Here is a 57,671-nt window from a genome sequence, read left to right as displayed (position 1 = left end):
CTACTGAAAACTTGTTCCTACAACAAATTTCCCTATATCCTGTCATAAATAAAATATAGATTGCAGCACCTATAGTAAATGTCCCTGGCAATAACATTTCATAGTCTTTCTGAGCTATGGATATCTGAACTGAAGCTTCTGTTGCCAACACGTACAGCACAATGGTTCCGAAAACACATCCCGTTGCTGCAACAAATCCGCAATACTTTTTGCAAATCCAGTTCACCAATTTCAAAAACGTCCACATTCGCATTTTCCATGTTCCTCGGGAGTTGCTTTGTTTTTCCATCATTCCATCCTTTCTTTTGTTCTCACCTATCGAAAATATTTTCAAGCCCTTCCACTTGTTCCGAAATTCGGAACTTATCCTCTTTTCTTGTTCCTCTCTTCTCCTTCTTATTCTGTACTTTTCTTTACCAGCCATCTGAAACAGGGGTTCTGCTACAGCTTTTGCCGGTTCTATTTTCCTCATGTTTTCTCCTTCCTGTTCCGAATTTCGGAACATAACAGCCAGCTTAGTTCTCCCCAAAAACCATCTTCTTGTAACAATATAGCGTTGCTTTTACATCTTCGGCTGCATCATGAGCCGAAAACTCATAGCCATAATACGCTGCACAATCAATCAGTCTCCACCAACGCCACCCCTGATGATATTCATCCCAATCATGTATCAGCCAGGCATACTCACGCATCACATCAAATTGCATTACTTCTGGGAGCTTGATGCCCGCAGCTTCTAAAAATGAATCATCAAAGTTAATCCCGTTATAGGTAATCAAAATATCTGAAGCATCGAAAATTTTCTGAATCTGATCCCGATAGAAGGACATCGGAGATTCATTTGCCACCTTTTCTGGTGTAATTCCATGAATCGCTGCCGCATCTGGCCAGGATTTTGTATGCTCCGGCCTAAAGTAATGTTCAAAAATTACTTTTCCCTGCAGATCCATAATGCACATAGACAACGGTTCATCCTTCCATGGATTTACCCCAGTGGTCTCTAAATCATACACGATTCCTTTTTTGTATTTCTGAAATGTTTTAAAATAGCAATCTGCACACAATCGTTCTGCTTGCCGAAATGGTACTCCCTTGTGGCGAAGCAAATAAGAATGAAATTTCGTCCCACAGCCTTTACAAGTTCGTGCTTCGTCCCGCTTTTTCTTTTCCATCCTCTTCCTCTTCTTTTCTCTCTGTGATTCGTGATATGGAACGGTTTTGTTCCTGTCATAAAGGTAATAATCCTCATATTTTTTCCATTCTACAATAGCTCTTGGTTTCACATGATAGCCCGGCATCAATTTCTGTTTCTTTAGCTCTGTTTTAGATTTAAAATCCGGATACTGGTCACGTTCCCAGGGCTTGATATGTATGAGTTCAATTTTTTTGCTCAAATTTTTCTCACTCCGTTTCCTCAAATAACTTCCGTGGAAGTATTAAGCGTTAATTAGTTTCCTGCGTCCTGCATAATCTGTAACATCTTCTGTTCCCCCGATTGGTTTACCGTCAAAATTAAACAGTAAAGCTCTATGTGCTCTTTCGATCTGGTAATACCCTCTGTCGGATCCACAAAATGGACATTTCATCCTTTTCACCTCCACGCATACTGTTCCCTGATTACACTCCTAGAAAAAAGTCTATGTTCCGAAATTCGGAACGAATCTGATTGATCATGGTTTCCAAAATTTGAAACCGGCTGATACCCCAAATCTTCGTAGACTTTCCGGCTGTAATAAAAGGTCATGGTATCCGGCGCATTATACAGACTGGTCAGAAGATAGGCTCGGATATTGTGGATCCGGGTGGTAGTCTGCCCCAGGGAATATAACACATATTGGATATGTGACATGGTCAGTTTGGAAAATTGTGCCCGCAGTTCTGCTGTTGTATATTCCCGTCTCCCAAATCGATGAATTGTGGTACTCCTTCGGCTGCACGTGTCCACTGCTACAGCAAGCAGTACTGACAACAAGTCTGCATCTGCTCCGTCCTGCAGCAAAACATCATATTCCCACTTCTTCCGGAAAAATGCTTCTACACAGTCTCGATCCATCCATCGATCCTGTACTCTTGAATGATTTACTGTATACATGATAGATAGATGTTTATATCTATTATTCTTTTTATACTCAGTATTATTAGAGTTGCAATCCTGATACTTCTGGAAGTTGCAAATCTGGCAGGTCATCGGGTCATTTTGGTTTTGGGACTGCCAGTTTTGATACTGCTGATCGGTTGCACGATCTTCGGATTCTATCTGTTCTTGCTGTTCTATTCTACTTTCCTCCGGGTTGCAAATCTGACAGGTCACATCCAAAATAACTGGTTCTTCCTGTGTTTCCACTGTTTCTGTCACTTCTTCGATAGCTGTATGTTCTGGGTTGCAAATCTGACAGGTCAATCGATGTTCTGTTTCTCCCTGTTCCCATTCCTCAATCTCAATGTCTGCTCCGGACAATAATTCTGCGATAGTCTCAGAATTGCAAAGATACACTAAATTGGGTTTTCCAAGTCCTTGCTTCCGTCTTTCTATCAGTCCAAGGTGCTCTAGTTCGTCCATCATACGCATGATTGTTGCCCTGCTGTAAAACAGATCTTCTGCTATTTTTTCGATGGAATAGATGATATAGATTCTTCCATTTTCGTCTGTCCAGTTATTTCTTGCAGACAACATCAAACGCTCCCTGAGCACACAATATAAAATCTTAGATTTTGCAGACATATTTGCCAAACTTTTGGTAAATACCAGTTCCTTTGGCAAAATCAAAAAAGATTTACTCAGAACATCTTCCCCATAATAATACAGTCGTCGTTTCATGCCTTATTCCTCTCTTCCCTGTTGTTTCTCTTGTACGTCAGGCTTGCTCAAAAGCCGGATACTTATAAAAAGACCCGCACCACCTAACAGCATACTGACCGCCAGTTTCCATGCTGTATCTTGTGGGATTACACGATCCCATACTGCCATCAGACCGAACATCCCTATTGCTACCAATAATTTGAAAAGTCTTTTTCTCGTGTACTTTGATAGTTTCCCCATATCTGCTCCTGTTCCGTTCCGAATTTCGGAACATTACTTTTCTTTCAGTTCTTTTAACACCTTTGCAAGTGGCTTTAAATACAGCCTGTTTGGTTTCTTGCCACCCTGTGTTTTTTTCTTGATTAACCCCAGCCCCTTTTGTTCATCCAATTCTTCCAATAACCGGATTGCTTTTCTTTCGCTGCAATGGAGCAGATTCATAATCTCCTGGATTGGAAACTCAATATAGAGCTTTCCTTCTTCATCAATCCATCCTTTCTCTTCTGCATCATTCAGATACTCCAACATTACAAAATATAAGATCTGTGCGTCTCCGGGTAGCTTTGCAAATGCTTCTGTAAATACCAGTTCCTTTGGAATCAGTATTACATTTTCATTCTCCTCATACGGTTCATCTCCATAAAGGTACAATGGATCTCTCATTTTTTTCTCCTTATTCTGTTGCTGTTCCGAAATTCGGAACAGTATTACTTGTGCCTACTTCATCTTTTCTCTAACAAATCATAAAATTTCTAGTTCTTTTAAACCTGGCTTTTTATTGCTGTTGTGGTAATTGCATCTAAAATATTAACAATACTATTCCGTTAAAAACAAAAGTGCCAAACTAATTAACAGAAAGAGTAATACAAATAATCCACAAAATAGAATCACTGATCGCCTAAAAGTGAGTTTATATTCTTGCTCAAACAATGATGTAAATGAATGAGCCGCAAAAAACGCTATAACTAACGCAAATACCATGGTTGCACCAAGCTTCATATATTCTCCCTTTCCATTTCTTCTTATTTTGTTGTTCCGAATTTCGGAACAGCATTACTTCACTCATTTTCATTTTGCATATAATCTATAACATCTTCCAGCCTTACTCGTGCATTCCGGAAATGCCGGATTTCTGATCTCCACAGATACCACTCCTGACAGGAAATGGTTTCCTCTCCGGATGTATAAGGAAACTCCCGTACCAAAATCCTTGTTCCATTGACCAGTCTGTATTCATAAAGAGTTTCTTCTGTCATTTTATTTTTGTTTACAACTGTCCAGCTTGGATATTGCAGTAAGAAATCTTTCCATTCCTGTTCGGTTTCAAACTGCAGGAGTGGAAGTTCCATTGTTCCGAATTTCGGAATGTCCTTACTTTTTTTGTAGACTTTAATTTCTTTGTGATTTACAATCCCTTGTTTTAAGAGTTCTTCCTGTTCTTCTTCCGGTAAGGTTGCCAGTTCCACAGCTGCACTCTTTTTCAATTTCCCTGCCTGAAAGGCCTGCATCCCCTTTTCTCCCAGATTATTTGCGATCGTCCGATATTCTCCAATTGTGCTTTTGGACATCTGCAGCTGCGCTGCCAACTTATCTGCAAGCCTTCCCGCTGGAAGATTCGGAAATTCTTCCGGATAAGTCCTCAACAGATGACTCATTCCTTCCAGTTCACACATAATTTCATAATCCGTTTTTGCTGCATATCCATTGGAGGAATAGCAGGTAAATTCAGACCGTACATCTGAAAGGTTCCGAATGATACAGGGAAGCATGGCATAACTTTCCTGATTCCGTTCTTCCACTAGAATCTTACAGGCGTTTCTTCGATGATGTCCGGCAATGATTTCATATTCATCGGTGTCAATTTTTCTAACCAGAAGATCCTGTATCACTTCCCCATCCGCTTCAATCAGATCCGCCAGGGCTTCCTCTTTCCTGCGGACTTCCCCTTTTAGTTCTTCCCGCTCCTGCATCGTTTTTCCATAACGGTACTGGGCAGGGTTATCTTTCAGCTTGGTATAATGAATCCAATGGGTAACTCTCTTGGGATGTAAGTCTGCTTTTTTTGTTTCTTCTTTGAAAATATTACTGATCTTTGCCATCCCTTACACCTCCTGTAACTCCATGGCCAGATCCATAAAATCAAGTGCCACCTGACTTTTGGAACGGTGCTTCATAACTGGCTTATAGTATTCCAGTGCATTTTCCACAACAGCCCCCTTACTGATACAGGTTTCCATAAACGGCCAGCAATGCCGTTCCACCATGTCGATGTAGGTATGCTTCTGTGCCCGCTTATTTTCCACTTTATTTGCAAAGATCTTCCATTCTACGCCCACCCCCTGTTCTTGTAAATGATGGTATTTATCTTCTACCAGAAGGAGGTTGTCCCGACAAAATTTATCCAGACAAACCGGCGTGATCAGGACATCTGCCGCATAAAGTGCGCTTGTCGTAATCAATTCCATGGCCGGTCTGGTATCCATAATGCAAACGTCATATCGATCCTGAATCTGCATCAGTGCCTTCAAAAGAGCATTGGTATCATATGCATCATTTTCTACTAAATCTGTACTCCCTTTAATGATGTCGATGTTTGCATATCGTGTCCGGTAAATGGCACTGCGCACCAGGTTTGGATGTTGCAGCACTGTTTTGATCGTGTGTCCGTTTGCGTTTACTTTGATAAAAAACGGGGTCAGATTGGTTTGAGGATCTGCATCCAAAACTAAAACCTTTTTGCCTAACTTTGCCATACTGTATGCCAGATTCACCGCTGTTGTTGTTTTCCCAACGCCGCCCTTTAAATTTCCGATCACAAATCGTTTCATGCTCTTCACCTTTTGTTCCGAATTTCGGAACATCCTTTCTTTTATCCTTTATTTGTTCCGAAATCCGGAACATGATTCTTCCCCGTATCTATAAAACTGGATAAGTCCATCTGCTGATAGGGTTCCTCTTCTATCTTCTGCTGTCTGTGCTCTTTTTCATTTTTTGCATAAACCAACAACTTTTCTTTTTTCCATTTGCTTTCATAGGCTTTCTGGATCAATTCGACTGCATGTTTTCTGATCCTTTCAAAGGCTCGATGACTGATCCCACTGTCCAGTTCTACTTCTTTGTAAGGACGGTGGTCTACATACAGCTTTTGCAAAATTTCATATTCTTTTTTAGGCAGCATCTGAAAACACAGCCAGATACGATGTATTTCCTCTCGCTCTTTTTCGACTTCAAACATCAGATTGATCAGTTCCTTTTGAAACTTCTTCTGGCGTTCCGTCCAACTTTCATATAAATCCGATAAATCTCGCTTGTCCCCTCCACTACTGCTCCGTGGTTCAAAGTCTATCTTTGGCAGTACAAAATTTTGCAGTTCCTGTTTCTCACAGATATAACTTCTACGATAATTCGCATACCTGGCATCACAGTATTTCAGAACACCCTCATAATCACGTAATACCCATTTAATCCGTTCCTCGCTTATCTTCATTTGCCTGACACTCCGACTTTCTCTCACTTCTACCGTTTACTGTTCAAAACCATTTCCTCTGTTTCGTATTCTTCTGTGCCAAATCAGCAGAATACAAATCGGATGGCTCTGTCACCCCTCCTCTTCGCAATTCTCGATAAAGTGTAGATCTGGCAACATTTATCCTGTCCGCAATCCTGTTAATCGGCATCTGACTATTGTACATTTCTTCAATAATTTTTCTGTCTTCGTATAAAATTTTTATCATGTATTTTCTCCTCATATCTTATGTTCCGAATTTCGGAACATCTTACTTATTCTGTTTCAGTTCCTAAAAGACTTCGGTATGTATTCCACCATTCCTGGATGATTGTCAGTTCTTCATCAAATGTTCGTTCCGCAGTATCTTCTCCAACATCCCACCAGTTTTTTTGCTTTTTCCATGCCTGATACTCTTCCCACCACTCTTTCACAGACAGAATCGCTGCATCCAACTCTTCCTGCTCCGTTCGAATACATTCTTTATCCTCTTCTGCCCATTCGTATTGATATTCAGGATTTTCTCGCTGACGGTCAATTTCTTTTTGTAACTCCTCTGTTAGCATTTGTATCAGTTCTTTACTTTTCTTTATACCTTCTAAACCATTCAGCAAAAACTCCATATCAGCCCCTTCTTCCAATATATACCTTAAAAATGTTTTCTCAGAATTCATGCCATAACCACAGCGTTCAAACCATTCTTGGGCATAATCTCTTTCATCACTTCCATTGGTATACGTCCCATTTACCAGATCTCCGATAAAACTTTCCAGTAATTGTGATACTGTGATATTTGCTTTGGCTGCATACGTTGAGATTCTCTTGCAATCTGCATCTGAAAGATTCAGGTGTATGGTTCTCTCCTTTATTGTTGCAATTTCTTTTTGTTGTTCTTTCGCCCGATCATACATGCTTTTCCCCCCTTATGCACATCTGCAGAGTTGCTCATACTTTTCTTTTCTAATCAATCCGAAGGTTATAAGTTCTTGATCAGATGGATGATACATTTTCTCAAAAGCTTCTTGCCTACACTCAATCCGAAGGATATTTGTATCTCTATACCTGTCAAAATACACTTTTACCTCATGCTGATTTTGATTCATAAAAAATAGAAAATATCCAAAGTGCTTGGAAACTTTTTCATATGCTACCTCTTTCAATGTTACCGGCTCGTAATACTGACTGGTTAATTCACATAATCTCTTTTTGCTTACTCTGAACAACTCTCGGTTTGTCATTTTCCTCTCCTTCCTCTTTGTGCATTATGCACAAAAAAAACAACTTGAACTTTTTTAGTTCAAGTTGTTTTTGGAATCCACCTTCTTTTTTTCTTTTACTTTTTCTACACTTCTATTCTATGTTCCTAAACCCAAAATATTCCATTTTCAAATCACTTTTTCACTCTTTTCAAAGACTCTGATCATAAGCAACCAACAGATCCGTCATTTTCCCGTAACTTTTGACACCCTGCTTTTGTCCATTTGCTTTCAGATACGTGTCATTCACCATATTCGCCACTTCTGCCACGCTCCCATCATATTCTGACCAAAACTGATCGTCTGCCCGCAAATCCGGTTCTGCCGCTTTGCTCAGACCTTCTCTTACTTCCTGCCACACTTTTGGATCTGCCCTGTATAGAGCATTCATGGCGTACTCCCACGCAGACAGCGTTCCACTGTACTGAAATTCTGTCATGTCTGACTCCCTGCATGCCAGAAATGAAATAAAATTGGCTTCTTCCTCCTGCATAAATCCTCGTAAGTGAGACAATTCATGACACATGGTAAACGGAAAATCATATGACGGCATATCCTGATTATAATTTGCCTCGATCGTAAATGGCGCATAAATTCCCATCAGTTTCTGATATGACAGGATTTCTGAAACCAGCACCGGCTTGGGATTCGGATAATATCCCTGAAGCGCAGGATACTGCCTGCCAAGTGCCTGCATGGACCGGACTGCTTCTTGTCGTATCTCCTCCGGCAGCTGCAGCTCTCCGTTTTCAGTTCTCTCTACCTGTGTACTCAGACGATTGACCTCTTCTGTCAGCCATTGACAGGTTGCTTGCAAGTCTTTCACCGAATACGTCTGTATTTTGAGCCCGGATTTTTCCGAAAAAGATTCTCTATGATAATTGATGCCGCAGTTGATCACAAATACAAACAGCATAATACAGCCGCCCAAAAACAATCCCGCAAGCCATTGCCAAATTGCTTTTCTTCCTGCCTTCCTGGACTCGAAAGCTGCATGGATTCCAGTTCCAATCATCAAAAAAATCACAACATAAAGACTCAGCTCCACAAACGAAAATGGAACTTTCCCAAACAACCGCCCGATCACAGACACCAGGCCTTTGTAAATATAAGTAGAATACCATTCCGAAAATGACAGACTGATTCTTGCGATCAGTGTCAAAATGCCACTGACCGCCAGAAATAAAAGTCCGCTCCATATATACTTTACTGTTTTGGTTCTTTCTCTTTTGCCGCGCATCTTTTTCCTCTTTCGTAATTCTTTCTACTTCTGGCCGCTCAAATCCTCCGTGTACCTCTTCATGATATGAAAATACATCACAAGCAGCAGCCCGCCTGCCAGCACCCATGCCGCAGGACTTGCCAGACATACTCCCACATAACTTTTATAGTGTGCCGCCCCGATGGCAACTACACCTCTTCCGATCAGTTCTGCCACCCCGGCCATCATTGGAAGAATTCCAAATCCCATGCCCTGGATTCCATTTCGATACACATTCACCACAGTAAGCGGAATAAAAAACAGTCCGACACATTTCAGATAAATATCCACATATCCCATGATCTGCCCCAGATTTTCTGACAGAAATAATGGCGTCAGATATTTGCCTGCAAACATCACAAATATCCCCGTCACAACGGCATATGCAAAGCCCATCCATGTCGCGCTTTTAAATCCCTGTCGGATCCTGAGAATCTTTCCTGCCCCCATATTCTGGGCACAATAAGTTGCCATCGTCGTTCCCAGCGCCACATACGCCTGTGTTACCAGCTGCTCGATCTTGCTGGCTGCCGTAAATCCTGCAATCGCCACGGAACCCAGGATATTCAGAGAAGACTGCATCATCATCGCGCCGATCGCCGTGATGGAATATTGAAACGCCATCGGAAATCCAATTCCAAACTGGATCTTCACCAATGTTCCATCCAATTTCCAGTCTTCTTTTGTAAGTCTTAAAATCGGAACCTTTCTGATGATATAAACCAGACATAACACTCCTGAGATGCCCTGTGCGATCACAGTTGCATAAGCCGCGCCTGCCGCTCCCATATGGAACACAATAATAAATACCAGATCCAGAATAATATTCAAAACCGCAGCCAGGATCAGAAAATAAAGCGGTGTCTTGCTGTTTCCCAGCGCACGCAGAATACTTGCCAGCAGATTATATAACACCTGCGCAAAAATCCCTGCACAGATCACCATAATATACCGATAAGCATCGTCAAAAATATTATCCGGCGTATTCATAAAATGAAGCAACCATCTCATTCCCACCATGCTGATCACAGTCATGATCGCTGACACGATGAGCGACAGGATCGCAGCTGAACCTACTGTTTTTCTAACGGATCTCATATCTCCGGCTCCGAATTTCTGTGCAGTAGGCACTGTAAATCCGGCAGTCATCCCTTGCAGAAAACCAATGATCAAAAACATGATCGTTCCTGTAGACCCTACTGCCGCCAACGCATTTGCCCCTACAAATTTTCCGACGATGATTGTATCTGCCATATTATACAATTGCTGAAATACATTTCCTATAAAAAGAGGAATCGTAAAATTCAGTATCATCTTCGTTGGATTCCCAACGGTCATATCCTTTTCCATACACTCCACCCCTTCAGATTACTACATTTTGTGCTATTATACGACATCAGCCAATGAAAAACAATTCCTTTATCCCTAAATAAAACCATTAAAAAACTCCGTAAGTCTCTCTCGACCCCGGAGCATTATTTGCCAACTGTATATTCCATTATTTATCTTTCCACTCCAACATGCGATACGCATTTACATCACCATTCATAGAGAGAAGTCCTGCTATGATCGTTTCTCTGTTTTCCTGAAAATATTTTTTCACTCTGTCCATCCATGTTTTCTTACTCTGCTTCTTCTCGACATATGCTCTGTCTTTCAATACTACTGTATTGTTCATATTCCTCACCTAATCCTTTTTTATCTCTTTTTCTCTTTACAAGTATATTATATGGTGTATTTTCCAAAGATACTAGAGCCTTTTTAACTTATTTTAAGTCGATATTGACTTTTTCAAAGAGCACTTCTGCCGATTCTTCAAAAAAATATGGGAATTTCGTTTCTTCAATACGTCAATGAAATCCGAATTTCCCATATTTATTACGATTTACTGCATACACACCTTCTGAAGTTCGCAAGCATTTACTTTAATACGCTTTTTACAGCGTCTTTCCATCCATTGTACTTTCGCACTCTTATTTCTTCACACATCTTCGGCGCATATTCCTGACGTTTCAGACGCGTAAACACTTCATCTCCATACAGCCCCAGTCCTCTTCCGGCTGCATAAGCAGCTCCAATCCCGGAGAGCTCTTCTGCATCCGGCACAAGCACCTTTCGATTCAGGATATCGCTCTGGAACTGCATCAGATACTGATTTCTGGTCGGACCACCGTCCACTCGTAGCTCCTGAATCTCGGTTTTTGCATCCTGACTCATCGCATTTACCACATCTGCAATCTGGTATGCGATACATTCTACTCCTGCGCACACCATTTCCGCCTTTCTTGTCGTTCTTGTAATGCCGATTAAAGCGCCCTTCGCTTCACTGTTCCAGTACGGAGCTCCAAGTCCTGTAAATGCCGGAACAAAATACAGACTGTCGTCTGCTTCTGCCTTTCTGCAGAGTTCTTCCGTCTCTGCCGGCGACTGAATCAGTTCCATATCATCCTTGAGCCATGTAATGACTGCTCCCGTGTAGTTGATATTTCCTTCCAGCACATAGTTGATTTTCCCCTGCATTCCCCATGCAAGAGAAGTTACTACACCGTGCGTGCTCAGCACCGGTGTCTCCCCGATATTCATCATAATAGATGATCCGGTTCCATACGTGGACTTGATCATTCCTTTTTCCAGACACCCCTGCCCAAACAATGCTCCATGGGAATCTCCCAGTACACTGTGGATCGGAACTGGTTTTTCAAAAAATCCATCCAGATCTGTCTCTCCGAAACAGCTGTCCGAATCACATACTTCTGCCAGATCCTGTGCATCCAGTCCAAATAACTGACAGATTTCTTCATCCCATCTCTGCTCAAAAATATCAAACAACTGGGTGCGGGATGCGTTGGAGTAATCCGTTTTATAAGACGTTCCATGTGTCATCCGGTATACAAGCCAGGTATCGATTGTTCCGAAACACAGCGCATGTTTCTTTGCCAGTGCTTCTGCACCTTCTACATTTTCTTTCAGCCATGCCAGTTTCGAAGCCGGAAAATACGGCGAAAGCGCAAGCCCTGTCTTTTTCCGGATCATCTCTGCCGCCCCTGTTTTCTCCACACGGCGGCAGATTTCAGCGGCCCTTGCACATTGCCAGACAACAGCGTGCGCGATTGCTTTTCCGGTCTCTTTTTCCCAGACAAGAGAAGTTTCTCTCTGATTGCTGATTCCGATTCCTTTGACGCTCTCCTTTGAAATCCCGGACGCCTCTACCAGATTTTTCACCACCTGTACGGCATTCTGGTAAATTTCTTCCGGATCATGAGAAACCCATCCTTTTTCATTGATCATCTGCTTATGCGGGAGATCTTTTCTCTGAAGCAGCATGCCGTCCTGATCAAAAAGCAGCGCTTTTGTTCCCTGCGTACTCTGATCAATACTGATAATATAGCTCTCTGCCATGTCCTCTCTCCTGTCCCCTATTTCAGGATTTCTTTTGCCTTGTTCGCAATACCTTCTGCATTCAGGCCGTAATAATCAAATACTTCTTTTGAAGTTCCTGTGATAACCGGTGCATCCGGAAGAGACATATTTACTACTTTTTTCGGGCATTCTCTTCCTGTTACCTGTGCCACCATAGAACCAAGTCCTCCAAACGGTGCATGCTCTTCTACTGTAAGGACTGCTTTTGCATTTCCTGCCATGCGCACGATTGCTTCCTCATCCAGTGGTTTGATGCAGTACATATCCAGAACGGACGCTGAAATTCCTTCTGCTTTTAAAAGCCTGGCTGCATCTTTGGCTGGTTTTACCATTTCTCCGCAGGCGATGATCGCTACGTCGTTTCCATTTGTATTTCCTTCTGTCACAACTGTCGCATGATCCATTTCAAATGGTACATTATCTTCCTCGTAAGTCGGATCTACTGCATTTCTTCCCACACGGATGTACGCCGGTTTTTCATCTTTTAACAACGCTTTTGTCAGTTCTCTCGTTTGCAGATGATCACTTGGAATATAAACGCGCATATTCGGAATCGCACTCATTGCCGCAATATCCTGCGCGGAATGATGACTCATCCCCAGAGCACCGTAGCTGACCCCGCCACTGATTCCGATCAGTTTTACATTCGTGTTGGAATATGCAACATCCACTTTACACTGCTCATAGCTTCTTGTAGAAAGGAAGCATGCCGGTGAAACCGCATAAGATTTCTTTCCACATTTTGCAAGTCCGGCTGCAATACTGACCAGATTCTGTTCTGCAATTCCGGTTTCCACGAATTGTTCCGGATACGTATCTGCAAATGGTGTAAAAGATCCACTTCCTCTGGAATCACTGCAGAGCGCAACAATATCTTTATCTTCTTTTGCAGCTTCCATCAATACTTCACAGATTATCTGTTTATTTGCTGTTTTTCCCATTATGACAACGCCTCCTCTGCAGTTTTTAAGTCTTTCATAATGATATCATACTCTTCCTGTGTCGGAACTTTATGATGCCAGTTTGCTTTATTTTCCATAATAGAAGAACCTTTTCCTTTCACCGTATTGGCGATCAGTACCGTTGGTTTCCCCTTCACACGCTTTGCCTCTTCGAATGCAGCGTGCAGTTCATCGATATCATTTCCGTCTTTTACATCGATCACATGCCACCCAAAGCTTCTGAAACGTTCATGCAAATCATCGTGTCCCATCACATCTTCTGTGTTTCCGGAAATCTGAAGACGATTACGGTCTATCACTGCGCACAGATTATCCAACTGATACTGATGTGCTGCCATGGCGCCTTCCCAGACAGACCCTTCCGCCAGCTCTCCATCTCCCATGACTACATACACGCGGCGGTCTTTGTGATCCATTTTGGCTGCCTTTGCCATTCCTACGCAGACCGGAAGTCCATGTCCCAGAGAACCGGAATTCATCTCGATACCCGGCAGTTTATTATTCGGATGGCCAATATATTTAGAACCAAATTTGCTGAAATTTTTCAGGACATCTTCTTTATCCAGAAATCCTTTTTCCGAAAGCACTGCATAGTATGCCTCCATAGAATGACCCTTACTGAGTACAAACAGATCTCTGTCCGGATCTTCTGGATTTTTTGCGTCAATGTTCATCTGATCAAAATACAGCTCTACCAGAACTTCCATCACGCTCATGTCACCGCCGATATGCCCTGCCTTTCCGGCACAGATAATGTCTATGGTGTCTCTTCTAAGCTGATAAGCCAATGCTTTTAAATTCATATCTTACCTTCCTTTCTCTCACTCACCGCGCAGATATGCTTTTACGTCTTCCTCGATCGGATCATAGAGATCCGGTTTCACGCCGATATATTTACATGCCTCATACAGTACCGGAACTACATTTTTGTGAATACCGACACAGTGGTGAATATACGGTCCTTCTACAATCTTGGCTTCCAGACGTTTGATGTTTTCCACTTCTACCCAGAGATATGTTCCCATTCCTTTCGGTCCGTCCACACCTTTTGCGTTTCCAAGAAGAAGTGAATATTCTCCATTGTCTCCATCGAAGCGGCACAGTGTCACTTCTCCGTGTTTTGCTTCTGCAGTCAGACTTCCCGGATGCTCGAATGCCAGCGGATACGTCAGTTCCGGTTTTTCCTGTGCAACCGACATCGGCCATGGCCCGCAGTGCTGCAGCAGTTCTCCGTTTTCAATGTCAGGATGACGGATCGTCCAGTCTGCGAAAAATCCTCTCTTTTCATCCATTCCCGCAGCTTCTGCCAGAAGTGCGGTCACTGCTCCGTGAATATCGGTTTCACAGACTACCGGAATGCCCTGTTCATTGAGAATCGCATTTGCTGCACATGGCATAATTCCGATTTCTGTCTGAAGCGCATTCCAACACTGGATCGCAGCTGCCTGACATCCATATTTCTCTACCAGACTCTTCATTGCCAGAGCCAGAGCTGCTACCATTTCTACTTCCTCTTCTTTGATCTTGATAACCATGGTATCCTTGATGTAAGCGATCATCTGCTCCATTTTTTCTTTGTCTTCACGAACTGTTTTTACTTCTTCTGTCAGCTCTGTCATCGGAACCGGCGCCAGCTGAATATTAAATTTTTCGAGCAATTCTCCTTCATTGCACATTGTCGTCCAGAAGTCAAACGGACGTGTTGAAATCTGAAGAATCCGGATATTTTTAAATGTTTTTACGACATTACATACTGCAAGAAAATCTTTGACTCCACGTTCAAAAACCGGATCGTTTAATCTGCAGTTTGTCAGATATGTAAATGGAATCTGAAATCTTCTGAGCACCTTTCCTGTTGCAAACAGTCCGCACTGTGTGTCGCGCAGTCTCACACCGTTTGGCTCCGGTCTCTCATCCAGCGGTCCCCACAAAAGCACCGGAACATCCAGTTTCTTTGCCAGTCTTGCACAGACGTATTCTGTACCGAAATTACAGTGTGGGAGCATCAGACCATCCACACCTTCCTTTTTGAATTTTTCTACGATTTTATCGACATCTTTGTCATCATACAGAAGTCCTTCTTCGTTGATGTCTGTGATGTCCACAAAGTCCACACCCAACTCTTTTAGTCTCTGTGCTGTCAGCCCTCTGTACTTAACCGCATCCGGTGCGCTGAAAATACTTCTTCTTGTGGGTGCAAATCCCAGCTTGATTTTTTTCATGATTCAGTCTCCTTTCACATACCCTTTGTATTTGTGTATTTTGCTTTTTCTTTCAAGGATTTTCTTGTTGTTTTCTAACTTCAGTATAGCTTCGCAGAAACTCAATTTCATCCAATAATTAAGTATTTTTCACTTAATTATTAACTTAATTATTGTTTTTTCTTTGTATCTGGTTCATAATAAATTCAGAACACAAAACAACAATTCGAAAGGATCATATATGGGAATTACAGCAAAGGAACTTGCAAGAAAATTAAATCTTTCTGCCGCCGCTGTCTCCATGGCACTGAACCACAAACCAGGAGTCAGCACTGCAACACGGCAGCTCGTCCTGGATGCCGCAGAAAAATATGGATATGATTTTTCCCGGATCGCGGAAAAACATACCACTTCCGGGGCGATTTATTTTGTTATCTATAAAAAACATGGAACAGTTGTTGCAGATACCCCGTTTTTCTCTCAGGTTTCCGAGGGAATTTCACAGGGATGCAAAAAGAATGACTATCGTCTGAAGATCAGCTATATTTATGAAGATGAGGATACGATCACGAAACAGATTGAAGAAATTCAGTATTCTGACTGTGCAGGAATTATTCTGCTTGGAACAGAAATGGAAGCCGGAGATCTGAAACCGTTTTTAAATCTTCCGATCCCGGTTGTCCTTCTGGATGCTTATTTTGAGACAGTTCCCTGTAACTGCGTTCTGATCAACAATGTGCAGGGTGCATATCTGGCAGCCAGACACCTGATCCGGACTTGTAAAACACAGCCCGGTTATCTTAGATCCGCCTACCAGATCAGCAACTTTGCAGAGCGTTCCTCAGGTTTTTACAAGGCAGTGCGCGCGGCTGGTATGTCCTCCTCCCGCTCGATCGTCCACAGCCTGACCCCTTCCATGGAAGGGGCATATACCGACATGCTGGAACTGATCAAAAATGGAGAAGAACTGGCCTCTTGCTACTTTGCAGACAACGATCTGATTGCAGTAGGCGCCATGAAAGCCTTAAAAGAAAGCGGATATCGGATCCCGCAGGATATCGGTATCGTCGGATTCGACAACCTCCCTCTTGGTAGCGTCGTTGAGCCCGCACTGACAACCATCCATGTCCCGAAACAGTATATGGGAGAAGCTGCTGCGCAAAAACTCATCGATCTTTTAAATACACCCGGACATCCTCCGACAAAGACAGAGGTGTCTACTATGCTTGTGAAGAGGGGGACGGTGTAAGCCGCCCTTCCCTCTGCGCGGGGTCACGTGGAAAGATGGAGTGAAAACATCAGTCATCCTGCAGGATGCTCAGATCCATCTGGTAAATATAATCTTCCGGTAATCTCTGCTTTTTCAGCATCCCACATCAGACAAAAATAATTTAAACATATTCGTCGCCTTTGACAGTAGCAATGGGATTCTTGGTTCCTGCGCACAGAATACAGGTAACGCAACTCCTGCTTCTTTTAACCAGATAAAGCTGTGTTCATATATTGAAAATTTAAAATGCTCATTTAAATTCTCATTTGGATCATATTTGGCAATATCTTTTTTATATAACTGGATGATCCCCATCTAAATTTGCAACACTTTGTTCAGATTATTGGTTTGCAAATATCGTTTGGGGATCTTTTAGAAACCGACCTTTTCCTAAATCAACATCGTCATATAAATCGGCAGATACAAAATCCCATCCTGGTATTTCAGATCTTTCGTATAAATGATATATCTGTCTTCCATTTTCAACTGATATTTTCGAATTAAATAATCAAATGATTTATGCGATGTATACCCCGATGACTTTACTTCGATCGGACATATCTTTTTCTTTTTCACGGTCATGAAATCTATCTCATATTTCTTTTCTCTCGATGAGCCTTCCGGTCTGTACAGATACTCATGAAAATACAAATCGTGCCCGGATGCACGCAGCATCTGAGCCACCATATTTTCCAGAATCATCCCCTGATTGATCCCTAAATTTCCAACGATCAGAGATTTATACAGATCTTCATCGGAATCATCTCGATTCTTCATAACCTGTGTTACCAAAAGTCCGGTATCCCCCATATACAACTTGAAATTACTCCTATCCGCAAACAATTCTAATGAAACCTCCGGCTTCGTTACATTGATACATTCATTTCCGATCATTGATTCTGCAATAAAACTAACTGCATCTACATAGTTTTGATATCTGGCATTCTTATCCAAAAGAGAAAATTTAAAATGAGAGTTTTTATTTTCCAACTGTTCCGGAAGCGTCTTATATATCACAGAAGCTTTTTCTCTGTTTTCATTATCATATTTTGACAGATCTTCTTCATAAAGGCTCAAAATATTGCGCTTTACAAAATCAATCTGTGCAAAAGTTTTTCCACTGACCAATGCCTCCACTGCCTGTGGCATTCCGCCGACCACCATATAAGTACGAAATGTTTTCATAATCTTTCTGTGGATCGCATCTCCAAGCGCTCTTCGCTTTTGAAATGCTTCTGTGATTGCCGGAATCGTCACAGTATCGTTCAATGCCCATAAATATTCCTCAAAATCCATGGGATACATCTTTATTCTATATTCTTCTGACGGAATCAAAATGTCTTTTACATTTTTTCTAATAGAAATCAGGGATCCCGTTTCTATATATTCATATCTTCCGTCTGCCACCAAATATTTAATTGCCTGTCTTGCATACGGGAACAACTGTACTTCATCAAAAATAATCACACAATTTTTTCCATTCAGGCTTTTTCCTTTTAACAAAAACAAATTCCGAAAAAAGCTGTCCAGATCATCCATATTTTCAATAAAATTATTTCGCACATCTTTATTCTCTCTTGCAAAATCAAGGATCATATAATCATCATATTCATTTTTCGCAAATTCTTCTACGATCGTACTTTTTCCAATACGCCTTGCCCCCTCAAGCAACACTGCCGATGCCCCGGCCGATAATTTTTTCCATTCCAAAAGCTTATCGTATACTTTACGCTTAAAAACCATATACATCCCCCTTTTTTCCGTGCTTTTCTTTATTATATCACGAAAAACAGAAATGTATACAGCACTTTTTTCACGAAAACACAAAATGTTTTTCTCTATTTCTTCACGAAAAACAACTTTTTTTCATTCTGCATCCTGATGATACACATGATCCTGGTAGTTTTTTGGCGTCTCGCCTGTATACTTTTTAAAAATATCTGTGAAATAGCGATGATTATTGTATCCTACCATTTCACTTACTTCGTATACTTTGTATCCTTTTTTGAGCAGACCTTTTGCCTTGTCCATCCGCAAGTTCATTCAGACCGATATCCTCATTATATTTTCAAGATCCGAAATAATACTCAAAAAATATGGTACTTTTGTTGCTTACACTTACCTCCGGCAAAATAATGAAAAGACTGAACCATCTTAAAAATACGCACAAAAAACCACCGCCCCCGCAGCTTCTGGTCTGCAAAAACAGTGATTTCTAAGTGCGCGATCAGGGGTTCGAACCCTGGACACCCTGATTAAGAGTCAGGTGCTCTACCAACTGAGCTAATCGCGCATCCTTATGTTGTTACTTAATCTGTAACGCAAGAATTATTATATATTACTCTTTATAAAAAATCAAGTATTTTTTTATTTTTTTGTAATTTTTTTAATTTTCTCATCATTATACACAACAGCTTCCGGATTGAAAGGAATTTCTCTCCATCCGAAAGCTGTTTTTCAGATTTCCAGCATTCTGATCAAAACATCTTTCGCAAGTACACCATTGGCATAATTCACCGGTTTTCCATCGCGGAACACCACAAACGCAGGAACAATCCCTACTTCAAATTCTGCTGCCAGAACTGCTGATTCTTCAATCTCTATCTGACACACCTTCACACGTCCATCGTATTCCTTCGCAATTTCATCCAGCACATCTTCCATCATAGCGCATTTTCCGCACCATACAGCAAAGAACTCTACCAGAACCGGTGTCTCAGACCTCAGTACTTCCTGTGGATAATTTTTCGCAGTTACTCTGATCTTCATCTCAAACACCTACTCTTTTTACTTTTATTATTTACGGCAACATCCTGTATTGAGTATCGCACATACTTCTTCTAATGAGCGTTTTATACATAATATTTGTCTGTTTAGTTCTGCCTGGCAGTACATTTTCTGACGCAGTTTCTCTTTCCAGCTTCTTTTCCACCCCATCGCCCGCTCTCCAACTGTGGGTATTCCTCACTTTTATTGTATGCAGCATGGAGAAAGGTGTGAATTTACTCTGTCGGTGTTTCTGTACCTCTTCCTGCGATCAGTTTATTGATCGGATTCCCTTTTGCAGAAAACTTTTCTTCATACTCTGTCATAATATTTCCTTTATTCATCTCTTCATGATGATGCAAGTCGTATGTATAGCTGAGTACTGTCCATCCATATTCTCTGATCTGCTCCAGCGAAAAATTAAACAGCTCTGTGTTATCCGTCTTAAACTCCACTGTCCCGTCTTCTGCAAGGATCTTGTCATAACGGGCAAAAAATTCTGTAGAAGTCAGTCTTCTCTTTGCATGTCGTGCCTTCGGCCATGGATCGGAAAAATTCAAATAAATCCGCTCCACTTCTCCTTTTGCAAACACTTCCGAAAGTTCTTTTGCATCCATGCAAACAAACCGGATATTTGTCAGTTCCTGAAACTCTTCTGTGTCATACTTTTCCAGTGCACGCAATAATACACTGGAATATCTCTCAATCCCGATAAAATTGACATTCGGATATTGCTTTGCCATATTTAACAGAAAACGACCTTTTCCCATGCCGATCTCTATGTAGATCGGATTCTCATTTCCAAACACCTGCTTCCAGCATCCTTTCTGATCTTCCGGACGCTTGATTGCTGCCTGATGACTCTGTATTGTCCCTTCCGCACGCGGAATATTACGTAATCTCATCTCTTATACTCCCTTCTGTATCCCCTGAATCAAATGTCCTTTCAACGGACCATTATATTATAGCAGAAAACCAGAATATACCAAAATAAAATTCTTATAAATATTTTTTTCTATACAAAATTTCCGCCTGACCAGACGGAGATTTTATTTTCCCTCGTTTGCTCAGGCGGATTTAAAACTGTTTACAGAATCTAAAAACTCTGCTCTTTATTTTATTGTAAGGTAGAACGTTACCGAAGTCATATCACCATACTGCAGCATCCGATATCCTTCTTCTCCCTCTTCCAGTTCATAGCTTGCCGGCAGATTTTTTACCATAGACAGATCAAATCTAAATTCTCCCGTCTCAGTTCCTGTATGTGTCCACTGTCCGGTACGAACACGGCCGTCAATAAATACCGTATAATTTACTGTTGTCGTGCGTTCTTCTACTTCCGGCTCTAATACTTTCACATAAACATCAAAACTGCTGTTGTTTCCAGCTGCATCGTATGCATAGAAGCGAACTTTATATTCACCAGGTGTCTTGGATGTAAATGGCTGATATCCATCCAGACCGTGTTCCAGACCCCATTTGTCTACTTTAAATGCTGCTGTGCCGGAATTATCTTTTACCCACTCCGGTTTTGTGAACATCTCTGTCAGCTGTTCTTCTGTGTACTCTTCTCCCTCATTCAACGGGATCTCTCTCTTATATCCCTTTGCTGCTTCAATGGCTGCATAATCAATCACCGGTGCTTCTTTGTCAATGTTTGTAATGCTAAATACATACGCATCTCCTGTCACTCCTGTTGCACTTGTCAGGGTAACGCTGTATTCTCCACTTGCAGTAAATACTTTTGTGAAGGTTCTCTTATTGACTTTCTTCCATCCTTCCGGTGTTGCACAGTCTACAGAGGTCTTGATCGTCACAGTTACATCTTTCTTGGTCCAGTCTGTGATATCCTGTGTCAGTTCTACCACTGCCGGTTTTGTATTGTCGATGCGTTTTACTTCTACAAACTGCGGTTCTGATACATTGCCTGCAAGGTCTGTCACTGTAAATGCTTTGTCTTTCCAGTTTGCTGTAAAGGTCTTCACATAGACATAAGTTCCGTTTTCCTGGCCTTTCAGAGACCATCCTTCACCCGGAAGCTGGATCTCTTCGCTTGTCTCAAGACGTACTTCTTTGGACTGTTCCAGTTTACTGTTGTCCACGATCCACTGGAATGTCGGAGCAACGGTATCATAGTGGAATGTCACTGTCTTTTCATTTCCTGCCTGATCTACAACAACTGCTGTATTTTCTCCTTCTTTTACACCGATTTTTTCGATGTCTGTCAGGTATTTGTACTTGCTGTTGATCTCTGTAACTGTATCATTGACCTTCAGTTCTTTGACACCTTCTGTATCGTGCACTGCGATTCCTGTGATCTTGCGGAAACGATCTCCATTTCCTTCGCCTTTGACGCTTACATTCGGAGCCTGTTTGTCAATGCCTGCTACCGTGTAGGTCACTTCTTTCTGCTGATTGTCATTGGAAACTACCGTAACGCTATAGGTTCCATTCTGGCTGTAAGCTTTTGTCAGCACGGTATCGGATACGCGAGTCCATCCTTCAATATCCTGAACAGGTTCGTTTGCTGTCAGAGTCACGGTCACATCCTGATTTGTCCAGATTGTTTCGCCTGCTTCATCCACATTTGAATAAGATACGGCAACATCCAGATCCACTGCCGGTTCGCTCCACTGTGCATACAGCGTCATATCTTCTGTTACAACTGTGTTGGCATCCACCGGTGTTCCTGTTCCGTCTTTTGATGTATTCCATCCACTTAAGATCTTGTCTCCATTTTCAAATGTAGTCGGGAATCTGCTCTCTGTGATCGCTGTACCGCTTACCACATATGCGTACATCTTATCCCAGCTGTTCACTCCATGATAAGTCAGCAGTTTCTGCGCATTATCAATCACGCGAAGTCCGCCCCATTTTGTATCTCCTGAATTTTTAAATGGTTTGCTCAGATCCAGATTCGGCAAATATGCTCCAAGAGAACCGTCTGGAACTTTCACATAAGCATCGGCATGTGTTGCAAAAGAACCATCAATTGTCGGTGGTGTTGCTGTTTCAATCGTAATATGCAGTTCTCTCTTACCATTTGGTTTACCAACAAATGCCCTGGATCCAATACTTGTGATCGTAGCAGGGAGTGTTACATCCTCTACCAATGTATGTTCGAATGCTGACGCTCCGATCGTCACAACACTTGGCATTGTTACTGTCTCTAATTTCTGAGCTCTTGCAAATGCACTTGCGCCAATTTCTGTCACTGCAGGAAGTTCAATACTCTCAAGTCTCGCTGTATTTGCAAATGCTCCGGCTCCAATCACTGTCACATTCGGAATGGTGACACTTTCCAGATATTTTGTATCCTTAAAAGCGCTTTCTCCAATCTCTGTAAATCCTGCCAAGGAAACTGTCTCCAGACTGGATTTTATGAATAACTCAGCCGGTAATACTGTCGTTGCTGTTCCTTCTGCACCAATCAGCTCCAGATCTCCGTCCAGATTCATTTCCAGATTTGTCAGTCTTGTCATACTCTTCAATGTTGCAAGATCGTCCTGGGTTACTTTTCCGGACTCAATCACCAGAGATGTAACTCCTTCTGCTGTCGTATTTGCTTTTTCTACTACTTTTGCAAGAGTTTCTCCACCGAGAGACTCTCCGCCATTTACTTTTGCAGTGATATGAATCTCTTCTGCTTTTTCTCCGATCACCGGATAAACGGTCATTTCTTCTGATACAACCGTTTCTGCTGTCACCATATCACCGGAACCATCTTTCTTTGTATTCCAGCCTTTAAGTTCTTCGTTTTCTTTCAAGTTCTTCTGATCATCTTTATGCAGAGCCGCCAACTTATCTGCTGTGATCGTCTGGCCTGTTGCTACATATGCATACTGATCTGCCCATGTGCCACATTTTGCCTTATATTCCACCAAAGAAGAGCCTTCTTCTCTTAAATACAACGAATTCCAATTGATATCCTGTCTCTTCAGTACTTTCGCTACATCAGCCTTTGGATTTACCTGAGCTACATATGCAGCAAGCGCTCCCTGAGGTACTGTCACAGTAGCCGGCCGTGTCACACTAGATACACCGGTAAATGCCGCACTGTCAACAGTCGGTGGAGTTGTTGCCAAAATTGTAATTTTAGCACCGCTCTTATTTCCATTTTTACAAATTCCAAATCGAATATCTTCAATATTTTTAATCGTAGCAGGAAGTGTCAGGCTATCAAGCGCATCTGTGTATTTAAAGGATCCTTCTCCCAGTGTCTCGACTGCATTCATTGTCAGACTTTCCAAACGCTTACATCCATTAAATGCATTAGCTCCAATTGTCTTTGCACTGGACAGATCTAATGTCTCTAACCATGCTCCCAAGCCAAAAGCACTTGCTCCTACTGTAACAACATCTGGCATATGAATCGTTTCAATAGAGTCATATGCTTTTAATCCTCCATTGTAAATTTCTGTAATACCGCCCAATGTGAGTGTTGTCATATCTGCGCGGCTGCTTCCGGCACGTTTAGGTGCAAATTCAATCACTGCGGTATCTTTACTTAATACAGTTGTAGGCTGTCCATCCATTCCGATCAACTGCAGATTGTCTCCAACATTCATTTCGAATGTTTCAAGTCTTGAAATGCTCTTCAAATAAGCCAGATCTTCCTGTGTTACTTTTCCGGAATTGATTGTCAAGGAAGTCACCGCATCCACAGCTACACCAGATTTTTCAACTGCTTTTTCCAGGCTCGCACCGTCAACAGCTGTTCCGTTGATCGTTGCATTGATATGAACTTCTTCCTGAGGTTCTGAAAGTTTGATTCCATACCATGTATTCTGCTCTGCATTATATCCAGGACTTGCCTTATATGCATCTAACGCACCTTCCGGAATCACAAGTTTCAGATTATCTACGACACCTTTTGCAAATTTCAACTCACCGGCAGAAATACTCAACGACGGAGGTGTTGCGCCTAATTCCAGCGTCTTTAATGCTCCTAAATATTTAAACGCATCATCATCAAGCTCTGTAACAGCCGGAAGTTTTACTGTTTCTGTCGTACTATTGCTCATATTACCAAACAATGGACCATTCACTACTTTTAATGACGGCAGGTTTAATTCCGCCAATCCATTCACTCGGTTCAAAGCAGTAGTATGCATTTCTTCCAGACCAGGTGCTTCAAAACTGATTAAGCTTCTGCACATTCCGAATGCATTCATTCCCATTCCTTTTACATTTTTTCCAAGATATACTTTTTCTATGTTATATCCCGGATACGATGCATAAAAAGCATTCAATGGAATGGCATCTCCACTGAGTCCCCGTAATTTGACATCGTCACCAATACTGAATTCTTTCAATGTCCACTGAAGACGATTGAACTTTTTCAAATAATCAAAATCTGCATCACGAATCACACCGCTCTCAAATTTTACGCTCGTTAATTCTGTTAATTTTGATTGTTCTACAACTTCCTGAAGACTCATTCCTTTGTACTGTGTTCCGTTCAGGCTAATCGTGCATTCTGTCTCTACTTTTTCTACAGTAACGTCGATGTATGTATTATAGGTTGTATTTCCCAATTTATAATTGGCTGATACTTTTCCTTTTCCAGCACTAACTGCTGTCACAAAACCGTTCTCATCCACCTTCAGAATACTACTGTCCTGAACTCTCCATTTTACGGTTCCGCCCGCTTCTTCAGCTTCCTGCGTCAACTCATATCGGAACTGCTGAGTCTCGCCTTCTTTCATCGTGGTGGTCTTACCCTCTTCCGGTAAGATTTTAATCGGATTTACCAGAGTCACTTCTTTTGTTGCAGAGTAAACATTGATTTCTCCGGCAGAAGCATATTTTCCTTCTGGATTATCATAACTTTTTACTACCGTAACTTTTACATCACTTGCATCGACTGGTTCAAATGTAATATCAGTACTTGCTCCATCTGCAGTCTCTGCAATTGTACCATTATATGCAGTCTGCCAACTGCCAGTTTCTCCATTTTTCACTTCAATTTTAATTTCTTTCCAGATTCCGGCAGCTCCTGTCTTCTTTCTAGTATATTCCACTTTTCCAATCTTATAGGTTCCGCCCAAATTCCATTCTATCGTATACGGACCTTGATGTGTGTTATAATCGGTATGCCATCCTGTATTAACATCCCCATCAAATGCCAGATTTGCCGGGCCTTCACTCCATTGCATCGGCGTATTCTCAGAGCTTGCCTGCACACTTTCCTTCATTGGTGCCTGATCCAGCTTTGTATACTTGTAGGAAATCGCTTTTGTATCTCTCTGACCCAACTGATTATCCGGCTGCTTTGTCGGCTGTGCATTGCCATCCAGCGCAAAAGCTGTTGGCACAGAAGTCATTGTGACTGCCAGTGTCATTGCCAATGCAAGGCCTTTTTTTCCTTTCTTCATAGTATTCCTCCTTGTTTTGCCCCAAATTTATACTGTGAAAAGAATAGTTTTTCCACAATATACTTATCATTTTTATTATATTTTACCACACCCCCTGTTTTCTAGTGTTTTATTGTTATTTTTATGTAATATATTGCTTTTTGCACTTTATTTTTTCATAGTTTTGTACAAACTATATATTCCAGAAAACAGACAAATATGACTATTTTGATTATTTTCATATGAATTTTTATGAAAAATCATAAAATAATCGACAAAGTGATTGTTTTTTCAGCCAAAAGGTGTATGATAGTGTATTATATATTCTGACTAAAAAGGGGGCTTTTTATGGAGTCTATTATTAACAAATTGACGGAGATCGAATCTGCCGCATCTGCGATCGCAGAACATGCGGAACTTCAAAAATCCGTCCTGGATAAAGAATATGAAGAAAAGCGAAAGCAGTTTGATCTGGATCTGGAACAAGAGACACAGGCACATCTGCAAAAAATCCGGGAAGCTCTGGAAGCAGATACGCAGACTCTCTTAGATCAGCAGGCAGAATCAAACGACAGTTGTGTACTTGCACTCAAGAAAGAATACGAAAGCAGGCACACACTTTATGCACAGGAAATTTTAAAACGAATCACAGAGGTGTAACATATGGGAAACTTACTCGAATACAGTGGGATCATCACCAAGCTGCGTGCCATGGAAGCCAGACTGCTCACAGATGAACAGTTTGAGGAGATATCAGCTCTTACAAGTATCACCGAACTGGTTTCCTATTTAAATGCAAATTCTTCCTATCAGGATGTACTTCAGGATATGGATGAGACCATGCTGCACAGAGGCAACATCGAAAAAGTGCTGATTCTCTCGCTGTACCACGATTACACAAAGATTTACCGTTTCTGCGGACCGAATCAGAGAAAGTTTTTAAAACTTTACTTAAAGCGGTATGAGGTGGATCTGATCAATTACTGCCTGCGCATTGTCATCAATCATTATCAGGAACCATTTGATCTGAACCACAAGAAACCGTTTTTTGACAAATACTCGCAGATTTCCATTGAAAAGCTGATCACCTCCAGAACAACGGACCAGCTCGTAGAAAATCTGAAAGGCACAGAGTATTACGAACCGCTGAAAAAACTAAAAGACAGTCAGTCTGTCACCCTGTTTGATTACGATCTTGCGTTGAACCTTTATTATTTTACCGCCATGTGGAAAGAGCGCAAAAAGTTTCTGAAGAAAAAAGAACTGGAGCTTTTCACCAGAGACTGTGGCTCCAAGATTGATCTGCTGAATATGCAGTGGATCTACCGGGCCAAAAAGCATTTTAATTTGAAGGAAGCCGATATTTACTCCCTTTTGATCCCGATTCATTACCGGATTTCTGTGGAGCAGATAAAAGCCATGGCAGAAGCATCTAATATGGATGAATTTTTTGCTGTCCTTCAAAAGACGCCATACGCAAGACATTATAATTTTGAACAGGACTTAACGATCGAGCAGATGTATGAGGACTGCCTGTACCATCTATATACAGCTGACCGGAGACAGAATCCCTATTCGATTGCTTCGATCAACATGTATCTCTTTTTAAAAGAAGAAGAACTTCGAAAACTGACCACCGCCATGGAATGTATCCGTTACGGATTAAATTCTGGCGAGACTTTAGGATATGTTGGAGGAAAGATTTAATGATTGTAAAAATGAAATTCATCAATATATCCGGCCCAAGAAATGATATCGACCGGGTGACAGATCTCTATCTGTCCAGATATGAGATCCAGCTCGAATCTGCTTTGTCGGAATTAAAAACTGTGGATAATCTCCGGCCGTTCGTGGAGATCAATCCTTACAAGGATGCACTTGGCAAAGCCGAAGAATTCGCCGGATATCTGGAGAATGCCGATGAAATTTCCCCGGATACCTCTCTTGGTCTGGATGATATTTTCGAACTGATCCGCACTACAAATGAGGCGTATCTCAAGATCCAGGCAAAGAAAGAAAAGCTCAAAAAAGAAACAGAAACACTTGCAAACAAGCAAAAGCTCATTGAGCCATTTCGTCCGCTGGACGGAGAACTGGACCGGATTCTGCGCTACAAATACATCAACTACCGGTTTGGACGGATTCCGGTAGAACAATACGGCCGCCTGGAAAAATATCTGATCGATGATCTTGGTGCAATTTTTGTCAAAGGAGAACAGGACGAAAGCTATCTCTACGGTGCATATTTTGTTTCACCCGGAGAATCTCAGAAAGTGGATGCTGTATTCCGTTCCCTGCATTTTGAAAAGATCACCATTCCGGATGAATACACCGGAACACCGGCAGATGCCTGCCAGAAACTAAACCGTCAGATTGCCGATATTTCTCGAAAAATTGAGGATCTAAATAAAGAGGCAGCCGACATGCTTGTCAAAAAAGCCCCTCAGATCGTAGCTGCAAAGCAGCGTCTGGAAGAGCTTGCCCACAATTTCGATGTCCGGAAAATGGCAGCCCGGATGGAAGATCAGAAAGAAGACTACTACATTTTATGCGGCTGGATGTCAGAAGACGACGTTGCCCGCTTTATGGAAGAAGTCAAGGATGATGACAAGGTATTTGTTGTCGTGGAAGAAGACCGGAACACTTATTTTGGAGATCCTCCGGTCAAGCTGCAGAACCCGAAGCTGTTCAAACCATTTGAAATGTTCATCGGCATGTACGGACTTCCTGCTCACAACGAGATCGATCCGACTATTTTTGTTGCTGTCACCTACTCCTTTATTTTCGGAGTTATGTTCGGTGATGTGGGGCAGGGACTGCTGCTGTTGATTGGTGGTTTTCTGATCTATCATTTTAAGAAAAAACCGCTTGCCGGAATTATTGCATGTGCAGGTGTATTTTCTACAATCTTCGGATTTATGTTCGGAAGTATTTTCGGGTTTGAAGATATCATAGAACCAATCTGGCTAAGGCCGATCGATCACATGACCACACTGCCGTTCATCGGTAAGCTGAACACTGTATTTATCGTGTCCGTAGCGTTTGGTATGGGGCTGATCATCCTCGCCATGATCCTGCACATCGTCAATGCGCTCCGGTCTCACGATGTAGAAAATGCATGGTTTGACGCAAATGGAATGGCAGGCCTTGTATTTTACGCTTCCGCAGTGGCAACGATCGTACTTTTTATGACAGGACACAAGACACCGGCAGGAATCGTCCTTGCAGTGATGTTCGGCATTCCGCTGCTTCTCATTCTGTTCAAGGAACCTTTGACGCGGAAGATCCAGAAACGCGCAGACAAGATGGAAGAAGGAAAGGCAATGTTCTTTGTACAGGGATTTTTCGAGATTTTCGAAACCTTGCTGAGTTACTTTTCCAACACCCTTTCTTTCGTTCGTATCGGTGCATTTGCCGTCAGCCACGCTGCCATGATGGAAGTCGTGCTGATGCTCGCCGGCGCAGAATCCGGCTCCCCGAACTGGATCGTTGTCGTATTAGGCAACCTGTTCGTATGCGGTATGGAAGGCCTGATTGTAGGAATTCAGGTACTCCGTCTGGAATATTATGAGATGTTCAGCCGTTTCTATAAAGGAAGCGGAAGAGCTTTTGACCCATATACCAAAACTCAAACTACAAAAAAGAAACGTTCTTAAAGGAGGATTCCAATTATGACACTTACAACAAAACTTATTCTCATCGCAGCACTGATCTTAAGCATTATCATCCCATTCGGATACTATCTGATCGGGGAAAGGAACCGAAAAAAATACAAACGTGCCATCGGAACGAATGTCTTTTTCTTCTTTGGCGCATTCGTGATTACTTCCATCATGATGTTTGCAGGCCCACAGGTACAGGCCGCTGATGCCGCAGCCGCTTCCTCTTCTTTGTCCACCGGACTCGGCTATCTCGCAGCTGCTTTGGTTACCGGACTTTCCTGTATCGGTGGTGGTATTGCCGTTGCAAGTGCAGCCTCCGCTGCTTTAGGCGCAATCAGCGAAGACTCCAGTGTACTCGGTAAATCTCTGATTTTCGTAGGTCTTGCGGAAGGTGTTTGTCTGTACGGACTGATCATCTCCTTCATGATCCTTGGTAAACTCTAAGATGAAAATGTTTCTTATCAGTGATAATGTCGATACTTACACGGGAATGCGCCTTGCAGGTGTGGACGGTGTCGTCGTACATGAACGAAAGGAACTGCGAGAACAATTAGAAAAGGTTCTGCAGGACAAATCCATCGGCATTGTACTTCTGACCGAAAAATTCGGACGGGAATTTCCGGACATTCTGGATGAATTCCGTCTGGATCGAAAAATCCCTCTGCTGATCGAAATCCCGGACCGGCACGGAACGGGACGCAAAAAAGACTTTATCACCTCATATATTACCGAAGCCATCGGACTGAAATTGTAAGGCAAAAATTTTTAAAGGAGGAGATCCTCTTGACTTTAGAAGAAAAGATCAACCATCTGCGCACGACTTCCATGGAAGAAGCAAGAGCCGAGAGCAATGCCATTATTGACTCTTACCGTGATGCACTGGAAAAAGTATTTGAAGACCATAAAATTGAAGCAAAACGACAGATGCAGACTCGTATCAAAGCGGAAACTGTTAATGCCAGACAGCAGAAAAACCAGGCAATGGCGCGCGCCCAGCTGGATTTAAAACGCCGCCAGGGCCGCATTCAGCAGGAACTAAAAGACAAGATCTTTGAGGAGGCATACGCCCTGGTAAATGATTATATGAAAACCGCAGAATACGATGATTTTCTGCTCCGCTGTATTCACAATGCGATCGTATTCGCAAACGGAGAAGAGATGACGATCTATCTCAATCCTTCAGATGAGGAAAAGCGTTCTTCTCTGGAAGATGCCACCGGCATCCACCTGACGATCAGTGCGGAAGACTTTACAGGCGGTATCCGTGCCGTCATCCGCAGCCGCAATATTCTGATCGATCATTCTTTTAAGACCGCACTGCGCAACGAATACGACAAATTCTTATTCTCAGGAGGTGACAGCATTGTTTAAGACTGGAAGAATTTATGGAATCAACGGGCCTGTCATCTATTTGAAAGGCAATACCGGATTTTGTATGTCTGAAATGGTATATGTAGGACGGGAAAAGCTGGTCGGCGAGGTCATTGCACTGGATAAAGACATGACCACCATTCAGGTCTACGAAGAAACAACCGGACTTCGCCCCGGCGAAGAAGTCATTGCAACGGGAAATCCGGTGTCTGTAACACTGGCGCCCGGAATTTTAAACAACATTTTTGACGGAATCGAACGCCCTCTGGAGCGGATCGCAGAATCCGGGGGAGCGTTTATCACCCGCGGTGTTTCCGTTGACTCTCTGGATAAAGAGAAAAAATGGGCCGCCCACATCACCGTTTCTGTGGGAGACTATCTCCACGGCGGAGATATTTTCGCAGAAGTACCCGAAACTCACGCGATCACGCATAAATGTATGGTACCGCCTGATCTGGAGGGAACCGTGATTCAAATCGTGGAGGACGGAGCGTACACAATTGAAGAGCCTTTGATCACACTGGAACTTTCCAGCGGAGATCAAAAACAGCTTCCAATGGCACAGCGCTGGCCAATCCGTACTGCCCGCCCGACAAGCCATCGTTTTCCGGCTTCAATCCCACTTGTCACCGGACAGCGTATCATTGATACCATGTTCCCAATCGCCAAAGGCGGAACTGCCGCCATTCCCGGCGGATTCGGAACCGGAAAGACCATGACACAGCATCAGATTGCCAAGTGGTCTGACGCTGATATCATTATCTATATCGGATGCGGAGAACGTGGAAACGAGATGACACAGGTTCTGGAGGAATTTGGAGAACTGATCGACCCAAAGACCGGAAATCCTCTGATGGACCGCACTACACTGATCGCTAATACTTCCAACATGCCGGTTGCTGCCCGTGAAGCCAGCATCTACACCGGTCTGACACTGGCAGAATACTACCGGGATATGGGATATGATGTAGCGATCATGGCGGACTCCACCTCCCGCTGGGCAGAAGCTCTGCGTGAGTTGTCCGGCCGTCTGGAGGAGATGCCGGCAGAGGAAGGTTTCCCGGCTTATCTTGCATCCCGGCTGTCCGGATTTTACGAGCGCGCCGGCATGATGCACAATTTAAACGGGACTGACGGATCTGTCACCATCATCGGAGCGGTCTCTCCACAGGGCGGTGATTTCTCCGAGCCGGTCACACAAAACACCAAACGATTCGTGCGTTGTTTCTGGGGACTGGACAAAAGCCTTGCCTATGCAAGACATTTCCCTGCCATCCACTGGCTTACCAGCTACAGTGAGTATCTAAATGACCTCTCGCCCTGGTATCAGGACAATGTATCGCCGAAATTCGTGGACTATCGAAACCGCCTCATGGCGCTGCTGAATCAGGAGAGCAGCCTTCTGGAAATCGTCAAACTGATCGGAAGCGATGTGCTGCCGGACGATCAGAAACTGATCCTGGAAATCGCCAGAGTCATCCGTCTGGGATTCCTTCAGCAGAACGCATTCCACAAGGATGATACCTGCGTATCCATGGAAAAGCAGTTCAAAATGATGGATACGATTTTATATCTTTACAAACAGGCACGCGCACTGGTAACGATGGGACACCCCATGTCCGTCCTCAAATCGGAAAATATTTTCGACCGCGTCATCGCCATCAAATATGATGTACCGAACGACCGGCTGGAATTGTTTGCCCAGTATCACCGAGACATTGACGCATTTTACCAGCATGTACTGGAAAAGAACGCATAAGGAGGGATTTTGCTCATGTCAATCGAATATTTAGGACTCAGCAGCATTAACGGCCCTCTGATCGCTCTGGAGGGCGTACAGGGAGCTTTCTTTGACGAAATCGTAGAGTTTGTCATAGGTGGATCCGAACGCAAGATTGGACGAATTATCGAACTATATGAAGACAAAGCTGTGATTCAGGTCTTTGAAGGCTCTGAGAACATGTCTTTGAAAAATACACACACACGACTGACCGGACATCCGATGGAAATCGCACTTTCCCCGGATATGCTGGGTCGTACATTCAACGGAATCGGAGAACCCATTGACGATCTGGGTCCCATTGTTTCCAAGCTGAAACGAGATGTCAACGGCCTGCCGCTCAACCCGGTCATGCGGGAATACCCGCGAAACTATATCCGAACCGGAATTTCTGCAATCGACGGACTGACCACCCTGATCCGCGGTCAAAAGCTGCCGATCTTCTCCGGAAACGGACTTCCTCATGACCAGCTGGCAGCCCAGATCGTAAAGCAGGCGTCTCTCGGAGATGATTCCGATGAAGAATTTGCCATTGTATTTGCCGCCATGGGTGTCAAACATGATGTTGCCGACTTCTTCCGCAGAACTTTTGAAGAAAGCGGCGTTGCCGACCACGTTGCCATGTTTCTGAACCTCGCAAACGATCCTGTCGTGGAACGTCTGATTACGCCGAAGGTTGCACTGACCGTGGCAGAATATCTGGCATTTGAACAAAATATGCACATTCTGGTTATCCTGACTGATATGACTTCTTTCGCTGAAGCCATGCGTGAGGTTTCCTCTTCTAAGGGAGAAATTCCAAGTCGAAAAGGATTCCCGGGATATTTGTACAGTGAACTTGCTGCACTTTATGAAAGAGCCGGTATCGTACAGGGTGTCAACGGCTCCGTGACGCAGCTTCCGATCCTGACCATGCCAAACGATGATATCACACACCCGATTCCTGACCTGACCGGATACATTACCGAAGGACAGATTGTTCTGGACCGCACCTTAAACGGACAGTCCATCTATCCGCCGATCAGTATCCTGCCGTCCCTTTCCCGTCTGATGAAGGACGGAATCGGAGCCGGATACACAAGAGAGGATCATCAGGATCTGGCAAACCAGTTATTCTCTGCTTACGCCAAAGTAGGCGATGCAAGAAACCTGGCTTCTGTTATCGGAGAAGATGAACTCTCCCCGATTGACAAACAGTATCTGGCATTCGGAAAAGAATTTGAAGAGAAATATATCGGGCAGGGTCCGGAAGAAAACCGCACCATGGAAGAAACCCTGAATCTCGGATGGGAACTTCTGGGCCGTCTTCCAAAAGAAGAGCTGGACCGTGTGGATACGAAGATTCTGGATAAATACTATCATCCAACAATTTACGATGACACCACGACTGCCACATCCAGTCCGGGCTCCATCGCAAATCAGAACTAAAGGAGGGATTCTATGGATCCGCGTACATTTCCTACCAAAGGGAATCTCATGCTTGCCAAAAATTCCCTCACCCTTGCAAAACAAGGCTATGAACTGATGGACAAAAAACGAAACATTCTGATCCGGGAACTGATGGACCTGATCGATGAGGCACGAGATATCCAGGATGAGATCGACAGCACCTTTACCTATGCGTATCAGTGCCTGCAGCGTGCCAATATCGAGCATGGTATCAACATGGTCTCTCAGATTGCCTATACCGTTCCGATTGAAAACTCCATCACCATTCAGACCAGAAGTATTATGGGAACCGAGATTCCCCACGTAAAATACACCCCTTCCGTGCCTGCGCCGACCTACGCTTTCAGTACAACCCGCGAGAGCGTAGACCTGGCTGCAGATGCATTCCGAAAAGTAAAAGATCTGACGGTAAAACTTTCCATGGTGGAAAACGCAGCATATCGCCTTGCCACTAACATTAAAAAGACACAGAAGCGGGCAAATGCGCTGCAAAATATCACCATTCCAATGTATACGGAACTGGTTTACAATATCACCAATGCACTGGAAGAAAAAGAACGGGAAGAATTCACACGACTGAAAGTCATTAAGAGAATGAAACAGAAAAAATCGGGAGGATGATACTTGAAACAGGGGGACTGTCGGAATAGGCAGTCCCTTCTTCATATCTGCTTACTGCAACCCTGACATTCTTAAAGCATTATATTTACAAATATTTTCAGCTTCTTCTTGTGTAAAATCCATTTGTCCCAAAATATCACAATATGTATCGTAAATTTCTATTGCACGTATGCTTCTGCTATCGGGATAATCTGTTGCGAATACTAACTTTTCAACCCCTAAAGAACGCAAAACTATATTCGTATTTTCTATGCCCATTCTATCCACCAAATCAGGTAAGACCGCTGATAAATTAAAGTATGCATTTAATCCATATAATTCTTCATATTGGAATCCACCCAAATGAGCAATTGACAATCTAAGGTTTGAATATTTTCCAACTACATTTCTAATCCTGGCAGGAGAACATACATCATCCAATAATTTCTCCCTTGGATAAGAATGGAGTTCTATGAGAATTTTATGATCATTCGCATATTTTTCATATTCTTATTCACTGCTTCCACTGCTGGTTCCATAGAAAGCATATATGGATCATTAAATGGCATAATAAAAGCACATTCAATATTATATGTTTTCATTATTTTTTCATAATCATCTATAGAACCATTCACAATAAATCTTCCGTCATAATCTATATTAGCATCTATGACATCCTTTGGAGTCAAGTGAATATGTGCATCTATTTTAGGAATTTTTCTCCAGTCAACCATATATTTTCTCTCCCCGCTTTTCTCCTGTCTGATATCTCTTCAACTCTTCCAGTTTTCCTGTTTCCATGCATTACCTCATAATATGTCAGTCCCTTGTTTTCTTTTTTTTGAAGCATTCCCATTTTACTCTATTCTCCATTTTTAATTCATGAAATATCTTTCCAGACAAACTCCCCGACACCTTCACTTTACATCAAAATAGTATTTCATCTCTTTCTGAAACGAAGAATGTCTTGGATATTTTCTTTTATACTCCGCAAAAATTTCTTCTCTGGCTCTCGCCGTTCCCATATCTTCCTTGATTTCTCCTACCATTGCCAGCAAAACCGCAACTTCTGCGTATTGATTTCGATGCTTTCCTGACACGATTGCATCCGCTCTGCTATATACCGTTTTTTCCGCCCAAGACAGAATACTCTTCTTTTCTGCCTGTTCGATCGGGTAATACGCTTTCCATCTCTGAAAATAATTCCAGAATACACTTACCTTATGCAACTGGCTCTCTTCTATTATTTCCTGCTCAAATCCCATTACACAATCAGCATCTTTCATATCTGGGAATCCAACATAATTCGCAATACTCCCCGCGGCTTTAGAGGGCAGAGATTTACTATATAAATAGAGCAAAAACAACCGAATTCCATAGCGAATAAAAGAAGAACTCCATCCCAGAGAACCCGCCGGATTTTTAGATGCTGATTTCACAGATATAAAATCCCCCATATAAAAACTAAGAAAATAATAACTATAACCATCTATGATATTCCGGTGCAGTTCTGTATTCCTTATATCATTTTCACAATTTCCCCTGATTCTGTTTTTAAGCACTTCTTTTCCACGCATTCCATATTGCGCTGCCATTTCCTTTGTCCCAAACAGACGCAGAAAATTTTTCTCTGTTGACTCTGAGCAGAAACACTCCCAGCAAAACTTCATCATTTTTTCTTCATGTCCAAGACGGAATGAAGCATATGCGGCTTTCAAACATATCTCTGCTCTGATCTTCAATTGTCTGTTAACCTTCTCAAGAACTTTTTCCCCTGTTTTTTCTATCTTTTCATAATCCTGTGCTTTGCCATACACATCCATAGCAGCAAGATAAAGCGAAGGGTGTACTGCTGCACTTTCATCTGCAATATGGACAAGTCCGTCTATTCCCTGAGAATACAAGACTGCATCTTTTAAAAGCCGCCCTGCGATATCACCCTGTTTGTTTTTCAGAAGAACGATCCAATCCTCCCAGAATTGTTTCTGATCCTTCAGCGCTTCCCTTCCAACATGGAATATCTCTTCCATATGCAGGTTTTTAAAAGCAGAATGATTGAAATACAGATAAAGCATCTCTGCCCTTTTTTCCTTTTTCAACACCTGATAATTCGCATATAAGGTTTGTAATGCCAGCTGTTTCATATCTGTGGCAATAATACCATTCTCCGCCAGTGTATCCAAATCCACAAATTCCCCATCTTCATAATCCGTACCCACTTCCATTTCCCACAGCCACTCATAAATAGAATTTGCTTCCTGATAACGCCTGTCATTGATACAATCATTTGCAAATCGCATCATAAACATGATCTTATCCCCAATCTGCTGATTATCATAGTACTCTATTATCCATTCTCTATCCCAGTAATCGTCCCCGTAGTCCTCATATTCTTCTGTATCCAAATATAATTTACCGTCCTCTATCTGCTGCTTCCATTCTTCAATCTGCAACATTTTTTCATCAACAAATCCTTGGGCCATCAGACTCTGAGGCGAAATATCGGCAGTATTCTCTTTCTCTGTACATTCTGTAATCAGATGCTGCAGATATTCATACTGCTCTTTCGACAGCCGCTTCGCTATCTTTTCTATGATTTTCTGTAACTCTTCTTTTGTCAGCTCATCCAATTTCAGGTTCATCTTCTTTTCCTCCTCTCAAGAACTCCAAGTTTTTTTCTTTTATTATTGTCAGCATAACATATATTTATATATTTCAACAGTCTCTATTATTTCTCATGGCAGGCTCTCCTCCACGCACAATACCCCCGAGGATGTTACGTTATTGTCACAGCTTTCTATCCTTTTTATCTGCTCTGCTGTATTCAAAACATTTAATTGATATTCAGCAATTTCCTGTAAACTCTTAAATCGTTCTTCTTTCCCTTTTCTTTCTTTAATCATCTGTGCATTATGAGATTCCAGATTAGAAAGTACTGTCAATTCATTAATAGTTGCAAAATCTCTGACATTACTCTTTTTTGCTAATTCTGGATTAGCTTCTCTCCATGCTTTCGCTGTAAATCCAAATAGTGCCACATTTAATATGTCTGCTTCTTCTGCATATGCCAACCATTGTAGATTTTCCCTATAATTTATCTGTGGAAGCAAATAATTCTTCACTGCATCTGTCTGAATCAAATAATTACTTTTGCTGAGAAAACGTTTCGCATTCCATTCTATCTGTCTCGAGTTGTTTTCTTCTTCCTTCAAGCGTTGGAATTCTTTTATTAGATATAATTTAAACACCGGACTAATTGCAGCTGCAAACTCAAAAGCAAGATCTTTATGGGCGTAGGTTCCTCCATACTTTCCACGTTTTACATATAATCCTATAGCGTTTGTTTTATTAATCCATTCAGAAACACTGGGAGTAAATGTCAATAATCCCGCTTGCTTTTTAAAGTGTTCAGATTCGAACACTTTAAATTCCGGATTATATATTTGTTCCCATACAGACAGATATTCTAATGTTCCACGATTTCTCAACCAATTTCGCACTACATCTGCCGCTCTGGCAGAATTTGACTTTGCCTTTGCAATATCTGTAATGCAGATATAATCATCTAATTCTTCTTTTGAAATAGTAATTTTTACATTTTGAACATCTATAATTCTGTTCTTCATGCGTCATATCCTCTCTTACAATCCTCGTTTTATCTGTAGTACTTCTGCATATTTTAATAAACGATTATACAAATATTTATTTTCCTTTATGTTCTTTACGATCCCTACTTCTATTTCTGTTTCTCCTTCTAAGCGATACAAGTCACAAACTGAACGTTCAATATCATAAATATTATATGTTCCAAACTCCGTTTCTTGTTTTCTTATTCCAATATTAAAATTTCTATTTGAAAAATAATGCCTTTGTATCATAAAGTCCATTTTCATCATACTTCGATCTGTTCTTTCTGTAGCTACAGATAAATAATCTGGTTCAGCAGACAATACTCCCTGATAGTAAAGTGCACTATTCATACAAATAACTGCATCAGGATTGCTTAGACTCACTTCGATACATTTATAATCAAACGGCTTCTTACATTGTTTACCTGAAAGCCAATAATGTCCATAGCACACCTTTTGTAAATAACCTTCATTTACTAAAGTGGAAATCTGACGATTGGAAAATCCTTCTGCCAAAAGATTTTTTGTCTCTACATAACCTCTGTATTTTCTATATAATGTTTCAATTTTTATATATGTATTCTCTCTCATATTTTCTCCAATGCATTTCTTATTACACACATTATTGCATTTTCCCTTACACATGTCAATGTCATTTTTAAAATGGCAGGCTCTCCTCCACACACAGCACCCCATACCCCAGCTGATTATTCGGCCACTGCTCATACCCCGGCAGATGTCTTGCCCCTCTTCTCAGATACGCTTTCACCTTCTCCCCATACAGATATGGATCATTCCCGCGGATAATTCCCCACTCCATCAACAATGCCGCACTTCCTGTCACAAACGGCACTGCAAATGAGGTACCTGAATATTCTCCGTAACCGCCTCCTGCCTTGGCTGTCGTTACCCGCACTCCCGGTGCTGCAAGATCGGGCTTTTGCACCCACATCTCTGCATTCTTCTCCAGTGCGCCGCGTCCGGAAAAATCTGCATAGGAAAAACTTCTTGCATCGTAAGCTCCCACTGTTACTACTCTGGATGCAGTTGACGGAATGGTAAGTGTATCACTGCTCACAGGGTTTAAAAAAGCTGTGCCCTGATTCAAAACACTCTGACTCGGAAGCCACATCTGATAAATTCCCGTCACAACTTTTCTCGGAGTCAACACAATCTGCCAGACTCCACTGTCAATATAAGAACCCGTTGGGATGAAATCAAAATAAATCTCCTGATTGGTCTGATATGGACTTGGTTTGCCATAGTAAAGCAGGATTTCTGTTCCCCCGATTCGAAATCTCTGCGTTCCGAGCCTTTCGGAAATTGGCCCTACACGAACCCCTGACGGCCCGATCACCGAAATATCCACCTCATCTACATAAGATTTCCAGAGCTGTACATTCAGAGCAGGTTCTCTCTGCTGCACTCCCAACTCTACTCTTTGCTCTTCCCGCTCTTTTAACATGCCGGAAGTATGCCCTGCGGATGTTCCCTCGTTTCCGCTCCCAACACAGATCACACTTTTCCAGTAATTCGACATATCATCCAGATACCGCTCCAGAAGCGATGTTCCCTCATGGGAACCGTATGTATTTCCAAAACTGATATTGATCGCCACCGGCATCCGATATTCCAACGCCTTTCTCAATACATAGTCCACCCCCTGCATCAGCTCTGTTGTTCGCGGAAACCCTCCCTGTCTCGGATTTCCCAGCTTCACGATCAAAAGCTCACTTTGGGGCGCCACTCCCATATAAATACCCCCCACACTGCCTCTTCCGTTTCCTGCCGCAACCCCTGCAACAGACGTGCCATGCCCGGATATATCCCGGCTTGGTACGATCTGCTCCTGTCTGGCTTTTACCTGCTCTGACAAAGCTGCATTGATCTGTTCCTGTGTATATTCCGTTCCCAGAAAATACCCCTCTGGCGGATTGCCCGAAATACTCTGATCCCACAATGCACGAATTCGGGTTGTTCCATCCGGATTCCGAAAATCCGAATGAGAATAATCAATCCCACTGTCGATCACTGCCGTAAGAATGCCCGCCCCAAACAGCTTCAGGGGTGCTGTTTGTACCGGAAGAATGCAGGAAACTCTCTTTCCGTTCGCCGCTTCAAAAAACAGCCGTTTCGGCTTCTCAATATATTCAATCTCCGGAATCTGTGCCAACTGCTCTATCCGGGATTCCGGCACAGTCAGAATTGCATACTCATTCGATAATTCCGTAACAGAAGAGGCGATTTCACGAACCGCCTCCAGATTTCCCGAATATTTGATGATCAGATCCCACTCCTGATCCAAAGGCTGATACCCAACCTCCAGCTCCAGTGATTTTTCACGCTCCTCACTCGTAGCGTCCAACGCAAGATTCAAAAGATTTTCTGCTTTTTGGCTCATCTATTTCCCGGCTCCTTTATAAGGTGCATATTCATATGGAAGAAAATATCCCTTCTCGTGACGGCACACCGGACATACAGATGGTGCCTGCTTCCCGTCATGGATATAACCGCAGTTTGTACAGATCCACCGTCCTTGTTCTTCCCGGCTGTAATAGGTGCCGTTTTCCAGCATTTCTGCGATTTTCTGAAATCGCTCCTGATGGGTATGCTCAATTTCTGCAATCTGGAAGAATGTAGACGCCGCCTCAAAAAAACCTTCTGCCTTTGCCGTACTTCCAAACGCAGGATACACATCTTCAAATTCTTCCTTTTCATTATGCTCCGCTGCTCTAAGAAGCTCTTCTAATGTATCCTGCTGATCCACCGGATAGGTCCCGTCAATCTGGATCGTGCTCCCTGTAAACTCTTTCAGCAGCTCATAAAACCGCTCTGCATGTGCCCGCTCCTGATCTGCTGTATACAAAAACACGTCCGCAATGGTATACATCCCCTTCTCACGGGCTTTTTCTGCTGCAATCGTATATCGGTTTCTCGCCTGACTCTCCCCGGCAAACGCCCGCATCAGATTTTCCTTTGTCTCGCTTTCAAAAAAATTACCAGTCATGATACACACTCCTTTTTCGTTTCATAAAAGTAGTATGTATCATAACTGGCAAAATATGCTTCTGCTTCTTAAATTTTACGAAATCAGTTAAATCCGATCAGTCTTCTCGCCACACTGTATGCCATAGAAGAAACTTTTCTTCCTGATTTTCCCGGAAGGTTCATGGTCTGACCGAGAATTCCATATCGGATCTTCACATATGTCCGATAATCTTTTTTCTTCAGATATACCCACAGCTCTTTCTTTTTCTTCAGATTCTCATTCACCTTGGAACGAATACATAAAATCGAAGATACTGTCATCATAATAGCAAGATAATTGATCATATATTTTCTGAGCTTTTTACTCTCTACCATACGTAATTCATACATAGAGATCATAGATTTTGTTACATAAATCTGCTGATCGATGCGGCTGATCATCACTTTCTCATTCACAGACTGATCCTCTCGTCCGATAAAATAGCGATAGAAGTCCACATCCATATAGTATAATGTCCGAACATGAGGAAGCGGGTAATATACATAGATATTATCCACGTAAAACGTGTGCTTCGGCAGCTTCAGCTGACAGAGTCTCAACATCTCGGTCCGGTAGATCACGGAATGCATGAGAATATACTGGTCCAGATGGAAGCTTCCGATATCATCCCAGCGGAACACCTGATTCTGCGGAAGTACATTGCGGTAATGAATGACTTTTTTATGTGTCATCCCAACTTTCTCATACACATAATTAGAAATCAACATGTCTACTTTAGAATCTGCATCCACAAATCCCTTCACTGCACTCAATATCTTCAGCAGAGCCTCTTCATCTACCCAGTCATCACTGTCCACTACTTTAAAATAGACACCTGTGGCATGCGCCAGACCTGTATTGACCGCATCCCCGTGACCGCCGTTTTCCTTGTCTACCGCTTTGACGATCCCCGGATATTTTTCCTCGTATTTTTTTGCAACCTCGCTTGTCCCGTCTGAGGATCCGTCATTAACTACAATAATCTCCACATCTTCTCCTCCGGGCAGGATCGACTGAATTGCTTTTTCCATATATGCCTCTGAATTATAGCATGGAATTGCAAAAGATATATATTTCATGTCTACACTCCTTTTCTTCAATATAGCAATTATACTGTACTTTTATTATTTTTCCAACCATTTTATTGTAAAATACCACTCCTTCCTTTATAGTATTAGGGAGAACACTTATTTTTATAAAAGATAAATTGGAGGAACACTATGAAAAAAAATGCAGTTGTAGGACAATCTGGCGGACCGACTGCCGTTATCAATGCAAGCCTTTACGGGACTGTATACGAAGCATTAAACCGCGAAGACGAGATTGGCACTGTTTATGGGATGATAAATGGAATTGAAGGATTTTTAAATGATCAGGTCATGGACATGGCGCCACTGGAAGAATCAAAAGAACTGGAACTGATCCGGACCACACCCGGCTCATATCTTGGCTCCTGCCGATACAAGCTTCCGGAAGATCTCAACGATCCGGTTTATCCACAGCTTTTTGCACGCTTCGAAGCATACAACATCGGATATTTCTTCTACATCGGAGGCAATGATTCCATGGATACTGTCAGCAAGCTTTCCCGCTATGCCGAAAAGATCAGCAGCGACATCCGTGTGATCGGAATTCCAAAAACAATTGATAATGACCTTGTCGAGACAGATCACACACCGGGATTTGGAAGTGCCGCAAAATACGTCGCTTCTACTGTGCGGGAGATTGCTATCGACGCATCCGTTTATGACAACAAAAAATCCGTTACCATTGTTGAGATTATGGGACGCCATGCCGGATGGCTCACTGCTGCCAGCGCACTGGCCAGAAAGTTCGAACACGACAACCCGGTTCTGATCTACCTTCCGGAAACAGACTTTGACCAGGATGCTTTTATTGAGAAAGTCCGTACGTCTCTGGAGACTACACCAAACCTGGTAGTATGTATTTCCGAGGGAATCCACGACAACACCGGTACATTCATCTGCGAATATTCCAATGATGTCGGAACAGATACATTCGGCCACAAAATGCTCACAGGTTCCGGAAAATATCTGGAAAATCTGGTGAAAGAACGCCTTGGCGTCAAAGTACGTTCTGTAGAACTCAATGTCTGCCAGAGATGCTCTTCTTCCATGCTTTCCAAAACAGACCAGAAAGAAGCCATTGCTTCTGGAGCTTACGGAGTAAAAGCTGCTTTAAACGGAGCCAGCGGAAAGATGGTTGCTTTTGAACGTCTGGACGGAGATGACTATCAGATTGATTATGTTTTAAAAGACGTCAACGTCATCTGTAATCAGGAAAAATGCGTCCCTGCTACATGGATCACTGCAGATGGTTCTGACGTGACAGAAGATTTTATCCGGTATGCTCGTCCGCTGATCCAGGGAGAAGTAACCGTTCCCACAGAAGACGGCGTTCCTAAATTTGCTTATAGAAAGTAGCTATTGAAACAAAAAGAGAGCGGCATTCGCTCTCTTTTTTCTACTGAAATGCATTGTCATCAGAAAGTGTAATCAAGTGTAACCAAAAACAGAGTTCTGAAATACTTAACAAAACTCTTCCCAGACATGCAAAAAAGCCCTGAAAATCAAGGCTTCTTCGTAGTCTGCGGATGACAGGACTTGAACCTGCACGGGATGCCCACTGGACCCTAAAACCAGCGCGTCTGCCAATTCCGCCACATCCGCATATACAATTTTGGAAAAAATAAAACAAGCAAAACTGCTTGTTCTACAATGAGCGTGCGGGGATTCGAACCCCGGACAACTTGATTAAAAGTCAAGTGCTCTACCAACTGAGCTACACGCCCTTATTTTCTTATAATACCCGCTAATCCAGGTAAACTGGGCTAGCTGGATTCGAACCAGCGAATGCAGGAGTCAAAGTCCTGTGCCTTACCGCTTGGCGATAGCCCATTAGTAAACTCAACTATGACACTGCTTAACTAGTGCTTCTTATAAAAGAAAAGGGTGGGTAATGGGACTCGAACCCATGATATCCAGAACCACAATCTGGCGCGCTAACCAACTGCACCATACCCACCATACCGAGCCTGGGGGGATTCGAACCCTCGACCTACGGCTTAGAAGGCCGTTGCTCTATCCAGCTGAGCTACAGACTCGTATAAACTTTATCCCCGTTTATAGGCTCCTTACAGATTACTCTGTAAGAAAGCGGGTGATGGGAATCGAACCCACGTATCCAGCTTGGAAGGCTGGTGTTCTACCATTGAACTACACCCGCGAAGTCGGGGTGACAGGATTCGAACCTGCGACCTCCTGGTCCCAAACCAGGCGCTCTAGCCAAGCTGAGCCACACCCCGTTATTCGCTTTCGTGTCGTTTTCTCCGTGACACAATAGCTATTATACATAAGGGTATACCAATTGTCAACAACAAATTTCAAATTTTTCAAAAAAATTTTTTCGCACCTTCTCCAACCTTTGCGAAAGCCCGAAAATACGCTATAATATCCATATTCTATAAGAAAGCAGAGGTACTTATTATGTGGGCTTACAACGAAACATTTTATCAAATTTACCCGATTGGATTCTGCGGTGCCCCGACTCACAACGATGGCATCTGCGTTCCGCGTATTCTGAAATTGAAAGACTGGAGCAGTTATCTGGAGAATCTGCAGATCGGTTCTGTTCTCTTAAATCCGATTTTCGAATCTGACAATCACGGTTATGATACCAGAGACTTTAAAAAGGTGGACTGCCGCCTTGGAACCAATGAAGATTTTCAGGATGTCTGTGACGATCTGCATAAGCATCATATCAAAATCGTGCTGGACGGAGTTTTCAACCACGTTGGACGCGGTTTCTGGGCATTTCAGGACGTTCAGGAAAAGAAGTGGGATTCTCCTTGTAAAGACTGGTTCTACATCAATTTTGACGGTGACAGTTGTTATCAGGACGGATTCTGGTATGAGGGATGGGAAGGACATTTCGAACTGGTCAAACTGAATCTACAAAATCCTGCAGTCACAGACTACTTATTAGACTGTGTCCGCTTCTGGATCGAAACATTTGATATTGACGGACTTCGCCTGGATGTGGCATACAGTCTGGACCATAACTTTATGCGGAGACTCCGCTCATTTTGCGAAGAACAAAAGCCTGGATTTGTTCTGATCGGTGAAGTACTATTCGGTGATTATAATCTGATTGTAAATGATGAGATGCTGCACAGCTGTACCAATTACGAATGCTACAAGGGAATCTATTCCAGCCTGAACAGCATGAATCTGTTCGAGATCGCACACTCCCTGAATCGTCAGTACGGACCGGAACAATGGTGTATCTACCGTGGAAAGCATCTGATGAGTTTTGTGGATAATCACGATGTCACACGGATTACCAGCATCCTGACAACCCCTGCACACCTGCCTCTGGCTTACGGTATTTTATTCGGTATGCCGGGAATTTCCTGTATTTATTATGGAAGCGAATGGGGCGAAGAAGGTATCAAGACTCCGGACAATGACTATGCGCTTCGTCCATGCTTTGAGGCGCCAAAACCGAATGCACTGACTGATTTCATCCACCGACTGATCACACTTCGGCAAAACAGTGATGCCCTCTGCAATGGAGGATACCGCAATATCTCAATCACAAACCATCAGCTTGTCTTTGAACGCCGTACAGGGCAGGAACGGATTCTGATCGCCATCAACGCGTCTGAGAGCGATTTCACGATCCATCACGGAGAATTGCTCGGAACATTCACCGATCTGCTGAAAAGCGGTTCTGGGAATATCTCACAGACGCTGAATGGCTCTCTGGATCTTCCGGCTTACAGCGTACAGTATCTCAAAGAGATTTCCTGATAAAATTTTTAAGATTAAAAAAATCCGTGTAAACATCCACACTGTCCTGCGATATTTACACGGATTTTTCATAGGTATAAATTCCTTTAAATTATTTTCTGAATTTATATTTTCCTTTTCCGTGACCTGACACAGGCTCAATAATATCCGACTGCACCAAGTTGGAAATGAGTTTGGAAGCTCCTGAGCTTTTCAATTGAAGCAGTTCCATGACAGCGCTTCTTCCAAATACCTCATCAAAACCAAACTTTTCAAAAAGTCGGTGGATATGAACTGTCGTTTCGTGGATATTCTTTTGCAAGTTCGTATAATTCGCTCGGACAAGTGCATTCCTGAAATACCAAGCATGATCCGCAAAAATATCATTCGTTGCAGAAAAACCAAGTGTTCTCAGATACTTGATGAAAAACACCGCTGTTGTTCTCGTATTTCCCTCTCCAAAAATATGGATTTGCCACAGTCTTGAAATAAAAACTGCAAGATGGTGGATTATCTCATCCATTGACAATCCCCTGTAGCTAAAATCTTTCTCCTGCGAAAAATCATATTCAAGGGTAGCTCTCAGTTCAGAAGCGCTGCCGTACATAACGGTTGCCCCATCAAGCACCCATTCCTTTTTCGTAATATTATAATCTCTTATCTTTCCGGCGTGGTTGTAAATACCCCGAAAGAGTTTGCGGTGAATAGAGATCTACTTATTTGGCGAATAAGATTCTGTACTTCTTTTATCGTAATTTTTCCTTCAATATTACGAATAGCAATATCAATCAAATATTTAGATGGTTTCAGTCCGTCAACAGCCTGAAGTCCGATTGCCGTACTCCAAGCGTAACCTTTGCTGGCTTTATCAGGTTCGGACTCTTTCAAATATTCCTCAAACGGATCTTTATCCATATTGCCACCTCGCTTCATAATTTATAATTCACTCTATTTCTTCTAATAGTTTGGACAATCAAACCTATTTTCAAAACAGCGCCTAATCTTCTTTTCTTCTATATGGTACATGATGGTTCCGACACCATCCTTCTGCTATATTGATATAGGTCCGATTTCTGTAGTCATAATAAATCTGGCTGATTCCCAGATCATTTATTTTATCTTTAAAACACCTGTACGGATGCCTTCTTCTAAGAGCATCAAACAGTACTTCAGAAACTCTTTTATTCCCACTCTCATACGCAAACTTCTCCATGATACTTTTCTCATGAAGTTCATACTGATTCGGCAATCTGACATAATCATCCGTCTCATCAATTTCTTCCCAGAGCTCCTGATCTTCTTCACAGGCCATGTACGGATCTTCCGACAAAGCAACAATTTCACCTGTTCGTGTATCCAAAAATTGTGCCCATCCGTCCATACACTCTTCAAATGCATCTGCAATATCTTCCAGATAAACTGCCTTTGATGCAGCTGTACCAGAATACTTTGCAAAAAGCATCAGATATTCATCTTCTACTTCAGTAAAAGACCGGACTGTATAATCCAGATCAATATGCAAATCCGGGATTTCTCCATATTGCACTTCTCCCAACAGATTTTCAAGATCATACAAGAGCATCGCATGATCGATTTCTTTTAATTGTGCCTGCTCCCCGGACGTCAGAGTGGAACCAAGAAACTTTTCATAGATCATACGAAGCAGATGTTCTTCCTGTTCCTGATACTCTGGCAATTCCTTCTTAAAGGGGGTCGGCACATCCGACATATAACACTCACTGGCATCATGAAGCAGACAGGCAAGTACCATACGGTCCGACAGTCCTCTTGCTGCGGCTTCCTTTGCACAACAAATACAATGCTGCCCTACTGACCAGAAGGTCTGTACATGACCATTTCCCCTGCAGATCAGAGAAAGGGCATGTGCAATATCCTGTATGCTGATCAGATCCGGATTCGGCTGTGTTGGGTTAAAGTGTTTTCCTGTATATGTAGTTATATATTCACTCATTGTATTTTTACCTTCCTTATCTTTTTGGAAAAACCAAATATCACTTCATTCGATATTACATCCAGGATATCCTAGGAGGAAGATATATCGTACATTTTTTCTCCGATTTCTTCCTGAAGATTCTCTTTCATTAATGCAAAATATTTCAGGGAACAAACAATTCCTTCTTCCCCGGCTCCCTGAACGGTTGCCGCTGCCATTTTCCTGAAAGAAGTCCATCTTCTGAATAATATTAAAAATTTCTCGCATTAAACAGAGTTCTTCGACAATTTATAACCAATGTCATTTACTTAACAAGAATTCAGATCTTATGTCTGAATTTTTGTTTTCTACCAGTAACTAAAATTTTTTAATAGCACTTGACAAGTACCTCAAAGTATGCAGTTTTTTAATCACAAACTATTGATTGATGATTACATGATTAAGTTTGTTGTGGAACACGAGATGCTTTCCAAGCTCCATCAAGAATTTCTGCAAATTAGAAAGAATGCTTTTCTCAAGGTCACTCTCTGTAAAATCTGTATTCTGAGAAAACCCTAAGAACTCTGCAACTACCGGATTTTTGATAAATTCCAACTTATCATTTTGATACGATGCTGTCAGCTCCTTCATTTCACTTTCTACAAGCTCTTTTTTCTGTGTCTTGAGCATACGATAATAATACTGAGAAGAAATGTTTCTCTGTAATGTGCGGACACTCCAAGTTTGTTCTGCGGCTTCTTTCTCATACCAGTCACGAGCTTTTTTATCTTCAACCTGCAAAAGTACACGGTAATGAGTCCAAGATAACATTGACAAAGATTTTGGATTCACTGAGTCCAAAATCTCCGGAAACTCTTTATAAAAACGGACAAACTTATACAATGAACTATAATCAAAGCCCTTTCCATAATTTTGAGTCAATTCTTTTGATAATTTTTTAATAAGCTCCGTACCATATTCAGCTCTTTCGTTTCCCTGCAATTCTTCACTTGCAATTCGGTATCCTAAAAGCCAATTTCTTTGAACAAGTGCAATGTTAACAGCCTGATATGCAGCTTTTTGTGAGGACTCAATAATCCCACACATATCATTTAAGATGTCATCGGTTTTAACAAAATTATCCATAAAACTATTTTGTCCGATTTTTTCTAATTTATTCTTCATAGCCATCGCTCCTTTGGATTTCATTTTCAAAACTATAAATGAGCATCCTGATCAGTATTTTTATCTCAGGTTATCATGGAAAGACCACCAACTTTGCGCAAAACAGTTCCTGACACAGAACTACAATGGCACATTATATCTGTGTTACAGGCACTGGGAAATATCAGTCTTTCCAAGAAGGATATCAACTGAGTCGCAGTACCATTCAACAGGAAAAGGATCAGTATCTGTTTCAGTGTGCAAAATCCAGTGCTGATTTTGAAGCATTCATGAAATCAGCAGGATAGTTTTGTTCATTTTTTCAAATTTGCTCATTTATAGTATATTGTTTAATCAATCTCTCAATTTCTTTCTGCATCTGCTTAACCACATCATCCGGCCCAACAATCTTTATATCTTCTCCAAGCGAGAATACCCATCCCAGGAACTGTCTGCTGACATGTACATCTACATTCACTATAAAGTGCTCATCATCCGTCGGAATCATCATCACATCTTTTCCAAATCGATCAATAATCACACCTGACAGATTATTCTTCACCATCAATTTTACTGTCTGCTCCTTTCCGCCGAACATTCCAAAACTTTTCTTCGCATAGTCTGCCATATCTAACTTTTTGAAATACTCTTTTCCTTCTCTGCTTTCCTTTGACAATTTGATATGCAGCATCTTATCCACTCGGTAATGCTTAATCTTTTCTGCTGCTGAGTCATATCCGACCAGATAATAGTTCTCATCATCCCAGGACAATCCCCATGGACTGATATGATACCATGCCCCATTATGGCGAAGTTCCATTTCTTTTTTCACATTCCACTGATAATACTGAAACTTAATCTTTTTATTTTCAGAAATCGCATTATGAATCGCATCCACAATATAATAAATACTCTCATTCATTGTTTTTATTCTTCCAGATACAAATACCTGTCGTTGTAATTTCTGTGCATCATATTTACTGACCAAAGTTTCCAACTTTCTAATCAGTGCATTTGATTTTTTCTCTGTAATAAATTTTGAAGACTGGATGGCATCAACCAAAAGTTTTAATTCTGGAAGTTCAAACGCACGATTTACAACATGATAATGATACCGGTTCCCGACCGGCTCTCCCTCTACATCAATACCGAGAATGCTCAAATCTCTCAGGTCATTATACACACTTTTCTGTTACATCATATTTTTCCAGTCCTTTCATGATTTCCGGCATAGTGATATAATGCTCATCATCTGTCTGTTCCTGCATGATCTGAGCAAGTCTGTATAACTTAAACTTCTGATTACTTCCTTTCATCATAATGATTTGCTCCGCTTAATATTCCAGGTCTGGTTGATCCTGTTTTGCGATTATGGTTATCATAATGATTCATTCCTCCAAAGATTCCGGGTCTGCTCTCACCTGTTTTATGACCATTCGTATCATAATTACTATAACCACCCAAGATGTTAGGTCTGCTTTCTCCCACTTTTCTTCCATTTGCATCGTAATGCTTGATTTCTCCAAATAATCCTTTTCTGCTGTATCCTTCTTTTCTACTCATTTTACGTTCCTCCTGAATAAAAATTTTATTTTGTTTCTTCTTAGATTCCAATATAATTCATAAGATGCGGTATAAAAACACCACGAAACCACGTTCGATTTTTCATCAATTATCATGAAAAAATTTCACAACTACACAAATGACAATAATTACTCCAATCCAGAAAAAGATCTGGAAAGACTCTCCCACATCAGAAGCAATATCATTTAAAAAAGCAAATACCAGAAGGATTATCACAATCAAGCCACCACAGCCTAATCTTCCGTTTTTCATACCTTTCACCACATTTCTTTTTTCCTATGCAATAAACAATTCCAGTATTAAATCCTTTCATCACCAGATCCTCCGTTTCTTTAAATTTTGTGATTTAATCTTCTTTGATAGTTACAGTGTATATCAATAGGTGGGGCATAAAAATCCCTGCTCGTCTTATTATTTTATTTCTATGTCAAAAGGCTCAGAATTAACTTTCTCTGAGCTTTATCGTGAACTTTGCAAAAAAGTTACACTAAAGCCGCTCAAGGCTTCAGAAACGTCATCACTTCATCGAGACTTATCACCTCCTTCAAAAATTGTACAAAAAAAGATCATCTACAGTTTTACGGTAAATGATCTTTTCAATGTTAGTATTTAGTTTATATCATTGTATTTTCATAATCTTGTAACTCATGGAAAATGTCATCCACAAATACTACACCATTTTCTATTCTATACAGCATGAAATATCTGTGCTTCTGAAAATTGATTCGGTGATAACCCAAGCTCTCTAACCGTGGATTATCACATAGTTTCAAACTACCCGCTGCATGTTTTAGTTTTTCAACAGTTTCCTCAAAATCATCAAGAACATTTTTTGCTGCATGTTTATTTTGCTTTGCAAAAAGCAGATATTGAATAAACCGATTTAAATCTTCTTCTGCCTCTGCTGTTACAACTACTTTATAATGCATATTTTCCTCTCATATCTGAAATCACAGCGTCTGCATTTCGATAATTTCCATTTTTTGAAGATTCTCTAGATTGTTCCAGTCTTTGAAACATCTCATCTTCTGTCATAGATGTATATGGATTATGCACAGTTCTTTTTATTTCAAATGGGAATCCGTTATGTGCAACAGCCTGCGTCAAAAACATTCTTATTGCAGATGTCGTATCTGTTCCAAGATCTTTAAAAAGTTGATCAGATTTATTCTTCAAGTCATCGTCTACCCTAATTTGAATTGTACTTGCCATCTTAAATACCTCCACTTCTTTTCCTTTTATTATAATGTTATATCATTGCTATTTCAATACATTTACAATGAATCGGATGTTTTTTTAAGTAATAAGTATCTTTCCTTCACACTTTTCTTTCAGTTCCTATATAAAATCATTATTCATAAATCACTGATTCTGTCATTTCAACGAGCAAAAAAAGAACTGCCTCTAAACTCTAGAAACAGTTCTTAAATATGAATAAAATTGATGTCAAATTGATGTCAAAACAAACGTTCAGATCCGCAAACCCTTGATTTTACGGGCTTTATTTGTCTAAGGACTTCATTATCGGGATTAATTGAACGATTCCTTCCACCCTTGTCCGCCGAGCTCCGTCAGGCACCGTACACATCCAAAAACCGATTTTTTTGGTCTTCCACTGAGGTCCATAGAGCCACAAGTTGGCTGTGTCATTCGTGTTGTACAAATTGTTTTGATATATAGATTGTCTCTTCAAGTAACAAGACAATTCTCTACTTATATTATAATCTTTCCCTGGAGATTTGCAACAATTTCCTGCTTTTTCTCCTGTGTCGCTTCCGCATAAACATCCATGGTTGTTGTAATATCTGAGTGACCCATGATACTTTGGATCACCTTCAAATTCGATTCATTCTCACACAGTCTTGTGCAGAATGTGTGCCTCAAATGATGAGCTGAAAAATGAGGAATAATGAGTGGTTCTCTATCCTCTTTCTCTGCTATTTCTATTTCATCTTTGTTATATGCAACTCTTGCCCTTTCAATCGCTCGATTAACTGCATTTGGTAAATATACCGTTCCGGTTGCTGTTACAAAAACGAAATTTGAATATCCATCAATCTCTTCTGAGGAAAAGCCAATGCACTTTTGGATCTCATACTCATCCAGAAAAGCATTGAACACTTCATCGATCATCGGAATGGTTCTCCGTCCTGAAATCGTCTTTGGTGTAGAAATATGCTTGACCGATTTTCTGTTTTCATCAGGTCTGTAGATAAAAGTATGATTCACACTGACAATGCGCTTTTCAAAATCCAGGTCATCCCATCGAAGACCGATGCATTCACCAATTCGCATTCCTGTTCCAAGAAGGACCGTTATAATAGGTACCCATCCTTGATATTCCCGATGGGCTTTTAAGTAATCCATAAAAGCTTTCTGCTGTGGAATCGTAAGCGCATGTCTCGGATTATCTTCCCAGATATGGCTCTTTTTGATTTCTGCCATTAATCCGTCTGTCGGATTTTGTCTGAGCAGTCCATCCCTTACAGCCATCTGGAATGCCGGATGCAACTGTGTATGTATACTATCCAGCGTATTTGCTTTCATTTCTTCATCCAGGATAATGCGATAATAGAATTTTTTCACATCAGAATATTTGATCTTACCAATCAGTCTTTTTCCAAATGTTGGTCTGACAAAGTGATTATACATATAGAGATAATTCACTTTTGTTGATGGTTTCAAATCATATTTCTGTTCGATAAACCGATCATACAGTTCATTCAGCGTCATCCTGTCAGCCAGCTGCGGATTCAGTCCATCTTCTTTGTCGCGGATGATTTTTCTTTCTTTTGCTCTGAGTTCAACCAATGTTTTTGCGTAAACAGTTCGTCTATTTTTATCTAAATCTGTATAAGAATAAGAATAGCGACCGTCTTTTCTCTGACTCTCACCGGTTCGCAACACATACCCCCGGCTGTCTTTTCTTGATTTTGCCATCCTCTCACCTCACTAATCGTGAGGAGCATCTTAACTGTGCTTATCCTGTCGGTATAATAGTTCCAATCCTTTCTTAAGCACCTGCCCTTTTGTAAGATCGTACTTTTCAGCATAAGCTTCCAATTGCTTCTGCTCAGCATTGGAGAAACGGATGGTGAAACGATAATTCATGGGATCATCACTCTTTGGTCTTCCCATCTTTGCCATACTATTTCCTCCTTCCTTACAACACTATTATACTTTATGTCCGACAACAAGTCAACGTGTTTTGCTCCTCATGTATTACATTTTATTTTTTATAATTCATCTCTGAAATTTTCAAGATATTCATCCACAATCTCTGTATTGACCAGAACAACTCTCTTCACATGATAGACTGCTTTCGCATCTTTCGCTAATTCCTGAAATGTATGCAACCCCATAGAATATAATTGTGCCCCTTCCTCATAACGGACAAATTTCTTTCTTCCGACCTGCACCAGCTTTTCTAATTCTGGAATTTCTTTTCTGACTTTAGGCATGAAAAAACCTCCTTCCTTCGTACATAAAAAAATATCTTTCATATATACAAAAGAAGGAGGGTGAAAATACAGCCTATGATATGCAATTTTTTTATTTTAACAAATCGAGCAGCGTATATTCACCTTTTGGAATCTTAGCTGTTCTATGATACTCTTTTATTGCTTCCACAAGAATCCCAGAATTAGAAAAATAATTAAACACGTAATCATATGATTTTACGTCAGACATTCTAAGATTTTCCTTACAAAAATCACTTGGTTTTTTCCCTGATTTTTTGAATTCTTTATACTGATTTTCAGCAAAGATAATCAACATTTCTATTTCCGGTGCAGTAATCACATTGATAACATCTATTTTATGTTCATATGCTTTACCAATTTTAAATTTTTCTCTTCTTGAATCTAATATTCTGATTACTGATATCTTTTCCGCAAATCCTTTTCTCAAATATTTCTGTTCAAATTTTTTGCCGTCCCTACATCGAATTACTGACTCCTCCAGCATCTCTTCTCTCGAAAATACAAGCAATTCTTCATCTAGAAGAATATCCATAATTGCATTTTCTGCAGCACCTTCACATATACACGCTTTATATTTTGCCAGTTCCATATTGCACCTCCTATTTCAGAGATGCAGTTATACTTTTCTTCAACTGCATATAAGCTTCATAAGTAGGTGTCGTTCCTTCCAGAAATCCACTCTGATAAGCATCGCTTTTCTTAATGTCATTTCTTTTTAGAATATTGGAAAGATTCTCTGCTGTAATCCCATCTCTATTTCTAGTAATAAAAATACTGTCATTACGGTCGTATTCATCCAAAAGTTCCGGATAATGAGTGGAAAAGATTAGCATACCACCATTTTTATTTATTTTTCCGTCCATAAAGAAACGAATCAGAGTACTTACTATTTCTTTATTGAAATGATTCTCTATCTCATCAACAATCAGGTAGCCTCCATCTTTCAGAACTTCTTGTGCCAAAGTGAAAGTAATCATTCCTTTTACGGTTCCTGACGAGAGATAATTATTTAATTCGATTGGATTGTTCAATACAATCTCTTCTTTTCCTTTAAATTTTAAATGTATAATTGGCTTCTCATTTTTTTCTTCAAAATTTAATTTTTCAATTGTTGGATCCAGATAGGAAATAACCTCAGCCGGAATTCCTTCTGAAAATGGTAACACATTCACATTGGTGAAAAGTAACATGCTGACTACTTTTATATGTTCACCAGTTTTTTTATTATATGCGATCATAATACTAACATCATCTGACAAAAAGCTTTCCTGTTCATCTCGAACAATGACTGGTTCTCTCTCCTCAAAATCCAGCATAGCTTTACGAGTTGTTACTTCTTCAGCTTTTTTTGACCATAATGATTCTGATTCAATACTGTACACAACTCCTTCTACTTTCGTATTCTTAGATGTTATGACCGTTTCCAGTCTGCAAATTTCTTTTGTAGTCTCCGAATAAAAATACACATTCAAAATAGCATTTTTTGTATTTCCTAATATATCTTTCGTATTCATGTGATTGATTGGTTCGTTGTTTATAATTCCCAACGCAAGAAGAAGCACCTTTAATACAGAGGTCTTTCCTGAGGCATTGATTCCTATAAACGCGTTTGCCGGATTTAAATATATATTTGAAAACAAGGAATACAAATTCACTTTATCTTCTTCCGCAACTCTTTGCTGTGCATAAAAAGATAAATCCAGCTTCTCTTTAAACAATGGTAAGCCTTGTGCGGTAACTCTCAATAATTTCATATAACGCCTCCAATTTAAAAACTGATTTTACGTGGTTATTTTTCTTTTACTTCAATTATATCCACATTTCTATATTTTATCAACGGATAATCCGTTTTTATTTTTTTAATTTAAAAATCTTTCTCTCACACCCTGTATTTTACCCCTCCATCTTTTGTATATGTAAGAGGGTTTGTAGATTAGAGCAAGATCCACCCATGTTTAACAGTATTGCCATTTGGCATCCTGTCATCCTATGGGATTTATCTTGATGGGGATCTCCCCATACCCTCTCAATAACAGACGCTTCACTTGTCTGTTGGTTCCACCTAAAGGTGTTCACAGCACTATTTCTAATATCGGAAGGGACAGCCGATATTGAAATACGTGGACTCCCAGTGGGAGGAATAATCGTAGCGAAAGGAGGAATATGAGAACAGAAAACAAAGATAAAGAACTGAATCACAGACATTTTATAGGATTACGTCTTACCGATGTCGAACTGGATTTATTAGACCAAGGCGCTGCTTGTTTATCTGTTAGCCGATCAGAATATCTGAGGAAACTTCTATTGGAAAAGCAAATCCATCATCAGATTGAAGTTGTTGCAGACATGAACGATCTCAGAAAACTGGTCAGTGAATATGGAAAAATCGGATCGAATCTCAATCAGATCGCCAAGCATTTTAACAGTGGTGGCAGTCAGTCTCGTGCTATAGAAAATGAAATCCATCAGTGCATCACGGACTTATTCCTGTTGAGAAAAGAGGTACTGAAACTGGCAGGTGGTATGAATGGCAATCGTAAAACACATTAAAAGCAGAAATGCAAATTACTCGGCTGCTATTAATTACCTTCTGTTTGAACATGATGAAAAAACCGGAAAAAAGATTGTAGATGAATCCGGTCGAAGCATCCTGCGAAAAGAGTTTTATATGGATGGTCTGAACTGTGATCCGATGTCTTTTGACAAGGAATGTGAACTGACAAATGCTCATTTTCACAAAAATAAGAAACGTGAAGATATCAAAAGTCACCACTACATTATCAGCTATGATCCAGCCGATGTTGATTAATACGGAAAAAAGAGGTACAGTGAAATAGACTTCGTTTGTGTTGCTAGAAAGAGTAGATTAGGAGGAATTTTATGATGGATAATAATAAGATGATATGTTATTGTGATCAGGTTACAAAAGGAGAGATTATTGAGGCTATGGAAAAGGGAGCCAAAACACTCGCAGATATAAAAAGAATGACAGGAGCTTGTTGTAGTTGCAAGTGTGCAGAATTAAATCCAAGCGGGAAGTGTTGTGCACAAGACATTGCACTTGTGATGAAAGAGTATTTATCAAATAAAAATAGTTAAGATATTTCTATGGAGATTGGGGTCGTGGGTGATACAGAGAGGTGTGTTGCCCAATGTCATTAAGTTAATTTAAAAATTAAAAAAAGCAGAATGCAAGTAGGTAAAATCTCACTTGTATTTTGCTTTTTTCATTTTGTTATCTGTTTTTTTGCACGGCAAACAGACAGATGGATTGTACATCTGTCTAGCCTCATATGTGATTTCTGTCCGTCGGACCAAGAGTTTGCTTACAGCTTCCTTCAGATTCTACCTTACGATAGACACCCTTGCTGTTCAGCTATA

Annotated in this window: 59 protein-coding genes, 8 tRNA genes and 2 pseudogenes (1 of these 69 cut by a window edge); 15 read left to right on the top strand and 54 right to left on the bottom strand. The window is 41.4% G+C overall.

The genetic code is table 11. The features are described from left to right. The 18 genes from FXV78_RS07975 to FXV78_RS07885 all read right to left on the bottom strand — a co-directional run. Positions 1-472 carry the 5' portion of a hypothetical protein gene (locus tag FXV78_RS07975; RefSeq protein ID WP_039959777.1) on the bottom strand. 197 nt of this gene lie to the left of the window's left edge, so the window shows 472 of its 669 coding nt (coding positions 1-472); its start codon is at positions 470-472; its stop codon lies off the left edge, out of view. A gap of 43 nt (positions 473-515) precedes the next feature. Beyond that, positions 516-1,394 carry a 3'-5' exonuclease gene (locus tag FXV78_RS07970; protein ID WP_050785338.1) on the bottom strand — a complete coding sequence of 293 codons (879 nt, stop codon included), beginning with the start codon at positions 1,392-1,394 and terminating at the stop codon, positions 516-518. Between the two features lie 42 nt (positions 1,395-1,436). After that, positions 1,437-1,586, bottom strand: a complete 150-nt coding sequence (locus FXV78_RS07965) for a hypothetical protein (RefSeq protein ID WP_004843220.1) — start codon at positions 1,584-1,586, stop codon at positions 1,437-1,439. 5 nt (positions 1,587-1,591) lie between these two features. Further along, positions 1,592-2,818 (bottom strand): replication initiator protein A, encoded by a 1,227-nt coding sequence (locus tag FXV78_RS07960; protein WP_004843221.1) that lies wholly within the window; start codon positions 2,816-2,818, stop codon positions 1,592-1,594. Positions 2,819-2,821: 3 nt separating this feature from the next. Beyond that, positions 2,822-3,040 (bottom strand): hypothetical protein, encoded by a 219-nt coding sequence (locus FXV78_RS07955; RefSeq protein ID WP_004843222.1) that lies wholly within the window; start codon positions 3,038-3,040, stop codon positions 2,822-2,824. Between the two features lie 33 nt (positions 3,041-3,073). Continuing rightward, positions 3,074-3,463 (bottom strand): replication initiator protein A, encoded by a 390-nt coding sequence (locus tag FXV78_RS07950; protein WP_004843223.1) that lies wholly within the window; start codon positions 3,461-3,463, stop codon positions 3,074-3,076. 395 nt (positions 3,464-3,858) lie between these two features. Next, entirely contained in the window at positions 3,859-4,899 is a 1,041-nt protein-coding gene (locus tag FXV78_RS07945; RefSeq protein WP_004843225.1) for a ParB/RepB/Spo0J family partition protein, read from the bottom strand. A gap of 3 nt (positions 4,900-4,902) precedes the next feature. Next, positions 4,903-5,628 (bottom strand): ParA family protein, encoded by a 726-nt coding sequence (locus FXV78_RS07940; protein ID WP_039959794.1) that lies wholly within the window; start codon positions 5,626-5,628, stop codon positions 4,903-4,905. 41 nt (positions 5,629-5,669) lie between these two features. Beyond that, positions 5,670-6,287, bottom strand: a complete 618-nt coding sequence (locus FXV78_RS07935) for a sigma-70 RNA polymerase sigma factor region 4 domain-containing protein (protein ID WP_004843227.1) — start codon at positions 6,285-6,287, stop codon at positions 5,670-5,672. A 43-nt stretch (positions 6,288-6,330) separates the two neighbouring features. Next, positions 6,331-6,534 (bottom strand): helix-turn-helix domain-containing protein, encoded by a 204-nt coding sequence (locus tag FXV78_RS07930; RefSeq protein WP_022037585.1) that lies wholly within the window; start codon positions 6,532-6,534, stop codon positions 6,331-6,333. Between the two features lie 46 nt (positions 6,535-6,580). Then, the gene (locus FXV78_RS07925; RefSeq protein ID WP_004843229.1) at positions 6,581-7,216 is read right to left on the bottom strand and encodes a hypothetical protein; all 636 of its coding nucleotides are present in this window, start codon (positions 7,214-7,216) and stop codon (positions 6,581-6,583) included. Positions 7,217-7,712: 496 nt separating this feature from the next. Beyond that, positions 7,713-8,801, bottom strand: coding sequence for a DUF3810 domain-containing protein (locus tag FXV78_RS07920; RefSeq protein ID WP_004843231.1), 1,089 nt, complete (start codon positions 8,799-8,801; stop codon positions 7,713-7,715). 24 nt (positions 8,802-8,825) lie between these two features. Continuing rightward, positions 8,826-10,172 carry an MATE family efflux transporter gene (locus tag FXV78_RS07915; protein ID WP_004843232.1) on the bottom strand — a complete coding sequence of 449 codons (1,347 nt, stop codon included), beginning with the start codon at positions 10,170-10,172 and terminating at the stop codon, positions 8,826-8,828. A gap of 148 nt (positions 10,173-10,320) precedes the next feature. Then, positions 10,321-10,500: a hypothetical protein gene (locus FXV78_RS07910; protein WP_004843233.1), complete on the bottom strand. Its 180-nt coding sequence runs from the start codon at positions 10,498-10,500 to the stop codon at positions 10,321-10,323. A 242-nt stretch (positions 10,501-10,742) separates the two neighbouring features. Next, positions 10,743-12,221: an FGGY-family carbohydrate kinase gene (locus FXV78_RS07900; RefSeq protein ID WP_004843234.1), complete on the bottom strand. Its 1,479-nt coding sequence runs from the start codon at positions 12,219-12,221 to the stop codon at positions 10,743-10,745. A gap of 17 nt (positions 12,222-12,238) precedes the next feature. Then, positions 12,239-13,183: a transketolase family protein gene (locus FXV78_RS07895; RefSeq protein ID WP_004843235.1), complete on the bottom strand. Its 945-nt coding sequence runs from the start codon at positions 13,181-13,183 to the stop codon at positions 12,239-12,241. Further along, positions 13,183-14,007 (bottom strand): transketolase, encoded by an 825-nt coding sequence (locus FXV78_RS07890; RefSeq protein ID WP_004843236.1) that lies wholly within the window; start codon positions 14,005-14,007, stop codon positions 13,183-13,185. The genes FXV78_RS07895 and FXV78_RS07890 overlap by 1 nt, the downstream gene beginning before the upstream one ends. Positions 14,008-14,025: 18 nt before the next feature. Next, on the bottom strand, positions 14,026-15,426 hold the full coding sequence (locus tag FXV78_RS07885) for an L-fucose/L-arabinose isomerase family protein (protein WP_004843237.1): 1,401 nt from the start codon (positions 15,424-15,426) through the stop codon (positions 14,026-14,028). A gap of 220 nt (positions 15,427-15,646) precedes the next feature. Between FXV78_RS07885 and FXV78_RS07880 the strand changes: the two genes are divergently transcribed. Continuing rightward, positions 15,647-16,654: a LacI family DNA-binding transcriptional regulator gene (locus FXV78_RS07880; protein ID WP_004843238.1), complete on the top strand. Its 1,008-nt coding sequence runs from the start codon at positions 15,647-15,649 to the stop codon at positions 16,652-16,654. Positions 16,655-17,065: 411 nt separating this feature from the next. On the opposite strand, the gene FXV78_RS07870 is transcribed toward FXV78_RS07880, so the two are convergent. From FXV78_RS07870 to FXV78_RS07845, 6 genes are all read right to left on the bottom strand, one after another. Beyond that, on the bottom strand, positions 17,066-18,418 hold the full coding sequence (locus FXV78_RS07870) for an ATP-binding protein (RefSeq protein ID WP_023924153.1): 1,353 nt from the start codon (positions 18,416-18,418) through the stop codon (positions 17,066-17,068). A gap of 123 nt (positions 18,419-18,541) precedes the next feature. Then, entirely contained in the window at positions 18,542-18,718 is a 177-nt protein-coding gene (locus tag FXV78_RS07865; RefSeq protein ID WP_004843242.1) for a helix-turn-helix domain-containing protein, read from the bottom strand. Positions 18,719-18,895: 177 nt separating this feature from the next. Further along, a tRNA-Lys gene (locus tag FXV78_RS07860) sits at positions 18,896-18,968 on the bottom strand. Positions 18,969-19,132: 164 nt separating this feature from the next. Next, on the bottom strand, positions 19,133-19,444 hold the full coding sequence (locus FXV78_RS07855; RefSeq protein ID WP_004843244.1) for a thioredoxin family protein: 312 nt from the start codon (positions 19,442-19,444) through the stop codon (positions 19,133-19,135). A 233-nt stretch (positions 19,445-19,677) separates the two neighbouring features. Further along, positions 19,678-20,346, bottom strand: coding sequence for a tRNA (guanosine(46)-N7)-methyltransferase TrmB (gene trmB, locus FXV78_RS07850; RefSeq protein ID WP_004843247.1), 669 nt, complete (start codon positions 20,344-20,346; stop codon positions 19,678-19,680). Positions 20,347-20,553: 207 nt separating this feature from the next. Continuing rightward, positions 20,554-25,818: a leucine-rich repeat protein gene (locus FXV78_RS07845; RefSeq protein WP_023924152.1), complete on the bottom strand. Its 5,265-nt coding sequence runs from the start codon at positions 25,816-25,818 to the stop codon at positions 20,554-20,556. 327 nt (positions 25,819-26,145) lie between these two features. Between FXV78_RS07845 and FXV78_RS07840 the strand changes: the two genes are divergently transcribed. From FXV78_RS07840 to FXV78_RS07800, 9 genes are read left to right on the top strand one after another with little or no spacing between them, the layout of a single operon-like run. Beyond that, on the top strand, positions 26,146-26,457 hold the full coding sequence (locus tag FXV78_RS07840; RefSeq protein WP_004843881.1) for a hypothetical protein: 312 nt from the start codon (positions 26,146-26,148) through the stop codon (positions 26,455-26,457). A gap of 3 nt (positions 26,458-26,460) precedes the next feature. Further along, positions 26,461-27,504 carry a V0D/AC39 family V-type ATPase subunit gene (locus FXV78_RS07835; RefSeq protein WP_004843882.1) on the top strand — a complete coding sequence of 348 codons (1,044 nt, stop codon included), beginning with the start codon at positions 26,461-26,463 and terminating at the stop codon, positions 27,502-27,504. Next, the gene (locus FXV78_RS07830; RefSeq protein ID WP_004843883.1) at positions 27,504-29,453 is read left to right on the top strand and encodes a V-type ATP synthase subunit I; all 1,950 of its coding nucleotides are present in this window, start codon (positions 27,504-27,506) and stop codon (positions 29,451-29,453) included. The genes FXV78_RS07835 and FXV78_RS07830 overlap by 1 nt, the downstream gene beginning before the upstream one ends. Positions 29,454-29,468: 15 nt before the next feature. Continuing rightward, positions 29,469-29,903, top strand: coding sequence for an ATP synthase subunit C (locus FXV78_RS07825; protein WP_004843884.1), 435 nt, complete (start codon positions 29,469-29,471; stop codon positions 29,901-29,903). Position 29,904: 1 nt separating this feature from the next. Next, entirely contained in the window at positions 29,905-30,213 is a 309-nt protein-coding gene (locus FXV78_RS07820; RefSeq protein WP_004843885.1) for a V-type ATP synthase subunit F, read from the top strand. Between the two features lie 29 nt (positions 30,214-30,242). Next, complete coding sequence (locus tag FXV78_RS07815; protein ID WP_009245392.1) at positions 30,243-30,830, top strand: V-type ATP synthase subunit E; 588 nt, start codon at positions 30,243-30,245, stop codon at positions 30,828-30,830. After that, positions 30,823-32,589: a V-type ATP synthase subunit A gene (locus FXV78_RS07810; protein WP_009245393.1), complete on the top strand. Its 1,767-nt coding sequence runs from the start codon at positions 30,823-30,825 to the stop codon at positions 32,587-32,589. Before FXV78_RS07815 ends, FXV78_RS07810 begins: the two co-directional genes overlap by 8 nt. 15 nt (positions 32,590-32,604) lie before the next feature. Next, complete coding sequence (locus tag FXV78_RS07805) at positions 32,605-34,038, top strand: V-type ATP synthase subunit B (protein WP_004843888.1); 1,434 nt, start codon at positions 32,605-32,607, stop codon at positions 34,036-34,038. A 12-nt stretch (positions 34,039-34,050) separates the two neighbouring features. Beyond that, positions 34,051-34,680 (top strand): V-type ATP synthase subunit D, encoded by a 630-nt coding sequence (locus FXV78_RS07800; protein ID WP_004843889.1) that lies wholly within the window; start codon positions 34,051-34,053, stop codon positions 34,678-34,680. 51 nt (positions 34,681-34,731) lie between these two features. Here the strand turns inward: FXV78_RS07800 and FXV78_RS07795 are convergent, their stop codons facing one another. The 9 genes from FXV78_RS07795 to FXV78_RS07760 form a co-directional block, all read right to left on the bottom strand. Continuing rightward, a complete protein-coding gene (locus FXV78_RS07795; protein ID WP_004843890.1) occupies positions 34,732-35,100 on the bottom strand; it encodes an amidohydrolase family protein in 369 nt (122 codons plus the stop codon). 29 nt (positions 35,101-35,129) lie between these two features. Beyond that, the gene (locus tag FXV78_RS07790) at positions 35,130-35,393 is read right to left on the bottom strand and encodes a hypothetical protein (protein ID WP_004843891.1); all 264 of its coding nucleotides are present in this window, start codon (positions 35,391-35,393) and stop codon (positions 35,130-35,132) included. Further along, positions 35,363-35,515, bottom strand: a complete 153-nt coding sequence (locus FXV78_RS17860; protein ID WP_004843892.1) for a hypothetical protein — start codon at positions 35,513-35,515, stop codon at positions 35,363-35,365. The genes FXV78_RS07790 and FXV78_RS17860 overlap by 31 nt, the downstream gene beginning before the upstream one ends. A 61-nt stretch (positions 35,516-35,576) precedes the next feature. Next, a complete protein-coding gene (locus FXV78_RS07785) occupies positions 35,577-37,301 on the bottom strand; it encodes a hypothetical protein (RefSeq protein ID WP_004843893.1) in 1,725 nt (574 codons plus the stop codon). A 93-nt stretch (positions 37,302-37,394) separates the two neighbouring features. Next, complete coding sequence (locus FXV78_RS07780) at positions 37,395-38,285, bottom strand: KilA-N domain-containing protein (RefSeq protein ID WP_004843894.1); 891 nt, start codon at positions 38,283-38,285, stop codon at positions 37,395-37,397. Between the two features lie 15 nt (positions 38,286-38,300). After that, the gene (locus FXV78_RS07775; protein WP_009245395.1) at positions 38,301-38,879 is read right to left on the bottom strand and encodes a type IV toxin-antitoxin system AbiEi family antitoxin domain-containing protein; all 579 of its coding nucleotides are present in this window, start codon (positions 38,877-38,879) and stop codon (positions 38,301-38,303) included. Positions 38,880-38,946: 67 nt separating this feature from the next. Further along, positions 38,947-40,689: a S8 family peptidase gene (locus FXV78_RS07770; protein ID WP_004843896.1), complete on the bottom strand. Its 1,743-nt coding sequence runs from the start codon at positions 40,687-40,689 to the stop codon at positions 38,947-38,949. Further along, positions 40,690-41,295, bottom strand: a complete 606-nt coding sequence (gene rbr / locus FXV78_RS07765; RefSeq protein WP_004843897.1) for a rubrerythrin — start codon at positions 41,293-41,295, stop codon at positions 40,690-40,692. Positions 41,296-41,378: 83 nt separating this feature from the next. After that, positions 41,379-42,395 (bottom strand): glycosyltransferase family 2 protein, encoded by a 1,017-nt coding sequence (locus tag FXV78_RS07760; protein ID WP_004843898.1) that lies wholly within the window; start codon positions 42,393-42,395, stop codon positions 41,379-41,381. Positions 42,396-42,536: 141 nt separating this feature from the next. Between FXV78_RS07760 and FXV78_RS07755 the strand changes: the two genes are divergently transcribed. Then, positions 42,537-43,760: a 6-phosphofructokinase gene (locus tag FXV78_RS07755; RefSeq protein ID WP_004843899.1), complete on the top strand. Its 1,224-nt coding sequence runs from the start codon at positions 42,537-42,539 to the stop codon at positions 43,758-43,760. 165 nt (positions 43,761-43,925) lie between these two features. On the opposite strand, the gene FXV78_RS07750 is transcribed toward FXV78_RS07755, so the two are convergent. The 7 genes from FXV78_RS07750 to FXV78_RS07720 form a co-directional block, all read right to left on the bottom strand. After that, positions 43,926-44,006: transfer RNA gene (locus FXV78_RS07750), tRNA-Leu, on the bottom strand. Between the two features lie 49 nt (positions 44,007-44,055). After that, a tRNA-Lys gene (locus tag FXV78_RS07745) sits at positions 44,056-44,128 on the bottom strand. Between the two features lie 34 nt (positions 44,129-44,162). Further along, positions 44,163-44,234 (bottom strand) — tRNA-Gln (locus tag FXV78_RS07740). A gap of 53 nt (positions 44,235-44,287) precedes the next feature. Then, a tRNA-His gene (locus tag FXV78_RS07735) sits at positions 44,288-44,361 on the bottom strand. A 5-nt stretch (positions 44,362-44,366) separates the two neighbouring features. Continuing rightward, positions 44,367-44,440: transfer RNA gene (locus tag FXV78_RS07730), tRNA-Arg, on the bottom strand. A gap of 51 nt (positions 44,441-44,491) precedes the next feature. Then, positions 44,492-44,562 (bottom strand) — tRNA-Gly (locus tag FXV78_RS07725). 4 nt (positions 44,563-44,566) lie between these two features. After that, positions 44,567-44,641, bottom strand: a tRNA-Pro gene (locus FXV78_RS07720). Positions 44,642-44,822: 181 nt separating this feature from the next. Between FXV78_RS07720 and FXV78_RS07715 the strand changes: the two genes are divergently transcribed. Next, positions 44,823-46,148 carry an alpha-amylase family glycosyl hydrolase gene (locus FXV78_RS07715; protein ID WP_004843901.1) on the top strand — a complete coding sequence of 442 codons (1,326 nt, stop codon included), beginning with the start codon at positions 44,823-44,825 and terminating at the stop codon, positions 46,146-46,148. A 91-nt stretch (positions 46,149-46,239) separates the two neighbouring features. On the opposite strand, the gene FXV78_RS07710 is transcribed toward FXV78_RS07715, so the two are convergent. The 14 genes and pseudogenes from FXV78_RS07710 to FXV78_RS07655 form a co-directional block, all read right to left on the bottom strand. Further along, positions 46,240-46,788, bottom strand: a complete 549-nt coding sequence (locus FXV78_RS07710) for a Fic family protein (protein ID WP_330365723.1) — start codon at positions 46,786-46,788, stop codon at positions 46,240-46,242. Next, positions 46,785-47,042: an antitoxin VbhA family protein gene (locus tag FXV78_RS18960; RefSeq protein WP_009245416.1), complete on the bottom strand. Its 258-nt coding sequence runs from the start codon at positions 47,040-47,042 to the stop codon at positions 46,785-46,787. The genes FXV78_RS07710 and FXV78_RS18960 overlap by 4 nt, the downstream gene beginning before the upstream one ends. Positions 47,043-47,124: 82 nt before the next feature. Beyond that, positions 47,125-48,099: a UPF0158 family protein gene (locus tag FXV78_RS19030; RefSeq protein ID WP_004843904.1), complete on the bottom strand. Its 975-nt coding sequence runs from the start codon at positions 48,097-48,099 to the stop codon at positions 47,125-47,127. Between the two features lie 399 nt (positions 48,100-48,498). Next, entirely contained in the window at positions 48,499-49,245 is a 747-nt protein-coding gene (locus tag FXV78_RS07695; RefSeq protein WP_050785341.1) for a PDDEXK nuclease domain-containing protein, read from the bottom strand. 301 nt (positions 49,246-49,546) lie between these two features. Continuing rightward, positions 49,547-50,543, bottom strand: a pseudogene (locus FXV78_RS07690) (helix-turn-helix transcriptional regulator). Continuing rightward, positions 50,527-50,787 (bottom strand): hypothetical protein, encoded by a 261-nt coding sequence (locus tag FXV78_RS07685; protein WP_050785342.1) that lies wholly within the window; start codon positions 50,785-50,787, stop codon positions 50,527-50,529. Before FXV78_RS07685 ends, FXV78_RS07690 begins: the two are co-directional and overlap by 17 nt. 105 nt (positions 50,788-50,892) lie before the next feature. Continuing rightward, entirely contained in the window at positions 50,893-51,060 is a 168-nt protein-coding gene (locus tag FXV78_RS17855) for a hypothetical protein (RefSeq protein ID WP_004843911.1), read from the bottom strand. 362 nt (positions 51,061-51,422) lie between these two features. After that, positions 51,423-51,737 (bottom strand): type II toxin-antitoxin system RelE/ParE family toxin, encoded by a 315-nt coding sequence (locus FXV78_RS07680; RefSeq protein ID WP_004843912.1) that lies wholly within the window; start codon positions 51,735-51,737, stop codon positions 51,423-51,425. Next, on the bottom strand, positions 51,727-52,020 hold the full coding sequence (locus FXV78_RS07675; protein ID WP_009245418.1) for a type II toxin-antitoxin system RelB/DinJ family antitoxin: 294 nt from the start codon (positions 52,018-52,020) through the stop codon (positions 51,727-51,729). Before FXV78_RS07675 ends, FXV78_RS07680 begins: the two co-directional genes overlap by 11 nt. Before the next feature lie 501 nt (positions 52,021-52,521). Next, entirely contained in the window at positions 52,522-53,748 is a 1,227-nt protein-coding gene (locus FXV78_RS07670) for a tyrosine-type recombinase/integrase (RefSeq protein WP_004843914.1), read from the bottom strand. Positions 53,749-53,778: 30 nt separating this feature from the next. Continuing rightward, entirely contained in the window at positions 53,779-53,955 is a 177-nt protein-coding gene (locus FXV78_RS17850) for a hypothetical protein (protein ID WP_004843915.1), read from the bottom strand. A gap of 89 nt (positions 53,956-54,044) precedes the next feature. Next, complete coding sequence (locus tag FXV78_RS07665; protein WP_009245419.1) at positions 54,045-54,269, bottom strand: DUF6462 family protein; 225 nt, start codon at positions 54,267-54,269, stop codon at positions 54,045-54,047. Positions 54,270-54,360: 91 nt separating this feature from the next. Continuing rightward, the gene (locus FXV78_RS07660; RefSeq protein WP_004843917.1) at positions 54,361-54,879 is read right to left on the bottom strand and encodes a hypothetical protein; all 519 of its coding nucleotides are present in this window, start codon (positions 54,877-54,879) and stop codon (positions 54,361-54,363) included. A 10-nt stretch (positions 54,880-54,889) separates the two neighbouring features. Then, positions 54,890-56,044, bottom strand: a complete 1,155-nt coding sequence (locus tag FXV78_RS07655; RefSeq protein WP_004843918.1) for an AAA family ATPase — start codon at positions 56,042-56,044, stop codon at positions 54,890-54,892. Positions 56,045-56,453: 409 nt separating this feature from the next. Here FXV78_RS07655 and FXV78_RS07650 point away from each other — a divergent pair, with 409 nt between their 5' ends. The 3 genes and pseudogenes from FXV78_RS07650 (at position 56,454) to FXV78_RS07640 (ending at position 57,389) form a co-directional block, all read left to right on the top strand. Beyond that, a complete protein-coding gene (locus tag FXV78_RS07650) occupies positions 56,454-56,840 on the top strand; it encodes a plasmid mobilization protein (protein ID WP_004843919.1) in 387 nt (128 codons plus the stop codon). After that, a pseudogene (locus tag FXV78_RS07645) lies at positions 56,818-57,090 on the top strand (relaxase/mobilization nuclease); the annotation flags it as partial. The gene FXV78_RS07650 and the pseudogene FXV78_RS07645, both read left to right, overlap by 23 nt. An 80-nt stretch (positions 57,091-57,170) precedes the next feature. After that, a complete protein-coding gene (locus FXV78_RS07640) occupies positions 57,171-57,389 on the top strand; it encodes a (2Fe-2S)-binding protein (RefSeq protein ID WP_004843921.1) in 219 nt (72 codons plus the stop codon). The last annotated feature ends 282 nt before the right edge of the window (positions 57,390-57,671 follow it).

It is taken from the genome of Mediterraneibacter gnavus ATCC 29149 (assembly GCF_008121495.1).
Classification (GTDB): Bacteria; Bacillota; Clostridia; order Lachnospirales; family Lachnospiraceae; genus Mediterraneibacter; species Mediterraneibacter gnavus.
The sequence above is the reverse complement of the archived record's forward strand: the minus strand, read 5'-3'. Positions and strand labels throughout refer to the sequence as shown.

Excerpts from the sequence above, each read along its gene's own strand:
- FXV78_RS07965 (WP_004843220.1), bottom strand. The coding sequence starts at position 1,586 with ATGAAATGTCCATTTTGTGGATCCGACAGAGGGTATTACCAGATCGAA.
- FXV78_RS07960 (WP_004843221.1), bottom strand. The coding sequence starts at position 2,818 with ATGAAACGACGACTGTATTATTATGGGGAAGATGTTCTGAGTAAATCT.
- FXV78_RS07955 (WP_004843222.1), bottom strand. The coding sequence starts at position 3,040 with ATGGGGAAACTATCAAAGTACACGAGAAAAAGACTTTTCAAATTATTG.
- FXV78_RS07950 (WP_004843223.1), bottom strand. The coding sequence starts at position 3,463 with ATGAGAGATCCATTGTACCTTTATGGAGATGAACCGTATGAGGAGAAT.
- FXV78_RS07945 (WP_004843225.1), bottom strand. The coding sequence starts at position 4,899 with ATGGCAAAGATCAGTAATATTTTCAAAGAAGAAACAAAAAAAGCAGAC.
- FXV78_RS07940 (WP_039959794.1), bottom strand. The coding sequence starts at position 5,628 with ATGAAACGATTTGTGATCGGAAATTTAAAGGGCGGCGTTGGGAAAACA.
- FXV78_RS07935 (WP_004843227.1), bottom strand. The coding sequence starts at position 6,287 with ATGAAGATAAGCGAGGAACGGATTAAATGGGTATTACGTGATTATGAG.
- FXV78_RS07930 (WP_022037585.1), bottom strand. The coding sequence starts at position 6,534 with ATGATAAAAATTTTATACGAAGACAGAAAAATTATTGAAGAAATGTAC.
- FXV78_RS07925 (WP_004843229.1), bottom strand. The coding sequence starts at position 7,216 with ATGTATGATCGGGCGAAAGAACAACAAAAAGAAATTGCAACAATAAAG.
- FXV78_RS07920 (WP_004843231.1), bottom strand. The coding sequence starts at position 8,801 with ATGCGCGGCAAAAGAGAAAGAACCAAAACAGTAAAGTATATATGGAGC.
- FXV78_RS07915 (WP_004843232.1), bottom strand. The coding sequence starts at position 10,172 with ATGGAAAAGGATATGACCGTTGGGAATCCAACGAAGATGATACTGAAT.
- FXV78_RS07910 (WP_004843233.1), bottom strand. The coding sequence starts at position 10,500 with ATGAACAATACAGTAGTATTGAAAGACAGAGCATATGTCGAGAAGAAG.
- FXV78_RS07900 (WP_004843234.1), bottom strand. The coding sequence starts at position 12,221 with ATGGCAGAGAGCTATATTATCAGTATTGATCAGAGTACGCAGGGAACA.
- FXV78_RS07895 (WP_004843235.1), bottom strand. The coding sequence starts at position 13,183 with ATGGGAAAAACAGCAAATAAACAGATAATCTGTGAAGTATTGATGGAA.
- FXV78_RS07890 (WP_004843236.1), bottom strand. The coding sequence starts at position 14,007 with ATGAATTTAAAAGCATTGGCTTATCAGCTTAGAAGAGACACCATAGAC.
- FXV78_RS07885 (WP_004843237.1), bottom strand. The coding sequence starts at position 15,426 with ATGAAAAAAATCAAGCTGGGATTTGCACCCACAAGAAGAAGTATTTTC.
- FXV78_RS07880 (WP_004843238.1), top strand. The coding sequence starts at position 15,647 with ATGGGAATTACAGCAAAGGAACTTGCAAGAAAATTAAATCTTTCTGCC.
- FXV78_RS07870 (WP_023924153.1), bottom strand. The coding sequence starts at position 18,418 with ATGGTTTTTAAGCGTAAAGTATACGATAAGCTTTTGGAATGGAAAAAA.
- FXV78_RS07865 (WP_004843242.1), bottom strand. The coding sequence starts at position 18,718 with ATGAACTTGCGGATGGACAAGGCAAAAGGTCTGCTCAAAAAAGGATAC.
- FXV78_RS07855 (WP_004843244.1), bottom strand. The coding sequence starts at position 19,444 with ATGAAGATCAGAGTAACTGCGAAAAATTATCCACAGGAAGTACTGAGG.
- trmB (WP_004843247.1), bottom strand. The coding sequence starts at position 20,346 with ATGAGATTACGTAATATTCCGCGTGCGGAAGGGACAATACAGAGTCAT.
- FXV78_RS07845 (WP_023924152.1), bottom strand. The coding sequence starts at position 25,818 with ATGAAGAAAGGAAAAAAAGGCCTTGCATTGGCAATGACACTGGCAGTC.
- FXV78_RS07840 (WP_004843881.1), top strand. The coding sequence starts at position 26,146 with ATGGAGTCTATTATTAACAAATTGACGGAGATCGAATCTGCCGCATCT.
- FXV78_RS07835 (WP_004843882.1), top strand. The coding sequence starts at position 26,461 with ATGGGAAACTTACTCGAATACAGTGGGATCATCACCAAGCTGCGTGCC.
- FXV78_RS07830 (WP_004843883.1), top strand. The coding sequence starts at position 27,504 with ATGATTGTAAAAATGAAATTCATCAATATATCCGGCCCAAGAAATGAT.
- FXV78_RS07825 (WP_004843884.1), top strand. The coding sequence starts at position 29,469 with ATGACACTTACAACAAAACTTATTCTCATCGCAGCACTGATCTTAAGC.
- FXV78_RS07820 (WP_004843885.1), top strand. The coding sequence starts at position 29,905 with ATGAAAATGTTTCTTATCAGTGATAATGTCGATACTTACACGGGAATG.
- FXV78_RS07805 (WP_004843888.1), top strand. The coding sequence starts at position 32,605 with ATGTCAATCGAATATTTAGGACTCAGCAGCATTAACGGCCCTCTGATC.
- FXV78_RS07800 (WP_004843889.1), top strand. The coding sequence starts at position 34,051 with ATGGATCCGCGTACATTTCCTACCAAAGGGAATCTCATGCTTGCCAAA.
- FXV78_RS07790 (WP_004843891.1), bottom strand. The coding sequence starts at position 35,393 with ATGGTTGACTGGAGAAAAATTCCTAAAATAGATGCACATATTCACTTG.
- FXV78_RS17860 (WP_004843892.1), bottom strand. The coding sequence starts at position 35,515 with ATGGGAATGCTTCAAAAAAAAGAAAACAAGGGACTGACATATTATGAG.
- FXV78_RS07785 (WP_004843893.1), bottom strand. The coding sequence starts at position 37,301 with ATGAACCTGAAATTGGATGAGCTGACAAAAGAAGAGTTACAGAAAATC.
- FXV78_RS07780 (WP_004843894.1), bottom strand. The coding sequence starts at position 38,285 with ATGAAGAACAGAATTATAGATGTTCAAAATGTAAAAATTACTATTTCA.
- FXV78_RS07775 (WP_009245395.1), bottom strand. The coding sequence starts at position 38,879 with ATGAGAGAGAATACATATATAAAAATTGAAACATTATATAGAAAATAC.
- FXV78_RS07770 (WP_004843896.1), bottom strand. The coding sequence starts at position 40,689 with ATGAGCCAAAAAGCAGAAAATCTTTTGAATCTTGCGTTGGACGCTACG.
- rbr (WP_004843897.1), bottom strand. The coding sequence starts at position 41,295 with ATGACTGGTAATTTTTTTGAAAGCGAGACAAAGGAAAATCTGATGCGG.
- FXV78_RS07760 (WP_004843898.1), bottom strand. The coding sequence starts at position 42,395 with ATGAAATATATATCTTTTGCAATTCCATGCTATAATTCAGAGGCATAT.
- FXV78_RS07755 (WP_004843899.1), top strand. The coding sequence starts at position 42,537 with ATGAAAAAAAATGCAGTTGTAGGACAATCTGGCGGACCGACTGCCGTT.
- FXV78_RS07715 (WP_004843901.1), top strand. The coding sequence starts at position 44,823 with ATGTGGGCTTACAACGAAACATTTTATCAAATTTACCCGATTGGATTC.
- FXV78_RS18960 (WP_009245416.1), bottom strand. The coding sequence starts at position 47,042 with ATGGATAAAGATCCGTTTGAGGAATATTTGAAAGAGTCCGAACCTGAT.
- FXV78_RS19030 (WP_004843904.1), bottom strand. The coding sequence starts at position 48,099 with ATGAGTGAATATATAACTACATATACAGGAAAACACTTTAACCCAACA.
- FXV78_RS07695 (WP_050785341.1), bottom strand. The coding sequence starts at position 49,245 with ATGAAGAATAAATTAGAAAAAATCGGACAAAATAGTTTTATGGATAAT.
- FXV78_RS07685 (WP_050785342.1), bottom strand. The coding sequence starts at position 50,787 with ATGAGTAGAAAAGAAGGATACAGCAGAAAAGGATTATTTGGAGAAATC.
- FXV78_RS17855 (WP_004843911.1), bottom strand. The coding sequence starts at position 51,060 with ATGAAAAACGGAAGATTAGGCTGTGGTGGCTTGATTGTGATAATCCTT.
- FXV78_RS07680 (WP_004843912.1), bottom strand. The coding sequence starts at position 51,737 with ATGCATTATAAAGTAGTTGTAACAGCAGAGGCAGAAGAAGATTTAAAT.
- FXV78_RS07675 (WP_009245418.1), bottom strand. The coding sequence starts at position 52,020 with ATGGCAAGTACAATTCAAATTAGGGTAGACGATGACTTGAAGAATAAA.
- FXV78_RS07670 (WP_004843914.1), bottom strand. The coding sequence starts at position 53,748 with ATGGCAAAATCAAGAAAAGACAGCCGGGGGTATGTGTTGCGAACCGGT.
- FXV78_RS17850 (WP_004843915.1), bottom strand. The coding sequence starts at position 53,955 with ATGGCAAAGATGGGAAGACCAAAGAGTGATGATCCCATGAATTATCGT.
- FXV78_RS07665 (WP_009245419.1), bottom strand. The coding sequence starts at position 54,269 with ATGCCTAAAGTCAGAAAAGAAATTCCAGAATTAGAAAAGCTGGTGCAG.
- FXV78_RS07660 (WP_004843917.1), bottom strand. The coding sequence starts at position 54,879 with ATGGAACTGGCAAAATATAAAGCGTGTATATGTGAAGGTGCTGCAGAA.
- FXV78_RS07655 (WP_004843918.1), bottom strand. The coding sequence starts at position 56,044 with ATGAAATTATTGAGAGTTACCGCACAAGGCTTACCATTGTTTAAAGAG.
- FXV78_RS07650 (WP_004843919.1), top strand. The coding sequence starts at position 56,454 with ATGAGAACAGAAAACAAAGATAAAGAACTGAATCACAGACATTTTATA.
- FXV78_RS07640 (WP_004843921.1), top strand. The coding sequence starts at position 57,171 with ATGATGGATAATAATAAGATGATATGTTATTGTGATCAGGTTACAAAA.